Annotated in this window: 48 protein-coding genes and 6 tRNA genes (1 of these 54 cut by a window edge); 26 read left to right on the top strand and 28 right to left on the bottom strand. The window is 66.3% G+C overall.

Annotated elements, in window-relative coordinates:
- Positions 1–2,161: the 3' portion of a bifunctional acetate--CoA ligase family protein/GNAT family N-acetyltransferase gene (locus QPK31_RS16995; protein WP_290424094.1), read on the top strand. Its footprint begins 521 nt before the window's first position; the window shows 2,161 of its 2,682 coding nt (coding positions 522–2,682); the start codon falls outside the window, past its left edge; it ends in the stop codon at positions 2,159–2,161.
- A gap of 48 nt (positions 2,162–2,209) precedes the next feature.
- Here the strand turns inward: QPK31_RS16995 and QPK31_RS16990 are convergent, their stop codons facing one another.
- The 3 genes from QPK31_RS16990 to QPK31_RS16980 form a co-directional block, all read right to left on the bottom strand.
- Positions 2,210–3,469, bottom strand: coding sequence for a DEAD/DEAH box helicase (locus QPK31_RS16990; RefSeq protein WP_290424093.1), 1,260 nt, complete (start codon positions 3,467–3,469; stop codon positions 2,210–2,212).
- Between the two features lie 95 nt (positions 3,470–3,564).
- Complete coding sequence (locus tag QPK31_RS16985; protein WP_290424092.1) at positions 3,565–3,699, bottom strand: hypothetical protein; 135 nt, start codon at positions 3,697–3,699, stop codon at positions 3,565–3,567.
- A 57-nt stretch (positions 3,700–3,756) separates the two neighbouring features.
- Positions 3,757–4,440 carry a hypothetical protein gene (locus QPK31_RS16980; RefSeq protein WP_290424091.1) on the bottom strand — a complete coding sequence of 228 codons (684 nt, stop codon included), beginning with the start codon at positions 4,438–4,440 and terminating at the stop codon, positions 3,757–3,759.
- A gap of 167 nt (positions 4,441–4,607) precedes the next feature.
- Here QPK31_RS16980 and QPK31_RS16975 point away from each other — a divergent pair, with 167 nt between their 5' ends.
- Together QPK31_RS16975 and QPK31_RS16970 are read left to right on the top strand one after the other, a co-directional pair.
- The gene (locus QPK31_RS16975; protein ID WP_290424090.1) at positions 4,608–5,099 is read left to right on the top strand and encodes a hypothetical protein; all 492 of its coding nucleotides are present in this window, start codon (positions 4,608–4,610) and stop codon (positions 5,097–5,099) included.
- 125 nt (positions 5,100–5,224) lie between these two features.
- On the top strand, positions 5,225–6,529 hold the full coding sequence (locus QPK31_RS16970) for an NAD(P)/FAD-dependent oxidoreductase (RefSeq protein ID WP_290424089.1): 1,305 nt from the start codon (positions 5,225–5,227) through the stop codon (positions 6,527–6,529).
- 56 nt (positions 6,530–6,585) lie between these two features.
- On the opposite strand, the gene QPK31_RS16965 is transcribed toward QPK31_RS16970, so the two are convergent.
- Complete coding sequence (locus QPK31_RS16965; RefSeq protein WP_290424088.1) at positions 6,586–7,308, bottom strand: sensor histidine kinase; 723 nt, start codon at positions 7,306–7,308, stop codon at positions 6,586–6,588.
- A 170-nt stretch (positions 7,309–7,478) separates the two neighbouring features.
- On the opposite strand from QPK31_RS16965, the gene QPK31_RS16960 reads away from it, so the two are divergent.
- On the top strand, positions 7,479–7,958 hold the full coding sequence (locus QPK31_RS16960; RefSeq protein ID WP_290424087.1) for a hemerythrin domain-containing protein: 480 nt from the start codon (positions 7,479–7,481) through the stop codon (positions 7,956–7,958).
- 304 nt (positions 7,959–8,262) lie between these two features.
- Here the strand turns inward: QPK31_RS16960 and QPK31_RS16955 are convergent, their stop codons facing one another.
- Positions 8,263–9,918 (bottom strand): response regulator, encoded by a 1,656-nt coding sequence (locus QPK31_RS16955; RefSeq protein ID WP_290424086.1) that lies wholly within the window; start codon positions 9,916–9,918, stop codon positions 8,263–8,265.
- A gap of 296 nt (positions 9,919–10,214) precedes the next feature.
- Between QPK31_RS16955 and QPK31_RS16950 the strand changes: the two genes are divergently transcribed.
- Complete coding sequence (locus QPK31_RS16950; protein WP_290424085.1) at positions 10,215–10,658, top strand: hypothetical protein; 444 nt, start codon at positions 10,215–10,217, stop codon at positions 10,656–10,658.
- A 327-nt stretch (positions 10,659–10,985) separates the two neighbouring features.
- Here the strand turns inward: QPK31_RS16950 and QPK31_RS16945 are convergent, their stop codons facing one another.
- From QPK31_RS16945 to QPK31_RS16935, 3 genes are all read right to left on the bottom strand, one after another.
- Positions 10,986–11,978: a diguanylate cyclase domain-containing protein gene (locus QPK31_RS16945; protein WP_229435234.1), complete on the bottom strand. Its 993-nt coding sequence runs from the start codon at positions 11,976–11,978 to the stop codon at positions 10,986–10,988.
- 130 nt (positions 11,979–12,108) lie between these two features.
- A complete protein-coding gene (locus tag QPK31_RS16940) occupies positions 12,109–15,120 on the bottom strand; it encodes an ATP-binding protein (RefSeq protein ID WP_290424084.1) in 3,012 nt (1,003 codons plus the stop codon).
- Between the two features lie 215 nt (positions 15,121–15,335).
- Positions 15,336–16,166, bottom strand: a complete 831-nt coding sequence (locus QPK31_RS16935; RefSeq protein ID WP_290424083.1) for a response regulator — start codon at positions 16,164–16,166, stop codon at positions 15,336–15,338.
- Between the two features lie 357 nt (positions 16,167–16,523).
- On the opposite strand from QPK31_RS16935, the gene QPK31_RS16930 reads away from it, so the two are divergent.
- The 3 genes from QPK31_RS16930 to QPK31_RS16920 are packed head-to-tail and all read left to right on the top strand — an operon-like array spanning position 16,524 to position 20,987.
- Complete coding sequence (locus tag QPK31_RS16930) at positions 16,524–18,428, top strand: TonB-dependent siderophore receptor (protein ID WP_290424082.1); 1,905 nt, start codon at positions 16,524–16,526, stop codon at positions 18,426–18,428.
- Positions 18,429–18,480: 52 nt separating this feature from the next.
- Positions 18,481–19,095, top strand: coding sequence for a YfiR family protein (locus tag QPK31_RS16925; protein WP_290424081.1), 615 nt, complete (start codon positions 18,481–18,483; stop codon positions 19,093–19,095).
- Positions 19,095–20,987: an ATP-binding protein gene (locus tag QPK31_RS16920; protein ID WP_290424080.1), complete on the top strand. Its 1,893-nt coding sequence runs from the start codon at positions 19,095–19,097 to the stop codon at positions 20,985–20,987. The genes QPK31_RS16925 and QPK31_RS16920 overlap by 1 nt, the downstream gene beginning before the upstream one ends.
- An 84-nt stretch (positions 20,988–21,071) precedes the next feature.
- Here QPK31_RS16920 and QPK31_RS16915 read toward each other — a convergent pair whose 3' ends face one another.
- The 3 genes from QPK31_RS16915 to QPK31_RS16905 form a co-directional block, all read right to left on the bottom strand.
- On the bottom strand, positions 21,072–21,584 hold the full coding sequence (locus tag QPK31_RS16915) for an FxDxF family PEP-CTERM protein (RefSeq protein ID WP_290424079.1): 513 nt from the start codon (positions 21,582–21,584) through the stop codon (positions 21,072–21,074).
- A 448-nt stretch (positions 21,585–22,032) separates the two neighbouring features.
- Positions 22,033–22,109 (bottom strand) — tRNA-Arg (locus QPK31_RS16910).
- A 155-nt stretch (positions 22,110–22,264) separates the two neighbouring features.
- A tRNA-Arg gene (locus QPK31_RS16905) sits at positions 22,265–22,341 on the bottom strand.
- Between the two features lie 418 nt (positions 22,342–22,759).
- Between QPK31_RS16905 and QPK31_RS16900 the strand changes: the two genes are divergently transcribed.
- Positions 22,760–22,963, top strand: coding sequence for a YqaE/Pmp3 family membrane protein (locus tag QPK31_RS16900; RefSeq protein WP_290424078.1), 204 nt, complete (start codon positions 22,760–22,762; stop codon positions 22,961–22,963).
- A gap of 317 nt (positions 22,964–23,280) precedes the next feature.
- Here QPK31_RS16900 and QPK31_RS16895 read toward each other — a convergent pair.
- The 4 genes from QPK31_RS16895 to QPK31_RS16880 all read right to left on the bottom strand — a co-directional run bounded on the left by QPK31_RS16895 (position 23,281) and on the right by QPK31_RS16880 (position 24,077).
- A tRNA-Arg gene (locus tag QPK31_RS16895) sits at positions 23,281–23,357 on the bottom strand.
- 163 nt (positions 23,358–23,520) lie between these two features.
- Positions 23,521–23,597, bottom strand: a tRNA-Arg gene (locus QPK31_RS16890).
- A 163-nt stretch (positions 23,598–23,760) separates the two neighbouring features.
- Positions 23,761–23,837 (bottom strand) — tRNA-Arg (locus tag QPK31_RS16885).
- Positions 23,838–24,000: 163 nt separating this feature from the next.
- Positions 24,001–24,077: transfer RNA gene (locus QPK31_RS16880), tRNA-Arg, on the bottom strand.
- A gap of 110 nt (positions 24,078–24,187) precedes the next feature.
- Between QPK31_RS16880 and QPK31_RS16875 the strand changes: the two genes are divergently transcribed.
- Together QPK31_RS16875 and QPK31_RS16870 are read left to right on the top strand one after the other, a co-directional pair.
- Positions 24,188–28,123: a two-component regulator propeller domain-containing protein gene (locus QPK31_RS16875; protein WP_290424077.1), complete on the top strand. Its 3,936-nt coding sequence runs from the start codon at positions 24,188–24,190 to the stop codon at positions 28,121–28,123.
- Positions 28,120–29,265, top strand: a complete 1,146-nt coding sequence (locus tag QPK31_RS16870) for an alpha-hydroxy acid oxidase (protein ID WP_290424076.1) — start codon at positions 28,120–28,122, stop codon at positions 29,263–29,265. Before QPK31_RS16875 ends, QPK31_RS16870 begins: the two co-directional genes overlap by 4 nt.
- Positions 29,266–29,473: 208 nt before the next feature.
- Here the strand turns inward: QPK31_RS16870 and QPK31_RS16865 are convergent, their stop codons facing one another.
- Together QPK31_RS16865 and QPK31_RS16860 are read right to left on the bottom strand one after the other, a co-directional pair.
- Positions 29,474–30,418 (bottom strand): D-2-hydroxyacid dehydrogenase, encoded by a 945-nt coding sequence (locus QPK31_RS16865; RefSeq protein ID WP_290424075.1) that lies wholly within the window; start codon positions 30,416–30,418, stop codon positions 29,474–29,476.
- Between the two features lie 141 nt (positions 30,419–30,559).
- On the bottom strand, positions 30,560–30,895 hold the full coding sequence (locus QPK31_RS16860; RefSeq protein WP_290424074.1) for a hypothetical protein: 336 nt from the start codon (positions 30,893–30,895) through the stop codon (positions 30,560–30,562).
- A 211-nt stretch (positions 30,896–31,106) separates the two neighbouring features.
- Here QPK31_RS16860 and ligD point away from each other — a divergent pair, with 211 nt between their 5' ends.
- Positions 31,107–33,833 (top strand): DNA ligase D, encoded by a 2,727-nt coding sequence (ligD, locus tag QPK31_RS16855; protein ID WP_290424073.1) that lies wholly within the window; start codon positions 31,107–31,109, stop codon positions 33,831–33,833.
- A 108-nt stretch (positions 33,834–33,941) separates the two neighbouring features.
- The gene (locus QPK31_RS16850; protein ID WP_290424072.1) at positions 33,942–35,489 is read left to right on the top strand and encodes a catalase; all 1,548 of its coding nucleotides are present in this window, start codon (positions 33,942–33,944) and stop codon (positions 35,487–35,489) included.
- Between the two features lie 74 nt (positions 35,490–35,563).
- On the opposite strand, the gene QPK31_RS16845 is transcribed toward QPK31_RS16850, so the two are convergent.
- Positions 35,564–36,184, bottom strand: coding sequence for a cold shock and DUF1294 domain-containing protein (locus tag QPK31_RS16845; RefSeq protein WP_290424071.1), 621 nt, complete (start codon positions 36,182–36,184; stop codon positions 35,564–35,566).
- 232 nt (positions 36,185–36,416) lie between these two features.
- Between QPK31_RS16845 and QPK31_RS16840 the strand changes: the two genes are divergently transcribed.
- Together QPK31_RS16840 and QPK31_RS16835 are read left to right on the top strand one after the other, a co-directional pair.
- Positions 36,417–36,839: a hypothetical protein gene (locus tag QPK31_RS16840; protein WP_290424070.1), complete on the top strand. Its 423-nt coding sequence runs from the start codon at positions 36,417–36,419 to the stop codon at positions 36,837–36,839.
- Between the two features lie 140 nt (positions 36,840–36,979).
- Positions 36,980–37,918 carry an IS1595 family transposase gene (locus tag QPK31_RS16835; protein WP_374045820.1) on the top strand — a complete coding sequence of 313 codons (939 nt, stop codon included), beginning with the start codon at positions 36,980–36,982 and terminating at the stop codon, positions 37,916–37,918.
- Positions 37,919–37,976: 58 nt separating this feature from the next.
- On the opposite strand, the gene QPK31_RS16830 is transcribed toward QPK31_RS16835, so the two are convergent.
- Positions 37,977–39,440 (bottom strand): catalase, encoded by a 1,464-nt coding sequence (locus tag QPK31_RS16830; protein WP_290424069.1) that lies wholly within the window; start codon positions 39,438–39,440, stop codon positions 37,977–37,979.
- A 211-nt stretch (positions 39,441–39,651) separates the two neighbouring features.
- Between QPK31_RS16830 and QPK31_RS16825 the strand changes: the two genes are divergently transcribed.
- Positions 39,652–40,098 carry a hypothetical protein gene (locus QPK31_RS16825; RefSeq protein ID WP_290424068.1) on the top strand — a complete coding sequence of 149 codons (447 nt, stop codon included), beginning with the start codon at positions 39,652–39,654 and terminating at the stop codon, positions 40,096–40,098.
- Positions 40,099–40,386: 288 nt separating this feature from the next.
- On the opposite strand, the gene QPK31_RS16820 is transcribed toward QPK31_RS16825, so the two are convergent.
- From QPK31_RS16820 to QPK31_RS16810, 3 genes are read right to left on the bottom strand one after another with little or no spacing between them, the layout of a single operon-like run.
- Positions 40,387–40,668 carry a hypothetical protein gene (locus QPK31_RS16820; RefSeq protein WP_290424067.1) on the bottom strand — a complete coding sequence of 94 codons (282 nt, stop codon included), beginning with the start codon at positions 40,666–40,668 and terminating at the stop codon, positions 40,387–40,389.
- A 6-nt stretch (positions 40,669–40,674) separates the two neighbouring features.
- Positions 40,675–41,751, bottom strand: a complete 1,077-nt coding sequence (locus tag QPK31_RS16815; protein ID WP_290424066.1) for a Ku protein — start codon at positions 41,749–41,751, stop codon at positions 40,675–40,677.
- A gap of 11 nt (positions 41,752–41,762) precedes the next feature.
- On the bottom strand, positions 41,763–42,728 hold the full coding sequence (locus QPK31_RS16810) for an SDR family oxidoreductase (RefSeq protein ID WP_290424065.1): 966 nt from the start codon (positions 42,726–42,728) through the stop codon (positions 41,763–41,765).
- A 176-nt stretch (positions 42,729–42,904) separates the two neighbouring features.
- On the opposite strand from QPK31_RS16810, the gene QPK31_RS16805 reads away from it, so the two are divergent.
- The 4 genes from QPK31_RS16805 (at position 42,905) to QPK31_RS16790 (ending at position 48,900) form a co-directional block, all read left to right on the top strand.
- A complete protein-coding gene (locus QPK31_RS16805) occupies positions 42,905–44,389 on the top strand; it encodes a GGDEF domain-containing protein (RefSeq protein WP_290424064.1) in 1,485 nt (494 codons plus the stop codon).
- A 239-nt stretch (positions 44,390–44,628) separates the two neighbouring features.
- Positions 44,629–46,275: a SulP family inorganic anion transporter gene (locus QPK31_RS16800; protein ID WP_290424063.1), complete on the top strand. Its 1,647-nt coding sequence runs from the start codon at positions 44,629–44,631 to the stop codon at positions 46,273–46,275.
- Positions 46,276–46,397: 122 nt separating this feature from the next.
- Positions 46,398–48,218 (top strand): DUF1302 domain-containing protein, encoded by a 1,821-nt coding sequence (locus tag QPK31_RS16795; protein ID WP_290424062.1) that lies wholly within the window; start codon positions 46,398–46,400, stop codon positions 48,216–48,218.
- A 121-nt stretch (positions 48,219–48,339) separates the two neighbouring features.
- Positions 48,340–48,900: a GNAT family N-acetyltransferase gene (locus tag QPK31_RS16790; RefSeq protein WP_290424061.1), complete on the top strand. Its 561-nt coding sequence runs from the start codon at positions 48,340–48,342 to the stop codon at positions 48,898–48,900.
- Between the two features lie 18 nt (positions 48,901–48,918).
- Here QPK31_RS16790 and QPK31_RS16785 read toward each other — a convergent pair whose 3' ends face one another.
- Positions 48,919–49,548 carry a 1-acyl-sn-glycerol-3-phosphate acyltransferase gene (locus QPK31_RS16785; protein ID WP_290424060.1) on the bottom strand — a complete coding sequence of 210 codons (630 nt, stop codon included), beginning with the start codon at positions 49,546–49,548 and terminating at the stop codon, positions 48,919–48,921.
- Positions 49,549–49,766: 218 nt separating this feature from the next.
- Here QPK31_RS16785 and arsC point away from each other — a divergent pair, with 218 nt between their 5' ends.
- Positions 49,767–50,114, top strand: a complete 348-nt coding sequence (arsC, locus tag QPK31_RS16780) for an arsenate reductase (glutaredoxin) (protein WP_308633811.1) — start codon at positions 49,767–49,769, stop codon at positions 50,112–50,114.
- Between the two features lie 44 nt (positions 50,115–50,158).
- On the opposite strand, the gene QPK31_RS16775 is transcribed toward arsC, so the two are convergent.
- From QPK31_RS16775 to QPK31_RS16760, 4 genes are all read right to left on the bottom strand, one after another.
- On the bottom strand, positions 50,159–50,800 hold the full coding sequence (locus QPK31_RS16775; protein ID WP_290424059.1) for a head GIN domain-containing protein: 642 nt from the start codon (positions 50,798–50,800) through the stop codon (positions 50,159–50,161).
- A gap of 178 nt (positions 50,801–50,978) precedes the next feature.
- Positions 50,979–52,175 carry a DUF1565 domain-containing protein gene (locus QPK31_RS16770; protein WP_290424058.1) on the bottom strand — a complete coding sequence of 399 codons (1,197 nt, stop codon included), beginning with the start codon at positions 52,173–52,175 and terminating at the stop codon, positions 50,979–50,981.
- Positions 52,176–52,297: 122 nt separating this feature from the next.
- The gene (locus tag QPK31_RS16765) at positions 52,298–52,735 is read right to left on the bottom strand and encodes a thioesterase family protein (RefSeq protein ID WP_290424057.1); all 438 of its coding nucleotides are present in this window, start codon (positions 52,733–52,735) and stop codon (positions 52,298–52,300) included.
- Between the two features lie 127 nt (positions 52,736–52,862).
- Complete coding sequence (locus tag QPK31_RS16760) at positions 52,863–53,717, bottom strand: endonuclease/exonuclease/phosphatase family protein (RefSeq protein WP_290424056.1); 855 nt, start codon at positions 53,715–53,717, stop codon at positions 52,863–52,865.
- Positions 53,718–53,835: 118 nt separating this feature from the next.
- Between QPK31_RS16760 and QPK31_RS16755 the strand changes: the two genes are divergently transcribed.
- Complete coding sequence (locus QPK31_RS16755) at positions 53,836–54,165, top strand: hypothetical protein (RefSeq protein WP_290424055.1); 330 nt, start codon at positions 53,836–53,838, stop codon at positions 54,163–54,165.
- Positions 54,166–54,278: 113 nt separating this feature from the next.
- Positions 54,279–54,497, top strand: coding sequence for a hypothetical protein (locus QPK31_RS16750; protein WP_290424054.1), 219 nt, complete (start codon positions 54,279–54,281; stop codon positions 54,495–54,497).
- A 348-nt stretch (positions 54,498–54,845) separates the two neighbouring features.
- Here the strand turns inward: QPK31_RS16750 and QPK31_RS16745 are convergent, their stop codons facing one another.
- Complete coding sequence (locus QPK31_RS16745) at positions 54,846–55,352, bottom strand: hypothetical protein (RefSeq protein WP_290424053.1); 507 nt, start codon at positions 55,350–55,352, stop codon at positions 54,846–54,848.
- Between the two features lie 32 nt (positions 55,353–55,384).
- Here QPK31_RS16745 and QPK31_RS16740 point away from each other — a divergent pair, with 32 nt between their 5' ends.
- From QPK31_RS16740 to QPK31_RS16730, 3 genes are all read left to right on the top strand, one after another.
- Positions 55,385–55,537, top strand: coding sequence for a hypothetical protein (locus QPK31_RS16740; protein ID WP_290424052.1), 153 nt, complete (start codon positions 55,385–55,387; stop codon positions 55,535–55,537).
- A 404-nt stretch (positions 55,538–55,941) separates the two neighbouring features.
- The gene (locus tag QPK31_RS16735) at positions 55,942–56,136 is read left to right on the top strand and encodes a hypothetical protein (protein ID WP_290424051.1); all 195 of its coding nucleotides are present in this window, start codon (positions 55,942–55,944) and stop codon (positions 56,134–56,136) included.
- A gap of 37 nt (positions 56,137–56,173) precedes the next feature.
- The gene (locus tag QPK31_RS16730; RefSeq protein ID WP_290424050.1) at positions 56,174–56,365 is read left to right on the top strand and encodes a hypothetical protein; all 192 of its coding nucleotides are present in this window, start codon (positions 56,174–56,176) and stop codon (positions 56,363–56,365) included.
- Positions 56,366–56,749: the final 384 nt, after the last annotated feature.

Here is a 56,749-nt window from a genome sequence, read left to right as displayed (position 1 = left end):
CCGCGCCCGTTCGCGCGGCATCGGCTTTTCCCATTTCATCGCGCTGGGCGACTCCAGCGACGTCGACCTGGGAGACGTACTGGATTACCTGGCCAGCGACGGCGCCACCGGCTCGATCCTGCTGTATGTGGAACACCTGCGCTATGCGCGCAAGTTCATGTCGGCGGCGCGGGCGGCGGCGCGCAGCAAACCGACCCTGGTGCTGAAGGCGGGCCGGGTGGCGAACGGCGTGCGCGCCGCCGCCAGCGAAACCGGGCTGCTGGCCGGCGCCGACGACGTGTTCGACGCCGCGATCCGGCGCGCCGGCATGCTGCGCGTGTTCACCACCGAGCAGCTGTTCTCGGCGGTCGAGACCCTGGCCCACGCCAAGCCGCTGTACGGCGAGCGCCTGCTGATCCTGTCGAACGGCGCCGGCCCCGGCGTGCTGGCGCTGGACGCCCTGGTGTGCGGCGGCGGCATTGCCGCCGGGCTGGCGCCGGAATCGGTCGAACGCCTGGCCGCGCTGCTGCCGGCCAGCCCGCCGCGCGCCAATCCCGTGAATCTGCTGGGCGACGCCGAACCGGAACGCTACCGCCAGGCCCTGGAGATCCTGTTGCAGGACAAGGGCGCGGATGCGGTGCTGGTGGTGCACTCGCCCACCGCCACCGTCGACCCGGCCGACATCGCGCGCGCCATCGCGCCGCTGGCGCGCGGCAGCTCGCGCAACGTGCTCTCGTGCTGGCTGGGCGGCGATTCGGTGAGCGCGGCGCGCGAGATCGCGTCAAGCGCCGGCATGCCGACCTTCGACACGCCCGAGGACGCGGTGGCTGGCTTCCTGCAGATCGTGCATTACCGCCAGAACCAGAATCTCTTGATGCAGGTGCCGCCCTCGATCTCGCGCACGCTGGAGTCGGGCCGCGCCACCGCGCGCGCCCTGGTGCGCGAGGCGCTGGCGGCGGGGCGCTACCTGCTGTCCGACCCCGAGACCAAGGCCATCCTGCGCGCCTACGGCATGGCGCTGGTCGAAACGCGGCGCGCCGCCGACGTCGACGAAGCGGTGGCGGCCGCGAAGAGCATCGGCTTTCCGGTGGCCGTGAAGATCCTCTCGCCCGACGTGATGCACAAGTCGGACGTCGGCGGCGTCGCCCTCGACCTCGATTCCGAGCAGGCCGTGCGCGCCGCGGCCGGACGGGTGCGGCGCCAGCTGGCCGAGCTGCGGCCCGACGCGCGCTTCGAGGGCTTTTCGGTGCAGGCGATGGCGCGCCGGCCCGAAGGCCATGAACTGATTCTGGGCGCGGCCACCGACCCGGTGTTCGGTCCGGTGATCCTGTTCGGCCAGGGCGGCGTGGCGGTGGAAGTCACCGACGACCACGCGGTGGCGCTGCCGCCGCTGAACGCGGTGCTGGCGCGCGAACTGGTCGAGCGCACGCGCGTGGCGCGCCTGCTGGCCGGCTACCGGAATCGCCCGGCGGCCGACATGAACGCGATCCTCGCCACCGTGGTGCAGGTGGCGCGCCTGGTGTCCGACATTCCGGAGATCGTCGAACTCGACATCAACCCGCTGATCGCCGACGCTGCCGGCGCCGTGGTGCTGGACGCGCGCATGCGCCTGGCCATGGCCGACCGTTCCGGCAGCACGCTCGACCGGCTGGCGATCCGCCCTTATCCGCGCGAGCTGGAGCAGACCATCCCCTGGCAGGGCGGCTCGCTGCTGCTGCGTCCGGTGCGGCCGGAAGACGGGCCGGCGCATTTGAAATTCTTCGATGCGCTGACGCCCGACGACATCCGCTACCGCATGTTCGTGCGCATCCGCGAACTCCAGCCTTCGCAGCTGGCGCGCTTCACCCAGATCGACTACGACCGCGAGATGGCCTTCATCGCCACCCGCCCCGGGCCGGACGGCCAGGCCGAGACGCTGGCAGTGGGGCGCGTGGTGGCCGATCCGGACAACACCTCGGCCGAATTCGCCGTCACCGTGCGCTCCGACCTGAAGGGCATGGGGCTGGGCCGCATCCTGATGGAAAAGCTGATCGCCTACTGCCGTGCGCGCGGCACGCGCGAGATCGTCGGCGAGGTGCTGCCGCAGAACAGCCGCATGATCGGGCTGGTGAAGAAACTCGGCTTCGAGGTGACGCCGACCGGGGAAGAGGGCGTACGCAAGCTGCGGCTGCCGCTGGAATAAAATTTCACCAAATGCCCTCCGGTGAAATTTTATTTCATTGCGCCGCGTTCAGCGCCGGAAGCGCACGTCCTCGGTCACCACGCGCTGCTCGCCGCGCGCATCGCCCTTGGGTTTCTTCGGCTTCTTCGGTTTCTTGACGACCTGGCCGCTGGCGTTCGTCTCCGGCACGCGGTGGTCGGGCTCGAAGCCGCTTTCCTCGACCCGCTTCAGGTTTTGTTTGGTCAGCATCTCGATCGCCGCCAGCTGCTGCACTTCGTCGGCGCAGACCAGCGACACCGCTTCGCCGGAAGCGCCGGCGCGCCCGGTGCGGCCGGTGCGGTGCACGTAATCCTCGGCCACGATCGGCAAATCGACGTTCACCACCACCGGCAAGTCGTCGATGTCGAGCCCGCGCGCGGCGACGTCGGTGGCCACCAGCACCTTCACTTCGCCGGCCTTGAAGCGCTCGAGTGCGCGCAGGCGCGCCGGCTGCGGCTTGTCGCCGTGGATGGAATCGACGGCGATGCGTTTCGCTTCGAGCAGGGCCACCAGTTCGTCCACGCCCCGGCGCGTCTTGGCAAAGGCCAGTACCTGGCCCCAGCCGTGTTTCTTCAGCAGGTGCAGGAAGAGTTCCGGCTTGCGCTTCTTATCGACCGGCACCGCCCACTGCTTGATGGCCTTGACCGTGGTGTTGCGCGGCGCGGTCTCGATGCTGACCGGATCGACCAGCAGCTTGGCGGCCAGGGCGCGGATCGGGTCCGAGAAGGTGGCCGAGAACAGCAGGGTCTGGCGCTTTTTCGGCAGCGCCGCCAGCACCTGGTCGAGCTCGCGCGAGAAGCCGAGGTCGAGCATGCGGTCGGCTTCGTCCAGCACCAGCATCTGCGTCGCGTTGAACTTCAGCGCGTTCTGGCGGTGCAGGTCGAGCAGGCGGCCGGGCGTGGCCACCAGCAGATCGACACCCTTACGCAGGCGCATCATCTGCGGATTGATGCTGACGCCGCCGTAGGCCACCATGGTGCGCAGCGGCAGGCTGGCGCCGTAGGCCTTGAAGCTGTCGTGCACCTGCTCGGCCAGCTCGCGCGTCGGCACCAGCACCAGCGCGCGCGCCGTGTTGCCGGCCAGCGGCGTGCCTTCCATGACCAGGCGTTGCAGCAGGGGCAGGGCGAAGCCGGCGGTCTTGCCGGTGCCGGTCTGGGCCGCGGCCATGACGTCGCGCCCGGCCAGCACGGCGGGAATCGCCTGGGCCTGGACCGGCGTCGGGTTCTTGTATTCGAGCGTTTCGAGGGTGCGGGCGATCGGGTCGATCAGGCCGAGCGAGGCAAACGACATGGAAACCTTGGGCTAATTGTGAATAGCCGACAGTTTACCGTGCCGCGCGCCGGCCGGCGTAACAACGCGTGGAATCCGCCGCGGCGAAGGCGGTGCTAGACATCCAGGAAGCGGTCCACCACGGCGGGCGCGGTCGGCTTCGCCGGTTCGTGTCGATCCTTGCAGCCGCTGGCAAGCAGGCAGGCAAGGGCGAGGGCGAGGGCGGACCAGCGCAGGACAGGGATTTTCATGGCGATCTCCTTGGCGCCCATCATACGGTGTTTCAGCCGCCGGCCGCGCACGCCCGCTCAGAAGCGGTAAGACACACTGGCGCGCAGCACCGGATAGACCTTGTAGTCCGAGGCTTCGTCGGCCAGGCGCGCTTCTTCCACCGCCACGTCGCCGGCAAGCTGGTTGCACAGGGCCGTCTGGACCGTGCAGTTGACGCTGCGCAGGCTGACGCGCGCCTTGCCCTGGTAAAAGGCGCCGAGGTCGCCGCCGAAGCTCCAGCCGCGCTCGGTAGCCAGGGCATTGCCCCAGCCGATGCCGATGTAGGGCGCGGCCTTGCGGAAGTCGACCTTCCCGACCAGCACGCCGACCTCGGCCGCCGTGTACGGGCGTCCGTTCAGGTTGAAGGTGCCGTTCAGGTCCGGCGTGGCGAGGGCGTCGAAGCGGGTATCGTTGTAGAACACGCCGCCGGTGATGCGAAAAGGGCTGCCGGCGCGCGGATACCAGTCGAGCAGGGCGTCGACGCTCTGCAGCTTGCCGTCGAGGTCGTACTCGATGCGGCCCGAGCGTTCCGTGAAGTCGTGCTTGAAGTAATTGACGCCGAGGCGGCCGTTGAGGCTGGGGCTGAAGCCGAAGGCCAGGTGGGCGCCGACGCCGGTGCTGCCGAGGTCGAGCGAGGCGCCGACCTGGGCCTGGGCACTGACTGCGGCGAGCAGGCCGGCAAGCAGACCGGCGAAGGTCACCGTAAGACGCTGGTGCGACATGACATCCTCCATGCTGAATGTGTTGGGCCGATTCTAGCGATGCTCCCGTCGCATCCGTACCACAGCGCGAATTCCGCGCGGCATGTGTAAATGTGTGTTTCAGCATACCAAGAAGTTACGTTTCAGCTGATAAAGTTCATTTACACAAGTATCGAAGAGGACCGCTCATGACTTCCCCATTCAAACTCCTGGTCGCCGGCGTCGCCCTGGCCGCTTCCGCACTGCCGGCCCTGGCCGCCACCAACGTCAGCATCAACATCGGCCAGCCCGGCTTCTACGGCCGCCTCGACATCGCCGACTACGGCCGCCCGCCCGTCATCTACGAACGTCCGGTGATCGTGCGCGAAGTGCGCCACGTACGCGTCGAGCCGATCTACCTGCGCGTGCCGGCCGGTCACCGCAGCAACTGGAAGCGCTACTGCGGCCGCTACGACGCCTGCGGCCGCCCGGTGATGTTCGTGCGCGACGACTGGTACACCAACACCTATGCACCGCGCTGGCGCGAGCGCCACTACCGCCCGGAACACCACCACGGCCGCCCGGACCACCATGACCGCCGCGACCACCACGGCCGCGGCCATGATCGACACGACCGCGGCCACGATCGACACGACCGCGGCCATGACCGCCACGACCGCGGTCACGGTCACGGCCGTTGAGGAGCGGACAAGCCCACGCATCGACTCTCCGCATGACCTCCGATTTCGGGGTGCGCGCCACGCGATTTCCCCTGCCGGTGTAGACTTGCGCCCGTAACAAGGTACATACGGACTGGAGGTTAGTTTTGCGAAGTGAAATCGTGATCGTGGGTGGTGGGGCAGGCGGGCTGGAGCTCGCCTGCAAACTGGGGCGCAAGCTGGGGCCGTCGAAGGTATTGCTGGTCGATACCCGGCTGTATCACATCTGGAAGCCCTCGCTGCACGAGGTGGCGGCCGGCACCCTGGACATCCACCAGGAAGGCCTGTCCTACCAGATGCTGGCCCACGATAACGGCTTCACCTTCGTCTACGGCCCCATGACCGCGCTCGACACGAACACGCGCCGCATCACGGTCGGCGCCGTGCGGGCGGCCGATGGCGAAGACGTGCTGCACGAACGCCACATCGAATATGGTTCGCTGGTGATGGCGGTCGGCAGCACCTCGAACTATTTCGGCGTGCCGGGCGCGCGCGAACACACGATCTCGCTGAACGCCACCGAGGACGCCGAGCGCTTCCGCCTGCGTTTGCTGCGCCTGATGGCGGTGGCCGAGCAGGCGCGCGAGGAGCGTCCGGACGCGGTGGCCGCCCTCGACGTGGTGATCATCGGCGGCGGCGCCACCGGCGTCGAGCTGGCGGCCGAGCTGCGCGAAGCCTCGGGCGTGTATGCCACCTATGGCTTCTCGCGCCTGCAGGTCAAGCGCGACGTGCGCATCACCCTGCTCGAAGGCGCGCCGCGCATCCTGGCGCCGCTGCCCGAGCGGGTCTCGGCCTCGGCCCTGAAACTGCTGGGCGAGCGCGGCATCCAGGTGGTGACCGATTGCCGCGTGACGCAGATCGACCCGGACAAGGTGCTCGACAACGCCGGCAACGTGTATCCGGCCAACCTGGTGGTGTGGGCGGCCGGCATCCGCGCGCCGGAATTCCTGTCCACCCTGGGCCTGCCGACCAACAAGGGCGGCCAGATCGAGGTCGACGCGCAGCTGCGGGTTAAGGGCGTACCCGGCGTGTACGCGCTGGGCGACTGTGCCGCCTGCATCGACGAATCCGGCAAACCGGTGCCGCCGCGCGCCCAGGCCGCGCACCAGCAGGCCGATTACCTGCTCAAGGGTTTCCTGCGCAGCGCCGCCGGCAAGCCGGTCGACGAGAAACCGTATCGCTACCGCGACTACGGCTCGCTGGTATCGCTCGGCAAGACGACGAGTGTCGGCAACCTGATGGGTTCGCTGCGCGGGACCAGCTGGTTCGTCGAAGGCATGATCGCGCGCTTCATGTACACCAGCCTGCACCTGATGCACCACCAGGCCGTGCTCGGCTCAATGCGCACCGGCGTGCTGGCCATCGCGCGCTTCCTGATCCGGCGCACCACGCCGCTGGTCAAGTTGCACTGATACCGCATCCCGCAAAGAAAAAGGCCGGCAATGCCGGCCTTTTTTGCGTTTGCTTCTTACGCGCCCGGCAGCTGCCGCGGCAACACCATGGTCAGCGCCGTGCCGCCCTCCGGCCGCGGCGCCAGCGTCAGGCGCCCGCCGAGCACGCGTGCACGCTCGCGCAGCAGGCGCAGGCCATGGCAGTTCAGCGATTCCGACGGCGCCGCACCCTGCGGCAAGCCGATGCCGTCGTCGCGCACGGTCAGCATCAGTTGCTCGCCGTCGTCGTCCAGGATCACCTCGACCTTGCCGGCCCGGGCATGCTGCAGCACGTTGCGCAGGCCTTCCTCGGCGCAGCGCAGCAGGGCCACGCCCTGGGGGCGCGCATAGCCGTCGTCGTCGTCGGGCAGGCTGGCGCTGGCTTGCAGGCCATGTTCCTGGCCGAATTCGGCCACCAGTTCCGTCAGTGCAGCCTTGATGCCCAGGAATTCCAGCTTGTCGTTCCACAGGCCCAGCTGCACCTTGCGGTTGGTCTCGATGATGTTGTTGAGCAGGCCTTTCATCTGGGCGGCGCGGTCCCTGGCCTTGTCTTCGGTGAGGTTCTTGGCCAGCAGGCCCAGGTGCATGGTCAGCGCCGTCATCGACGAGCCGAGGCTGTCGTGCAGCTTGCGCGCCAGCAGGCGGCGCTCCTCGTCCCAGCAGCTCATCAGGTGGCCAACCAGTTCGGTCAGTTCGGCGGTGCGTTCGGCCACCTTGCGATCCAGTTCCGGGTCGGGGTGGTGCGGGTCCGGTGCGGTCATCGTCGGCTCGGTTAAATGTTTCCCAAATCATACAACAGAGTCGCCCGGGAAGCGCGCACTGACGCCACGTTGACGTCCAGCGTGCGCTTCCGAACAGTAGGGCTGCGCATTTCGGATCAGGCTGGAGGTGTAGTCAAAATTACTATATTGATCACCAACAAGGAGCTCACATGGCAACCAAACCGACCACCGGCACCATCGACGCCGTCGACCTGCTGACCAAACAACACCGCGAAGTCGAGGAGCTGTTCGAGCAATTCGACAAACTGGGCGACAACGCCAAGGACAAGAAAAAACAGCTGGCCGACGAGATCTGCAATGCCCTGACCATGCACACCATGATCGAGGAAGAGATCTTCTATCCGGCCACCCGCGCGGCCGGCGGCGAAGAAGAGGAGACCGAGGACATGGTCGACGAAGCGATCGTGGAGCACGCCTCGGCCAAGGACCTGATCGCCCAGATCCGGGAAATGAGCCCCGAGGACGACCTGTACGACGCCAAGGTCAAGGTGCTGTCGGAGATGATCGACCACCACGTCGAGGAAGAAGAGAAGGAAATGTTCCCGAAAACGCGCAAGCTGAAGCTGGACCTGGGCGTGCTGGGGGAAGAGATGAAGAAGCGGCAGGAAGAGATCGAAGCGTCGATGTAAGGATCGGCCCGGTTACGGCCGGCATGGTGACGGCCGTATCGGAGGCGTGCGCGGTGTCCCTGTACCGTGTCCGGAGGGCGAACGTAGGGTGGGCACCCCGTGCCCACGCGGAAGCCGGCATGGTGACAGCCGCGCCAAGGGCAGGCCGACAACGTGTCTGGAGGGTCATGCCCCCCGGCCGAAACCACATCGCCGATGTTCAATCGATGAGACAGCGTGGGCAGTAGGGCTGGCTAAATGCCAGCACTACGAATGCCCACCCTACGAAACCCACCATTCCCCCGGTCGCAGCCCGCGGCGCCGTTCACCCGGCCGCAGCCCGCAATGGCGCCGGCTCCCCCAGCGCCCCCAGCAACTGCGCAATATCCACCGGCTTCACCAGGTGCATGTCGAACCCCGCCTCCAGCACCCGGCGCTGGTCTTCGGCCAGCCCATACCCGGTCAGGGCGATCAGGCGCATCGCCCGGGTTTCGGGATTCGCCCGCAGCCGGCGCGCCACTTCATAGCCGTCGATCCCCGGCAGCCCGATATCGACCAACGCCACCTTCGGCAGCTGCGTCAAGGCCTGCTGCACCCCATCGAGCCCGTCGGCCGACTGCAGCACCGGGTAGCCGTAGACGTCGAGCATGGTCGCCATCATTTCGCGGCCGTCTTCGTTGTCCTCGATCAGCAGCACGGCCGGCTTGGCGCAGGCCGTTTCCGACACGCTCGCGGCCGGCGCGCTCGCCTCGGCCGGTTCGGCGCGCGGCAGGCGGATCGTGAAGCAGCTGCCGGCGCCGCCGCCGGCGCTGGTGGCGGACACGCTGCCGCCGTGCAGCTCGACCAGGCGGCGCACCAGCGACAGCCCGATGCCGAGCCCGCCCTGGGCGCGATCGAGGCTGATGCTGCCCTGGACGAACACGTCGAACACATGCGGCAGCAGCTCGGGCCCGATGCCGACGCCGGTGTCGCTCACCGTCAGCAGCACTTCGTCATCCTCGGCGCCGATGCGGATGTCGATGCTGCCGCCGGCTGGCGTGTACTTCAGGGCGTTGTCGATCAGGTTGGTGGCGATCTGTTCCAGCCGGGTCGGGTCGCCGTCGACCCAGTTCGGCGCCAGGTCGACGTCGATGCGGTAGCCCGACGTGCGGCCGGTGGCGCGGAAGGTGTCGAGGCAGGCGCCGACCAGGCTGGCCATGTCCACCGGGCGGCGCGCCAGCAGGATCTTGCCCGACATCGCGCGCGACAAATCGAGCAGGTCGTCGACGATGCGCGACAAATGCTGGCTCTGGCGCCCGATGATCTGGCGCGCGCGGCTGGCCGTTTCCAGGCCGGCGCCGGGCATGTCGATCAGGGCGGCGGCGCTGCTGATCGCCGACAGCGGGTTGCGCAGTTCATGCCCCAGCATGGCCAGGAATTCGTCCTTGGCATGGCTGGTGCGCTCGGCCGCCTGGCGGTCCTCGATCTCGCGCATCAGGCGCTCGTTGGTCGCGGTCAGTTCGAGGGTGCGTTGCGACAAATCCTCGGTCTGGCGCCGCAGTTGCTCGTTCTTGTTGGCCAGGGCCACGAACACCGACACCTTGGCGTGCAGGATCTGCGGAATCACCGGGGTGAACAGGAAGTCGGCGGCGCCGCGCTGGTAAGCCTTCAGGCGGTCGATCTCGTCGGCCAGGAAGGCGGTCACGAAAATGATCGGGATGTCGGCCGAGCGCGCGCGCTGGTGGATCGCTTCGGCGGTCTCGAAGCCGTCCATGCCCGGCATGTTGACGTCGAGGATGATGACGGCGAAGTCGTGCAGCAGCACCTGGCGCAGCGCGTCCTGGCCCGAGCGCGCCGAGAGCACCGTGTAGCCGGTTTCGTCGGCCCACTGGTCGAGCAGGCTGGTAAGTGCCAGCAGGCTGGCCGCGTCGTCGTTGACGACCAAGATCTTCGGTTTGTCGGTGGTGAACACGTCGTTCCTGCTGCGTTTGTCGGGACACATGGCGTTGGCTCTGCCGCTTGATACGGATATCGATGCAAAGGATACCAATGCGAAGGATAGCAGAGCGTGACCGCTTTCCAATGGTAAACACACGGCTGAGCGGCGTCGAATAATATCACGGCAATTTGCAATGTTCGTGGGCAATCGTGCGGGCTTTTGCAGCCTGCATGGCCGGCCTTGCGCGCTTCGTGTACGGCACCGCACATACGGTTTCATGGGGCTATGCGATAGTCGAAGCGTGTCCAGTTCAACCGTGTCAATGGAGGACAGGCGCGCCCACTTGAAAGGACAAAAATATGAATATCAATACCATCGTCAACGAACAGTTCCACGGCAAATCGTTCAAGGAACTGGTGGATTGCCCGCTGACCGCGCTGTGCGGCATCGGCCCGAACCAGGCCAAGGCCCTGGAAGACGCATTCGGCGTCACGACCATTGGCCAGCTGGCCGGCTTGAAGGTGGTCGCGCATGCAGTGGCCATCGAGATGATGGCCGGTGTCGAAACCCAGCCGCAGGGTGACGCGGCCAAGGAAACCCTGCTCGACGACGCCGTCGAGATGACCTTCCCGGCTAGCGACCCGATCTCGGTCGACGCCGGCATCACCCGCATCGAAGTGGCGCCGGACAAGGTCGACGCCAGCCGCGACCACCAGAGCGCGACTGCGATCGCCGCCCACAACGAGCAGGCCGTTGGCGAAACCTGCGTCGGTACGAGGGACAAGGAGCCTGGCAGCGCCTGATGTTGTAGTCACACCGTTCCAGGCCACGGCGCCTTGGGGCCCGCATCGCGCGGACCTCAAGGCGCCGTTGTCGTTTGTGGGGACGTCAACGTGGAACCGGTAGGGTGGGCGCCCCGTGCCCACGCGTGAAGTGTGAATAGTGTTAGCTCCGTATGGTCCGACAGCTAACAATGATCAACGTCCACGCGTGGGCACGGGGCGCCCACCCTACGTGCAACTACCTGGCCATGACAGGTAATCGGGATAGGCACGCAAATAAAAACGGCGCCGGGCTGGTGGGCCGGCGCCGTGGAAGGCGGGTGTCCGCGCGGGGCGGCTGGCGGGGCTTCAGCGATGCTGAGCCAGCTCAGCCACCTGCTTTGGGGGCGATTTCGCAGCCACCTGGCGCGCCCCTCCGGCCGTCGAGCAGAAACGGTTCTTGCCGGCGCGCTTGGCTTCGTACAGCGCGTAGTCGGCAATGCTGATCAGGGCGTCCACCGATTCGGCGTCGTCCGGGTAGATGCTGATGCCGATCGAGGTCGACAGGCGCAGCGTCAGGTCGTTGATGAAATAGGGCTCGGACAGCGCCTCGACCAGCTTGGCGGCCGGCCCCTGGGCGTCGGCCAGGCTGTGGATGTCGCCCAGCACCACCATGAATTCGTCGCCGCCCAGGCGCGCCACCGTGTCTTCCTTGCGCGAGGTGGACAGCAGGCGCTGCGACACCATCTTCAGGATATCGTCGCCGTAGGCATGGCCATAGGTGTCGTTGATCGCCTTGAAACCGTCCAGGTCCAGGTACATGATCGCGGCCTTGGCGTGGCTGCGGTTGGCGTGTTGCAGCGCGGTCTCGATGCGGTCTTCCAGCAGGCGCCGGTTCGGCAGGCCGGTGAGGGCGTCGTGCAGCGCGAGTTCCTGCTGGGCTTTCGAATACTGGGCCAGCTCTTTATACAGCAGGCGTACCTCGAGCATGTTGTGGATGCGCTTGTGCACCTCCAGCAGGTCGAAGGGCTTGCTGATGAAGTCGCGCGCACCCGCTTCCAGGGCCGCGATCTTGAAACTCGGTTGCGCCGTGAGGGCCAGCACCGGCAAATAGCCGCCTTTTTCGATTTCCTTCAGGCTTTTCATGACCTGGAAACCGTTCAGGCCGGGCATTTGCAGGTCCAGCAGGATCAGGTCGTAGTTATGCTCGCGATGCAGCGGGCACACCTGTTCAGGCTCCATCGTCGAGCTGACATCGGTGTAGCCCTCCTCGGACAATATCTCTTCCATCAGCTCGATATTGTCGGGCGAATCGTCTACGACCAAAATCTTGGCGTTCAAAATGTCTTGTCTGCTCGGCATGCTTCTCTCGTCGAAATAGGTACTGGAAGGACACAAATTTCACTAAGGAATCCGACTTTCCCATCCAGGTTAGTCTAGCAAAAGCACTAAAATTTCTTGTAGGACAGCGCCGCGTGCGCGGGTAGGATCATCACAATCTTGATCGGCCTGCCGGCGGACGCACCAATGATGCCACGGCAGCGATCAGTTCGCTTGGTTCCACGGGCTTGGAAATGTGCGAATTGAAGCCCGCCTCCAGTGCGCGCAGGCGGTCTTCGGAGCGGGCAAAGGCGGTCAGGGCGATCGCCGGTGTCAGGCCGCCGCGGTCGCGCCCCAGACCGCGCACCCAGGACAGCAGCTCGAAGCCATCGACCTCGGGCATGCCCAGGTCGCTGATCAACAGGTCGGGCAAATCGGTCCGCAGGGCCTCGAAGGCTTCGCGCGCGCTCGCTTCGATGCGCACCGTCGCGTGGCAGTCGGTGAGGATGCGGGCGATCAGTTCGCGCGCATCGCGGTCGTCGTCGACCACCAGCACCGTGGTGCCGGTGAGGTCGAGCAGGGTCAGTTCCGGCGTGGCCGGCGCCGGGGCGCCGATCAGGCCGGCGCGGCTGCGCCGGGTGGCGGGCGCCGCCTTGGCCAGCGGCAGCTCGATCGCGAAGCTCGATCCCAGGCCTTCGCCCGGGCTCTCGGCGCGCACCGTGCCGCCGTGCTGCTCGATCAGGTGCTTGACGATGGACAGGCCCAGCCCGAGCCCGCCATGGCGCCGCGTCATCGAGGCGTCGGCCTGGCGGAAGCGCTCGAACACGTGGGTGATGAATTCCGGCTTGATGCCGGCGCCGGTGTCGCGCACCGTGATCAGGACCGAACCGTCGCGCTGGGCCAGCTCGACGATCACCTGGCCATCGCGCGGCGTGAACTTGATCGCGTTCGACAGCAGGTTCCACACCACCTGCTGCAGGCGCGCCGGGTCGCCGGCGATCATCCCGGGGTTGGCGTCGTAGCGCTTTTCCAGGCGGATGTTCTTGGCGTCGGCCGCCGGACGCACGGTCTCGATGGCGGCGTCGAGGAAGCTGCTCGGCGCCAGGGTCTGGATGTCGAGCAGCACCTTGCCCGAGGTGATGCGGCTCATGTCGAGCAGGTCCTCGATCAGCTGGGCCTGGGCGCGCGCATTGCGTTCGATCGTCTGCAGGCCGCGCTGGCGGTCGGCTTCGTCCTTGCCGCCGCGGCGCAGCACCTGGGCCCAGCCGAGGATGGCTGACAAAGGCGTGCGCAGCTCGTGCGACAGGGTGGCCAGGAATTCGTCCTTCATCTGGCTCGAGCGCTCGGCCTCGGCGCGCGCCTCGCGCTCGCTCTCGAGCAGCACCTTGCGTTCCTCGGCGGCCTGCTGGGCCGCTTCGTAGAGGCGGGTGTTGTCCAGCGCCACCGCGGCCTGGGCCGCGATGCCGCGCACGATGCGCTCGGTGCGCTCGGTGAACACGTTCGGTTCCGGATGGCCGAAGAACATGGTGCCGATGGCTTCGCCGCTGGCCGCCGTCACCGGCACCGACAGGTAGCTTTTCACGACCGGCTGGCCGGACAGCATGCCGAATTGCGGCGGCGTCGGGCCGTAGCGCGGGTCGTCGGTGATGTCGCCCGAGCGCACCAGGCCGGCGCCGCGGAAGCTGGGGCCGAACAGGGCGGTGGCATGCGGCTCGCCGAAACTCTGGAATTCGTTGGCGGTGGCGCCCGACAGCGTGTACAGCGAAAACTTCGGTCCTTCGCCTTCCTTGCCGTGGTAGAAGAAGGAACCGAAGCGGGCGCCGGCGATGCCGCTGGCGGCGTCGGTGGCCACCTGCAGCAGCGAGCGCAAATCGCGCGTGGAGGCCAGGGCGCTGCCGGTGCTGTTCAGCAGTTCCAGCACCTTCGATTCCTCGCGCAGGGCCTGCTCGGCGCGCTTGACCTGGTCGACGTCGGTGTTCGTGCCGAACCAGCGCACCACCATGCCGTGGCGGTCGCGCACCGCGTTCACGCGGGTCAGGAACCAGCGGTACTGGCCGTCGGCGCCGCGGATCGGGTATTCCATCTCGAACGGCTCGCCGGTGCGGATCGAGGTGGCCCAGTGCTGCTGCATGGCGGGCAGCACCTCGGGGTCGACCGTGCGTTGCCAGCCCCAGCCGGCCGCGCCTTCCTGGGTGGTGCCGGTGTAGTCATACCAGCGCTCGTTGAACCAGACGATGGCGCCATCGGGCTCGGCCATCCAGGCCAGCTGCGGGATGGTGTTGGCGAGGGCACGCAGCACTTCTTCGCTCTGGCGCAGGCTGTCCTCGGCATTCTTGCGCGACGACACGTCCTGGACCACGCCGGTCATGCCGATCACGCTGTCGCGCAGCGCCGGATTGGCGTAGTCGGCGCGGCCGACCAGGGCGATCCAGCGCGATTGCCCGCCGTCGGGCAGCAGGCGGCACTCGATGTTCAGGTCGGTGTGGGTGGCGAACGCGTGCAGCACGGCGCGCCGCACCGCCTCGCGGTCGGCCTGGTCGAGGCGCGCGCGCAGTTCGGCCCAGGCGATCGGCACTTCCGCTTCGAGTTCGAGGATGGTGGCGGCGCGCTCGCCCAGCAGCACGCGGTCGCTGGCGGCGTCCCAGCGCCAGTCGCCCAGGCGGCCGGCGGCCAGGGCCACCTGCAGGCGGCTGTTGCCGTCGATCAGCGCTTGCTGGTCGATGCGGCGCTGGGTGATGTCCTGGAAATACAGGGTCAGGCCGTCGGGCGACGGATAGAGGCGGGCCTCGACCCAGATCGCCAGGCGCGGATAAAAGAATTCGCGCGTACCCATCTGGCGCGAGTCCATGGCCTGGCGCAGGTTGCTCGCCAGGTTGGTACCCTGCAGCTCTTCGAATTCTTCCCACAGGCTCTTGCCGAGCAAACCCTCGCGGGTCTTGTTCAGCGGCGCCAGCATGCTCAGCGCGCGGCCGTTGATGTAGGTGATGCGCCAGTCGAAGTCGACCGCGCAGAAGGCGTCGGTCAGGCTTTCGAGCATGTTTTCCATGCGCTCGTTGGCCTGGCGCAGGGCTTCCTTGGCCGCCATCAGCTCGGCCTCGGCGCGCTGGCGCGCGGCCAGCACGCTGCTGGCATTGCGCAGGGCGGCCGAGCGCATGAGGTCGAGATCGTCCCGGTTATCGCTCACGCGCGGCTCCCTGCAAGTGGCGCACGGCGGGCCGCCGCCGGAATCGGGGGATGCATGAAGGCGGCAATGGGGCGGATGGAAATCATGGTCTGTTGCTCGGCGCAGGGTGGCCGCACGCATACGGCGCGCCGCGTCATGCGCAGGCGCGGCGGCACACGGCCTGGGGCCATTCTAGCCCAGCCGCTCGGGCGGCATGCACACGCTTGGGCGGGCACTCAGGCGCCCGCCCGCAACTGGTTGCCAACCTGGTTCAGCGCATTCTGCAACTGGTCGAGTTCGTACGGCTTTTGCAGCGACTGGTAAGGGAAGTCGAGGTGTTTCAGCAGCATGTCGCCATAGCCTGAGGCGAAGATCACCTTCAGGTGCGGATACAGGCGCATCGCTTCGCGCGCCAGGTCGACGCCGGACATGCCGGGCAGGCTGACATCGGTAAACAGCACGTGGTAGCGCTGTGCGGCCAGGCGCGCCAGGGCGTCGTCCGGGTGGGCCACGCCGTCGGCTTCGTAGCCGAAGGCCTTCAGCATCTCGCACACCAGGTATTGCGAATCGAGGTTGTCTTCCACCACCAGCACGCTCAGGGTGCCGATCTCCTCGGCCGCTGCCGGCGCGGCCTCGGCCGCGGAGGCGGGGGCCAGCGCGCACAGCAGGCCGGCCACGGCGCCGTCGTTCAGCAGCGGGGTGAAGTGCAGGTCGTACTGGCCCTGGCTGGCAGCGCCGAAGTGCAGCGTCACGGCCGGCATCTGCACGGCTTCGCCGCGCCAGGCGCGCGCGGCGCCTTCTTGCCCTGCCTGCAGCGGCGGCGGCATCACCGCCGGCTGCGAGCCGCCGGGCACGCGGCCGTAGGCCGGCCCGGCCAGGGCGCCATACGCCTCGTTGCACAGGAGGATGGATTGCGGGCCCCATAGCAGCAGCATCGGCAGCGGCGTGTTGAACATCAACTCGGCTGCGATGCGCAGCGGCTGCGGCCAGGTGGCCGGATTGCCGAGCGTGCTGGCGCTCCAGTCGTAGGTGGAAACGGTGGGGGCGGACTTACCTGGAGCGGACATGGACGACGGCCTGTTGTGTATTCGAAAACATGGCCGAATCCTACACTAAACGGCGCGCTTCTGTCGGCGCGCTGGCGTGTGCGCCGGAAAGGGCTGCCGATGTGCGGGTGCGGAAAACGCGGGCAAAAAAAAGCCCGCTCGTTGCGGAGCGGGCTGAATCTATTTCCTTGCGGGGAATAGAGGAGACAGGTGCAATTATGCTGCTGCGCAACAAAAGTTTCCAATTTAAATTTGTAATGACAGGTATAGCCGCGCTATATGGCTGTAAACGCTTTGTAACAACGGATGTGTACGCGGGGCGCGCACGGGAGCTGCACACGCTTGGTGCACGTCAGAAAATGTTTTACCATGGCAAATATGTTAAAACAATGTCTGCCGACTTGCGCCTTCGCGGGGCTATTTACGGTCTTCCCCCACGTTCAGGCCCAGGAGGGCGGGTCGCTGGCCGACTATTCGCTCGAGCAGCTGGCCGACGTGGTGGTGACGTCGGTGGCGCGCCAGGAAACCCGCCTGTCGGACGCGCCGGCCTCGGTGTTCGTCATCAGCGGCGCGGAAATCCGTCGCTCCGGCGCCACAAGCCTGCCCGAAGCGTTGCGCCTGGCGCCGAATTTGCAGGTGGCGCGCGCCGACGCCCACGACTATGCGATCAGCGCGCGCGGCTTCGGCTCGACGCTGGCGAACAAGATGCTGGTGCTGATCGATGGCCGCAGCGTGTATTCCCCGCTGTTTTCCGGTGTGTTCTGGGATACCCACGACGTGGTCATGGCCGACGTCGAACGCATCGAAGTCATCAGCGGACCGGGCGCCACCATCTGGGGCGCGAACGCCGTCAACGGCGTCATCAACATCATCACGAAGTCGGCGCGCGACACCCAGGGCAATCAGCTGGTGCTGCGCGGCGGCGCCGACGGCGGCAGCGGCTCGCTGCGCCACGGCGGCGAGCTGGGCAACAACGGCCATTACCGCGTATATGCCAAGCTGGTGCGCCAGGACGACATCGACCGCGAGGACCGCAGCGTCAGCGGCACCGGCTGGCGCCGCCAGCAGGCGGGATTTCGTGCCGACTGGGAAGACGAGGGCGCCACCACCACCCTGAGCGGCGACGTCTACGACGGCAGGCTCGACGAAGCCGGCCAGCGCGACACCAACATCGGCGGCGCCAACCTGCTGGCGCGCGTGGTGCGCACCCTGGACGACGGCTCGACCCTGCGCCTGCAGGCTTACCTCGACCATGCCCGGCGCGAGGAGCTGCTCGGCGCCCAGCGCCTGGAAACGCTCGACCTCGAAGCCCAGCATAACCTGCGCCTGGGCGCGCGCCACGACCTGGCCTGGGGCGGCGGCTACCGCGTCAGCCGCGACCGCATCCGCAGCAGCCCCTGGCTGAGCATGCTGGACGAGAACCGGACCCTGCGCTGGACGAACCTGTTCGTGCAGGACGAGATCGCGCTCGGCGACACGCTGCGCGCCACCGCCGGCATCCGGGCCGAGCACAATATCTATACCGGGGTCGAATGGCTGCCGAGCGCGCGCCTGGCCTGGAATGTGCAGCCGAACGCGCTGGCGTGGGCGGCCGTGTCGCGCACGGTGCGCGCGCCGTCGCGCATCGACCGCGACCTGCGCCTGGCCGCCGGCACCGCGCCGGACGGCACGCCGCGCTACTTCGTGGAAGGCGGCCCCGGCTTCGACGCCGAGACCGCGCGCGTGATCGAGTTCGGCTACCGTGCCCAGCCGACGCCGGCGGTCTCGTATTCCGCCACCCTGTTCCACAGCGACTACGACCGCCTGCGCACGCTGGAGGTGCGCGCCGGCGCGCCGGCGCGTTTCGAAAACCGCGCCGACGGACGCGCCAGCGGCCTGGAAGCCTGGGCCAGCTGGCAGGTGCTGCGCGGCTGGCGCCTGTCGGGTGGCGCAGTGTTCCAGAGCGTGCGCGTGAAAGCCGACGGTGTCAGCCGCGACTGGTCGCGCTTCCTGGGCATGGCGCCGAACGACCCGAAACGCTACTGGAGCCTGCGCTCGGCGCACGAGCTGGCTGCCGACCTGCAACTCGATTTGTCGCTGCGCCACGTCGGCAAGCTGACGCGCCCCGCCGTGCCGGGATATCATGAGCTCGACGCGCGCATCGCCTGGCAGGCCAGGCCGAACCTGGAGCTCGCCCTGGTCGGGCGTAACCTGCTGCACGACCAGCATGCCGAATTCGGCGAACCGGGCCTGCGCCAGACCTTCGCGCGCAGCGTGGGCTTCAGCGCGATACTGCAATTTTAAGCGGCCAATGATTCGACACCGATCTACCTCTTCTTCCACGCCGCCCGCCGGAGTGTCCCGCACCCCGGCGCGGCCGCCGGTCCTGTTACGGCGGCCCCTGCGCCTGGCCGGCTGGACGCTGGCCTGCGCCGCCGCCGTGTTCACGGCCATCGGCATCGCCCCGCCGCCGGCGCTGGCCCAGAACGGCGGCAGCAGCCAGGCGCTCGAGCGCCGCGTGAAAGCCGCCTTCCTGTACAAGTTCCTCGGCTATGCCGAATTCCCGGCCGGCGCCTTTGCCGACCCCGGCGCGCCGGTCACGATCGGCGTGGTGGGGTCGGACGACATGGCGGCCGAGCTGGCGCGCGTGGTCGCCGGCCGGAATATCGGCGGCCGTCCGGTGGTGGTGCGCCAGCTGCGCGAAGGCGAGGGCGGCAACCCCGTGCATTTGCTGTTCGTGGCCGGCAGCGACAGCGTGCGCGCCGGCCGCGTCCTGAAAAGTAGCCCGCCGGCGCTGTTGCCGGTGACCGAGTGCGAACTCGGCCTGCAACAGGGCAGTGTCATCAATTTCCGGATCGTCGACGAGCGCGTGCGCTTCGACGTGTCCCTCGATTCAGCAGAGAGAAATAACGTGAAACTCAGTTCGCGACTGCTCACCGTCGCCAACCGCGTCGTGAAGGGGAATTCCTGATGAACGCGCACGATACCGGTTCCGTCCGCAGCAAACTGATCAAGATGGCGGTGTTCACCACGCTGGCGGCCCTGCTGTCGGCCTCGGTGGCCATGCTGGTGCTCGATCTGCGCACCTTCCAGCGCCTGTGGATCGACGACTTGACCACGCAGGCCGACATCATGGCCAGCGTCACCGCGCCGGCACTCGCCTTCAGCGATGCGAAAACCGCCCAGCAGCAGCTGGCGGTGCTGCGCGCGCGCCCGCAAATCCTGTCCGGCGCCGTCTTCACCGCCTCGGGCACGCGCTTCGCCAGTTATGTCAAAGCCGGCACCGAGCAGACCCTGCCGACGCGTCCGCGCGCGGCCGGCTACCTGATCGAGCGCGGCGGGCTCGAGGTCTGGCACAACATCGTCGAGAACGGCGAACTGGTCGGCACCGTCTACCTGCGCTCGCGCTATGGCCTGGTCGACCGCCTGCTGAACTATGGCGCCATTCTGGGCGGCGTGATGCTCGGCGCGCTGGTGATCGCCGGCCTGGTGGCCTCGCGCCTGCAGGCGGCAATTACCCGCCCGCTGGAAGCAGTCACGAACGTCGCACGCCAGGTGATGCAGCGGCGCGACTTCACCCTGCGCGTGCCGGGCAATAACAGCGGCGAGATCGGGGTGCTGGTCGACGCCTTCAACGACATGCTGGCCGAGATCGGCCGCCGCGCCGACGCCCTGCAGGCGGCAAACCGCACCCTCGAACACGAGATGGACGTGCGCCAGAAGGCGGAAGACGCGCTGATCGTGGCCGACCGCAGGAAAGACGAGTTTCTCGCCACCCTGGCCCACGAACTGCGCAATCCGCTGGCGCCGATCCGCACCGGCCTCGACATCCTGCGCATCCGCAGCGGCGACGCCCAGGCCACCCAGCGCGCCACCGACATCATGGAACGCCAGCTGCGCCAGATGGTGCGCCTGGTGGACGACCTGCTCGACGTGTCGCGCATCAACACCGGCAAGTTCGCCATCAAGATGGGCCGCGTCGAACTGAAGGCGGTCGTCAACGACGCGCTGGAAGTGGTGCGCTCCTACATCGAGCTGCACGGCCACGAGCTGGTGCTGGACTTGCCGGACCGCCCGGTCTTCCTGCACGGCGACGCCACCCGCCTGGCCCAGATCCTGTCGAACCTGCTGAACAACGCGGCCAAGTACACCAACCGCGGCGGGCGCGTGACCCTGTCGGGCCACGTCGAGGACAAGACCCTGGTGCTGGAAGTGCTCGATACCGGCATCGGCCTGGCGCCCGACATGCTGGACTCGGTGTTCGACATGTTCGTGCAGGTCGACTCGACCCTGGAGCGCACGAATGCCGGCCTGGGCGTGGGCCTGTCGCTGGCGCGCAAACTCGTCGAACTGCACGGCGGGACGATTACCGCGCGCAGCGAGGGTCTGGGGCGCGGCTCCTGCTTCAGCGTGCGCCTGCCGATCGTGGTCGAGCCGGAACCGCTGAGCAAACCGACGCCGGCCGCCTTCATCAGCACCGAGACCTACCGGATTTTGCTGGCCGACGACAACGTCGACTTCGTCAACAGCATCGGCGCGCTGCTCACCGCCATGGGGCACAGCGTGGTGATCACCCACAACGGGCCGGATGCACTGGCGGCGGCCGCGCGCTTCTGCCCGGACTACGCCTTCCTCGATATCGGGCTGCCGCAGATGTCGGGCTACGACCTGGCGCGCGGCATCCGCAAGCTGTCCTGCGGCGCCATGACGGCGCTGATCGCGGTGACCGGCTGGGGCCAGGAAAAGGACCGCCAGCTGGCCTTCGAGGCCGGTTTCGATCACCACATGGTGAAGCCGGTGCGCTTCGAGCAGATCGAGGAAATCCTGGGCAACCGCAGCATCATCAAGAAGCTGCGCACCTGATCGTTGGAAGAGGGGGCAGGTTAAAAAACGGAGACGCGAGCGTCTCCGTTTTTTTTCGCCTATCGGGCGAAGCAGGATTGGGAATCAGCCGCGCCTGGACTGGCGGCGCCGTGCCAGGAAGCCCAGTACGCCGAGGCCGCCCAGCATCATGCCGTAGGTTTCCGGCTCGGGCACCGGCGCCAGCATGACCGCGCCGCCGAAGGAAGCCCCTTCGCCCGAGACCACGTTGCCGTCCACCCGCAGGTAGTAGTCGCCGGCAACGAGGTTGTCGCCCGCCACGGTCCACACGTCCACCGCACCCGTCTGCAGCGACGTGCCGGTGCTGATCAGGGTGTCGTTGCCGTTGTAGATCCAGAGGCCGGTGATGTCCAGCCCGACATCGGCCGAACGGCTGACCGAGCCGACGATGGCATCGACATTCACTCCCAGGGCGTCGTCGACCGTGAAGGTGAAGCGGTCGGCGAAGGTGGCGCCGCTGTTGCCTTCGCCCAGGCTGTCGCCGAAGAAGGCCGAGTTGTCGACCAGGTCGAGTGCCTGCGGCGAATCGCCGATGACCTGGGCCTGCACCGCCGTCGACGCCAGCGACGCGCCTGCCAATACGATTGCACCTATTAACGATTTTCTCATAACGTCCTCACACGAAAATCGGCCGCGGCATGCGGCCGGGTTGTGGCAATCGGGGGTTTTCATGCTAGCAAACGGGTGGGCGCTGCGTGAGGCGGATGCTGAGGTGTACCAGACAGGCGACAAGAATGCTCATCGGCACATCATGCTGGAAGGACAGGGAATGGCTGGGCGTATAGAGGGAGGGCGCGGTTTCTCGTTTTGTTGAGAAAAAGATCATGAGCATTGCTCAGATAGCGTCAGCGCGATCCTACAAAAAGAGAAGTGTGCGTCCTGTGCAGAGCTAAACCCCGTTTAAGCGAATCGCTTGACTGGGTGGGGAAACGAAGAGATGCGCCGACAGACGCCAGCGAGACGGCAAAACCGATCGTGGAAAGAAAAATGGCTCAGAATCTCTTCTGAGCCATTTCCTTGAAAAAGTTGGTGCGGCTGGCAGGAATCGAACCCACGACCCCTTGGTTCGTAGCCAAGTACTCTATCCAGCTGAGCTACAGCCGCCCGAGGCACGCATTATAGCCAAGCTTGCCAGATTAGGGAAGCGATAATTAAGGTGTGTCGAAAGCATCCCAGCAGGGCAGGCAACACGCAGGCAAAGTGCATATCGAACGCGCAAACGAAAAAGGCCAGATCTTGCGATCTGGCCTTCGTATTCGTGGTGCGGCTGGCAGGAATCGAACCCACGACCCCTTGGTTCGTAGCCAAGTACTCTATCCAGCTGAGCTACAGCCGCCCGAGCACGCATTATAGCGGGGTAGCTGTGAAAAGGGAAGAAGCGGTTGTTCGCAGTCGCCTTATTCGGCCAGCGGCTTTTGCGGTGTTGGCGGGCTATCGGCTCGATTTGCTTGTCTTCCGGAGCGTTGCAAGTTCGCGCGCGCGCTTTGCAAGCGGGATAAACGCGGCAAGTAGTGGAAGCAGGGCTTGCCGCAGCATGGGATGCATTCACAAACTTAAGAAAACTAGAGTTTGATCTGAATTACAGCGCCTTCCATCGCAGTTCTCTGCGTGACAATCCGATAGATTCTCGAATAGTCACACATGTCACGATCAGGCAACCTCATCTGCAATCAGCCTGGATGACGGTCGTCCAACTTCGGTCGAAGCGAACCCGTTCGGCTGATGAAACATCTAATTAACTCAACAGGATTAAAATGCGTGATTTTTTGGCAATCATACTTCCGCCTCTTGCTATTCTTCTTTGCGGAAAACCATTCCAGGCACTGTTGAATATTATTCTGACAATGTGCTTCTGGCTTCCCGGTATGATTCACGCGCTTTTTGTCGTGCATGGCCACAAGGCAGACAAACGCACAGAGCGTCTGGAGAAGGCGATCAGGCAAAATGGGGTTGCCTAAGTATTCTTGAGCAGTAGCGATCTAACTGCCATCGCTTGTGGAAGTTGGCTCGCTCGCAGGTAGTGACGAGATTCGCAGATCGGACAAAGGTTACTGGCCCATGGCTGCCTGATTCGTCTCCGTCCTCGTCGACTAACGCTACACGCATGATTTATACCTTGCTTGGAGTTAGCTGGGAATGGAGGTTGGGCAGCTTGCCCGATCGACGCGCTTTATGGGCGCCGAGATGGTGGAGCATGCCATTTCTGATCTCATCCGGACAAACCCGGCGCCCATAACGAAAAAGGCCAGATCTCGCGATCTGGCCTTCCTATTCGTGGTGCGGCTGGCAGGAATCGAACCCACGACCCCTTGGTTCGTAGCCAAGTACTCTATCCAGCTGAGCTACAGCCGCCCGAGGCACGCATTATAGCGGCACTTGTTGTTTTATGGAAGCATCAATTGAGAAGATGCTCATCCAGGGCAGGGCGCCCTCATGGCGGCCCGGCAGTCGCCATGCAAACCAGCCGGACAAAACGAAAAAGGCCAGATCTTGCGATCTGGCCTTCCGTATTTCTTGGTGCGGCTGGCAGGAATCGAACCCACGACCCCTTGGTTCGTAGCCAAGTACTCTATCCAGCTGAGCTACAGCCGCCCGAGGCACGCATTATAGCGGCACTTGTTGTTTTATGGAAGCATCAATTGAGAAGATGCTCATCCAGGGCAGGGCGCCCTCATGGCGGCCCGGCAGTCGCCATGCAAACCAGCCGGACAAAACGAAAAAGGCCAGATCTTGCGATCTGGCCTTCCGTATTTCTTGGTGCGGCTGGCAGGAATCGAACCCACGACCCCTTGGTTCGTAGCCAAGTACTCTATCCAGCTGAGCTACAGCCGCCCGAGGCACGCATTATAGCGGCACTTGTTGTTTTATGGAAGCATCAATTGAGAAGATGCTCATCCAGGGCAGGGCGCCCTCATGGCGGCCCGGCAGTCGCCATGCAAACCAGCCGGACAAAACGAAAAAGGCCAGATCTTGCGATCTGGCCTTCCGTATTTCTTGGTGCGGCTGGCAGGAATCGAACCCACGACCCCTTGGTTCGTAGCCAAGTACTCTATCCAGCTGAGCTACAGCCGCCCGATGCACGCATTATAGCAGCGGCATCCCCATCGGGGAAGTCTTAATTTATTACAACTCTTTAGCGGCATCTGGTAGATTGATCGCATCTGTTTCGGATACTGACGATTATGCTGGGGTTCACCACGTGGCGCCGCGCATCGTGCGCCATCGCCGGCCTGCTGCTGGCACTCACCTTTACCGATGCCGCCCACGCCACCGCGCCGCGCAACCTGCGCTTCGAGCGGCTATCCATCGAGCACGGTCTGACCCAGGAATCGGTGCTCACCATCCTGCAGGACCGCCAGGGCTATATGTGGTTCGGCACCCAGGCCGGCCTGAACCGCTACGACGGCTACCGCATCACCACCTACCGCAACGATCCGCGCGACCCTGCCTCGCTGCCGGACGGCTACGTCAACGCCTCGCTCGAAGACGCCGAAGGCCGGCTCTGGTTCGGCACCAAGGGCGGGCTGGCGCGGCTCGACACGGCCAGCGGCAAGTTCGTGCGCTACACCCTGCTCGAACCGGGCGCCGGCGGCAGCGCCAACCGCAGCGTCAACGCCATCGCCGCCGACCGCCACGGCATGCTCTGGCTTGCCACCAGCGATGGCCTGAAGCGCTTCGATCCGCGCTCCGGCCGGTTCACCACCATCCGCCAGCCCGATACCCGCCTCGGCACCACGGCCGACCACATCGTGACTTCCCTGGCCTTCGATGCCCAGGGCGCGCTCTGGGTCGGCACCCTGGAAGGCGTGGCGCGCCTGGCGCCGGGTGCCGGCCAACTGAGTTACTTCGCGCCCCTGGGGGGCGATCCGCGCCGCGCCCGCGTGCTGGCGCTGGCGATGGGGCCGCGCGCTACCCTGTGGGTCGGCGCCGAGGCCGGCCTCGAGGAGTGGCGCTTGGGAGAAGGCGAGCCGCAGCGGCGCGCCATCGGCATCGACGAGGGCATGGGCCACGCGGGCGTGCTGTCGCTGTATGTCGACGCCGGCGGCACGCTCTGGGCCGGCACCGATTTCGATGGCCTGAAGTGGCGCGAACCGACCAGCGGGCGCTTCGTCTCCTACCGCAACCGCGCGCTCGACCAGCACAGCCTGTCGGACAACCAGGTGGCCGCGGTGCGCATCGACCGTACCGGCACGCTCTGGGTTGGCACCCGCTTCGGCGGCGTCAGCCGCACCGACCTGGCCAGCGGCGGCTTTTCCCATTTCAGCTTCGAGCCGGGCAACGGCTACCAGAACGGCTACAGGAAGGCGCGCGATGTCGCGGTGCGCGCCAACGGGCAGGTCTGGATCGGCACCTCGGGCGGCGGCCTGGTCCTGTTCGACCCGGCCAGCGGGCGTACGCGCGCGCTGCACCACCAGCCCGGCAAGCGCGCCTCGCTGCCGAGCGACGTGGTGCACAGCCTGTCGATCGCCGATGGCCGCCTGTGGGTCGGCACGCCCGCCGGCCTGGCCTGGTGCCCCGAGGAGGGCGGCGATTTCCACCCGGTCGACCTGGGACCCGACGGCAACGCGGCCCTGGTCCAGGCGGTCATGAAGACGCGCGACGGCGCCACCTGGGTGGTCTCGCGCGCCGGCCTGTACCTGCTCGGCCCCGACCAGAAGGTGCGCAAGTCCTGGCGCCACAATCCGGACGACGCGGCCAGCCTCGGCGAGAACCGGATCTTCGCGATGGTCGAGGACAAGGACGGCATCCTGTGGGTCGCCACCGACAATGGCCTGGATCGCTTCGACCGCGGCGCGAATGTCTTCACCCATTTCCGCCAGGACGATGCCGACCCGGACAGTTTGCGCCATAACCGCATCCACGACGTGCTGCTCAGCGCCAGGGGCGAACTCTGGATCGGCACCGGCGGCGGCCTGCACCGCATGGAGCGCGGACCCGGCGGCAAGCCGGTCTTCCGCTATTTCACCATCACCGATACCGGGCAGGGCGAGCCGGTCGGCGCGCTGCTCGAGGACGGCAGCGGGCGCCTGTGGGCCAGCACCACGGTCGGCCTGTCACGCATCGACCCGGCCAGCGGCGAATACAAGCAGTACACCGCCAAGGACGGCCTGATCGACGGCAGCTTTTTCGTCGGCTCGGCGGCGCGCGGGCCGGACGGCCAGCTGCACTTCGGCGGCGTCAACGGCCTGAATTCCTTCCAGCCCGACGCGATCCGCGACAACCCGTATCCGCCCGTGGTGCGCATCACCGACTTCACGGTGTTCAACAAGGCGCGCCCGCTGCCCGCGGGCGGTGCCGTCACCCTGCCGGCGCGCGACTCGGTGTTCGCGCTCGAATTCGCGGCCCTGCACTACGCCGCGCCGGGCAGCAACCGCTATGCCTACCAGCTGGAAGGCTTCGACGAGTCCTGGGTCGAGACCGACGCCAGCAAGCGCTTCGCCAGCTATACCAACCTCGACCCCGGCGAGTACGTGTTCCGGGTGCGCGCCAGTAACAAGGACGGCGTCTGGAGCGAGGCGCCGGCCACGCTGGCCATCAGGATCACGCCGCCGTGGTGGAAGACCTGGTGGTTCCGCCTGCTGGCCGTGGCCCTGCTGGGTGCGGCGGCGCTGGCGGCTTACCGCTTCAGGATCCGGTCGCTGGTGCAGCAGAAGGGCCGCCTCGAGCGCCAGGTGAATGCGCGCACCGCCGAGCTGCTGCTGCAGAAGGATGCCGCCGAGCGGCGCAAGCGCGAAGCCGAGCAGCAGAAGGACGCCGCCGACCAGGCGCGCCGCAACATCGCGCTGCTGTCCGACATCGGGCGCCGCCTCACCGCCAACCTCGACATCGAGGCCATCATGGACACCCTGCATGAACACGTGCAGGTGTTGATGGATGCACCGGTGTTCGCGGTGGTGGTGGCCGGCGGCGACGAGGGCACGCTCGACATTCCCTATGCACTGGTCGACGGCCGGCGCGCCGCGCCATCGGTACGCGCGCGGCGCGATCCGGCTTCGCTGGCCGCCTGGAGCATCGATCACGGGCGCGAAGTCTTCATCAACGACCTGGCCAGCGAGTCCGGTCGCTACCTGCCGGGCGCCACGCCGGAAGCGGTGGCCGCCGCCGCGCTGCCCGGCGCCGCGAGCGCGCAGTTGCCGCGCTCCCTACTCTATGTGCCGGTGGCGGTGGGCCAGCGCGTGCTGGGGGCGCTGGCGGTGCAGAGCTACACGCGCGGCGCCTACCAGCGCGTGCACCTGGACATGCTGCGCACCCTGGCCGCCTACGTCGGCGTGGCGCTCGACAATGCCCAGGCCTACCGTCAACTGAAAGATGCGCAAAGCCTGCTGGCGTCGCAGGAAAAGCTGGCCTCGCTCGGCTCGCTGGTGGCCGGCGTGGCGCACGAACTGAACACCCCGATCGGCAACAGCCTGCTGATGGCCAGCACCCTGCACGACAAGACGGCCGATATCCATGCCGCACTCGGCGGCGCGGCGCTGCGCCGTTCGGAACTGGACAGCTATATCGGCGCGGCGCGCGAGGCGTCGGAGCTGATCATGCGCAGCCTGCACCAGGCGGCGGAACTGGTGAACAGCTTCCGCCAGGTTTCGGTCGACCAGGCCAGCGCCCAGCGGCGCCGCTTCGACCTGGCGCGCGCCTGCCAGGAAATCCTGGCGACGATGATGAACAAGGTGCGCCTGGAAGGGCATACGCTGGCCTTTGCGGTGCCGGACGGGATCGTGATGGACAGCTATCCGGGGCCCTTCGGCCAGGTGATGATCAACTTCGTCAACAACGCGCTGCTGCACGCCTTTGCGGGGCCGGGCGGGCAGATGCGCCTGTCGGCGCGCCTGGTCGACCCGGCCTGGGTGCAGCTGCGCTTTGCCGACGACGGCCGCGGCATCGCTCCCGAGCACCTGGCGCGCGTGTTCGATCCTTTCTTCACCACGCGCATGGGCCAGGGCGGCACCGGCCTGGGCCTGAACATCGCCCACACCATCGTGACCTCGCTGCTGGGCGGCGCGATCCGGGTCGAGAGCACGCCGGGGCAAGGCACGGTCTTCATCCTCGATTTACCTTTGGCGCCGGCCGAGGCGCGTCCACCCCACTACTCCAACGACGAGAGGAAACTGCACGCATGAGTATCATCACGACCATCGAAGACTTGCGCGTCCTGGCCAAGCGGCGCGTGCCGCGCATGTTCTACGATTATGCGGACGCCGGCTCCTGGACCGAGTCGACCTACCGCGCCAACGAGACGGACTTTGCCGCCATCAAGTTCCGCCAGCGCGTGGCCGTCAACCTGGTCGACCGCAGTCTCAAGAGCACGATGATCGGGCAGGAAGTGGCGATGCCGGTGGCCCTCGCGCCGACCGGCCTCACCGGCATGCAGCACGCCGACGGCGAGATCCTGGCGGCGCGCGCGGCCGAGAAGATCGGCGTGCCCTTCACCCTGTCGACCATGAGCATCTGCTCGATCGAGGACGTGGCGGCGCGGACCACGAAACCGTTCTGGTTCCAGCTGTACGTGATGAAGGACCGCGATTTCATCGAGCGCCTGATCGACCGCGCCAAGGCGGCGCAGTGTTCGGCGCTGGTGCTGACGCTGGACTTGCAGGTGCTGGGCCAGCGCCACAAGGACATCCGCAACGGCATGACGGCGCCGCCGAAGCTGACCATCCCGAACATGATGAACCTGGCGACCAAGCCGCGCTGGTGCCTGAACATGCTGCGCACCCCGCGCCGCCACTTCGGGAACATCGTCGGCCATGCGAAGAGCGTATCGGACATGAGCTCGCTGTCGTCGTGGACCTCGCAGCAGTTCGATCCGGCGCTGTCGTGGAAGGATGTCGAGTGGATCAAGAACCGCTGGGGCGGTAAACTGATCATCAAGGGCATCATGGACAACGAGGACGCGCGCCTGTGCGTGGAGAGCGGGGCGGATGCGCTGATCGTGTCGAACCACGGCGGGCGCCAGCTCGACGGCGCGCAGTCGAGCATCGGCGCGCTGCCAGGCATCGTGGATGCGGTGGGCAAGCAGATCGAGGTGCACATGGACGGCGGCATCCGCTCGGGGCAGGACGTGATCCGCGCGCTGGCACTGGGGGCGCAGGGGGTGTACATCGGGCGGCCGTTCTTGTACGGCCTGGGGGCGATGGGCGAGGCGGGCGTGGCGCGCTGCCTGGAGATCATCCGCAACGAGCTGGACCTGACGATGGCGTTCTGCGGCTTGCGCGATGTGCGGCAAGTGGACAGGCATATCCTGTTGCCGGGGACGTATTGAGACGTTTCGACGTGCTTGCGTTGTCATGGTGGGTACAAGTACCCACCCTACATGCGCGGCGCAACCGGTATTCGTAGGGTGGGTTCTCGAACCCACCAATGCATGAGCAGCGCAACCGGTATTCGTAGGGTGGACGGGGCCCCCGTCCACGCGTCCCGCGTAGGGTGGGTTCTCGAACCCACCGCTTCACGCCCGGATAAACGGCGAACTACACCACATTCGTCGGTCGACCGCTCTCCCACGCCTCGATATTCCCCACCAACATGTCCGCCAGCGTCTGCATCGCCCCGCCGCTGGCCCACGCCACGTGCGGCGTGAGAATGAAATTCGGCAGCCGCAGCCCGAGTAGCGGATTATCCTGCCCCGGCGGCTCCTTGCTCAGCACATCGAAGCCGGCCCCGCCGATCGTGCGCCGCATCAGCGCCTCGGCCAGCGCCGCCTCGTCCACCAGCCCGCCGCGCGCGGTGTTGATCAACAAGCCGGTCGGCTTCATCAGCCCCAGTTCGCGCGCACCGATCATATGGCGCGTCTGATCATTGAGCGGCAGGTGCAGGCTGACCACGTCGCAGCTGGCCAGCAGTTCATCCAGCGGCAGCTGGGTCACGTCCGGCTCCTCGACCGGCGAGCGCGAGCTGATGCACACCGCCATCCCGAACGCACGCCCGATCTGGGCCACGCGCCGCCCCAGCGCGCCATAGCCGACGATGCCGAGCCGGCTGCCCGACAAATCGCCGATCGGGTGGTCCAGCAGGCAGAAGCGGCTCGAATGCTCCCAGCGCCCGGCCTCGACGTCGGCGACGTAGGCGCGCAGGTTGCGGCGCAGGGCCAGCATCAGGGTGAAGCAGTGCTCGGGCACCGAGACCACCGAGTAATCGCGGATGTTCGCCACCACGATCCCGCGTTCGCGGCAGGCGGCCAGGTCGACGTTGTCGGTGCCGGTGGCGGCCACCGCCACCATTTTCAGGTCGGGCAGCCGGGCGATGGCCTCGGCGCGCAGCGGCACCTTGTTGGTGATGGCGATGCTGGCGCCCTGCAAACGGTCGACCACCTGGTCCGGCGCGGTGGCCGGGTGGTCCTGCCAGTCGTGGGCGAAGGCGGGCCGGCGTACCTGGGCGATCAGGCTGTCGCGGTCGAGGAAGACGATCTTGTGCATGGCGCTCTCGGTTGGGAGGGGATCGGACAATTGTAGAGCATGTGCCAATTTATGCGGCATGCATGCCGGCGACGGGGACGAAAAAAAGACAGGGCGTACCCTGTCTTTTTTGGCGGTATATGGAGGGGGGCTCGAGCGGCCTTATTTGGTGGAGGCGGTGGTGCTGGCCTTGTGCTCGGCCATGTCGGCCTTGTGTTCGGCCTTGTGCTCCGCTGCATCGGCCTTGGCTTCGGCCTTTTCCTTGGTGGCTTTCTTCTCGGCCTTGGCTTTCTTCTTGGCGGCGTCGGCCTTTGCTTCGGCGACGTCCGACTTGGCTTCGGCCTTGGCCTTTTCTACCTTGGCATCGGCCTTCGCGACATCCTTGGCTTCCTTGGCCTCGGCCTTGGTGGCCGGGGTGGTTGCCTGGGTGGCGGTGCTCTGGGCGAATGCCGAGGTAGCGAACAGGCCAGCGATCAGGGTAGCGACGATTTTGCTCATGGTGTTCTTTCCTTTAATGGTGGAAAAGTATGGTCGTCCCGTCGGATGTTTCCGGCGTTACTGGGCGAATAACGCGGCCCACTTCGACAACGTTGACGCTTATTACATCCCGTTACAAACGGTGCGCCAGGAAGGCATCGTTAGCTGCCGTACAGTCGCGCCGGCCTGCCGCGCCTAGACTGGCTTCACCGCAGCATTGCAGGAGGGGGCCATGCCAGATTCGCTGAAAGTCTACAAAGCCAAGCGCGATTTTTCGATCACCTCCGAACCGGCCGATGGCGGACAGCCCGGCAAGGACGCGCTCACCTTCGTCATCCAGAAGCACTGGGCCAGCCGCCTGCACTACGACTTCCGGATCGAGCTCGACGGCGTCATGAAAAGCTGGGCCGTGCCGAAGGGCCCCAGCTACGACACCCACGACAAGCGCATGGCCGTGCACGTCGAGGACCACCCGATTTCCTATTCCGATTTCGAGGGAACCATTCCCGAAAAACAGTATGGCGCCGGCAAGGTCATCGTCTGGGACAAGGGCACCTGGGAACCGGAAGGCGATCCGCATGCCGGCTACCGCAGCGGCAACCTGAAGTTCCGGCTGCACGGCCATAAGATGCACGGCAAATGGGTGCTGGTGCGCATGAAGGGCCGCGGCGAAAAGCAGGAACCCTGGCTCCTGATCAAGGAAAAGGACGACTACGCCCGGCCCGCGGAGGAATTCTCGGTGATCGACGAAATGCCCGACAGCGTCAAGAATTTGCCGATGCCAAACAGTTCCGCCAAGGTCCCGGCCAAGGCCAAGGCGACTAAAAATGGCCGCGCCGTGAAGGCAAAGGCGGACGCCGCCGCCGAGGAAGCGGTGGAGGAAATCGACGCGAAGCCGGCCGCAGCAAGCAGCGCCAAGCCTGCCAAAAAGACCACGGCAAAAGCCGCCACCAAAGCCGCCACGAAAGCCGCCACCAAAACGTCCGCAAAAACGCCCGCCAGGCGCAGCGCCAAATCCGCAGCGCCGCGCGACGCCAGCCTGCCCGCAGGCGCGGTCGAGGCCAAACTGCCGAAGGAGTTCGCACCCGAACTCGCCACCCTGGCCGACGGCGCGCCGCCCGACCCGGAAAACTGGGTCTTCGAGGTCAAGTTCGACGGCTACCGCATGCTCACCCGCATCGAGGACGGCGAGGTGCGCCTGATCACACGCAACAATAACGACTGGACCGACAAGCTGGCGCCGCTGCAGCGCGAGCTCGCCCGCATGGGCTTGCCCGACGGCTGGTACGACGGCGAGATCGTGGTCCACGACGCCAACGGCCGCCCCAACTTCGGCATGCTGCAGCTCGCCTTCGACGGCAGCGAAAAGGCCGATATCCTGTACTTCCTGTTCGACGCGCCCTACCTGGGCGGCTACGACTTGCGCGACGTCGACCTGGTCGACCGCCGCGCGCTGCTGGAAGGCGCGCTGATCCAGGCGGAGGCATCCAGCAAGGTGCGCTTTTCAAGCGAGTTCGGCAACGACCCCGAAGGCCTGGTCGTTGCCGCCTGCAAGATCGGCCTGGAAGGCGTGATCGGCAAGCGCCGCGATTCGAAGTACGTGTCGCGCCGTTCGCCCGAGTGGATCAAGCTGAAGTGCGGCCAGCGCCAGGAATTCGTGATCGGCGGCTATACCGACCCCAAGGGTTCGCGCACCGGCGTCGGCTCCCTGCTGCTGGGCACCTACGACAAGGATGGCGTGCTGCGCTACGCCGGGAATGTCGGCAGCGGCTTCAATGCCGAGAGCCTGCGCGACGTCACGGCGAAACTGAAGGCGCTGGACACCGACAAGAGTCCCTTCCCGCCGCGTTCGGTGGCAGGGCGCAAGCACCACTGGGTGAAGCCCGAATTGATCGCCGAAGTCAGCTTCTCGGAGTGGACGAGTGCCGGCGCGGTGCGCCATCCGGTGTTCCAGGGCCTGCGCAGCGACAAGCCGGCGCGAGGCATCACGCGCGAGGTGGCGCAGCCGATCGAGGAGGTCGTCCCCGAAGCGGAGCAGGAGGACGGCAATGCGCCGCCAGCCCCGACCGGAAAGCTGCCGGCCACGCTGAAGGTGACCCACGGCGAGCGCGTGATGGACGCGAAGAGCGGCATCACCAAGCTCGAATTGATCCGCTATTACGCCCTGGTCGGCGAGCTGATGATGGAACATTTGAAGGGCCGTCCGGTCTCGCTGGTGCGCGCGCCCGCCGGCGTCGGCGGCGAGCTGTTCTTCCAGAAGCATGCCGACGTCAGCAAGATGCCCGGCGTGAAGAACATGGACCCGGCGCTCGACCCGGACCACCCGCCGATGCTGACGATTGCCAGCGTCGAGGGCATCCTGTCGGCGGCCCAGTTCAACGTCATCGAGATCCACACCCAGAACGCCACTGCCAAGGCCTACGACAAGCCGGACCGCATGGTGTTCGACCTCGACCCGGGCGAGGGCGTGGAATGGCACACGATGCAGGAAGCGGCCCAGCTGATGCACGCCTTCCTCGACGAGCTCGACCTGCCGAACTTCCTGAAGACCAGCGGCGGCAAGGGCCTGCACGTGGTGGTGCCGATCAAGGGCGGCAAGGACTGGGATACCGTAAAAGGCTTCTCGCAGGCCATCGTGAAGCACTTGGCGACGACCTTGCCGGACCGCTTCGCCTTCAAGAGCGGGGCCAGGAACCGGGTCGGCAAGGTGTTCATCGATTACCTGCGCAACGGGCAGGGCGCGACCACGGTCTGCGCCTGGGCCGCACGTACCCGTCCGGGCCTGGGCATCTCGGTGCCGCTGGCCTGGGACGAGCTGGCCGGCCTGAAGGCCGGCGACCAGTGGACCGTGGCGAACGTCCACACGCGCCTGGACCGCGGCAACGAACCCTGGGCCGGGTATGCCAGGGCGGCCAAGACCTTGACGGCGGCGATGAAACAAATAGGCTATAAAGGGTGACGATCTAGTCGGCTTTATCTATCGATGAAATAGGGATAATTAATTTCTCCTATACCAGCAGTGCGGTTAGGATAACTATCCAAAACGTAATATCGATAGGTAGTAGCTATGAAAATGACTTCCCCGTCCCTCGGCCGAATGGCGCTGTGCGCGCTGACGCTGGCGTCCGGCGTGATCGCCCTCACACAAGGCGCCCAGGCCCAGACCCTGACCAAGGACAACGGCGCCCCGGTCGGCGACAACCAGAACAGCCAGACCGCCGGCCCCAACGGTCCGACCCTGCTGCAAGACGTGCACCTGGTGCAGAAGCTGCAGCGTTTCGACCGCGAACGCATCCCCGAGCGCGTGGTACACGCGACCGGCACCGGCGCCCACGGCGAGTTCACCGCAACCGATGACCTGTCCGACCTGAGCAAGGCCAAGCTGTTCGCCAAGAACACGAAAACGCCGGTGTTCGTGCGCTTCTCGACCGTGATCCCGAGCCGCTCCGGCGCCGAGACCACGCGCGACCCGCGCGGCTTCGCCACCAAGTTCTATACGCAAGAAGGTAACTGGGACCTGGTCGGCAACAACCTGCCGGTCTTCTTCATCCGCGATGCGATCAAGTTCCCGGACATGATCCACGCCCTGAAGCCGTCGCCGATCTCGAACGTACAGGAGCCGGAACGCGTGTTCGACTTCTTCTCGCACGTGCCGGAAGCGACCCACATGCTGACCCGCGTGTATTCGAACTACGGCACCCCGGCCAGCTACCGCGAAATGAACGGCAGCAGTGTGCACGCGCTGAAGCTGGTGAACGCCCGCGGCGAGTATGTGTACGCCAAGTTCGCCTGGAAGTCGCGCCAGGGCGAGCGCAATTTGCGTCCGCAAGAGATCGCGGCGGTGCAGGGCAAGAGCACCAGCCACGCCACGGTCGATTTGTACGGCGCCATCAATGCCGGCAAGTACCCGGCCTGGGACCTGACGGTGCAGGTGCTGAAACCCGACGAGCTCGCCAAGTTCGACTTCGACCCGCTGGACGCCACCAAGATCTGGCCGAATGTGCCGGAGCGCAAAGTCGGCACCATGGTGCTGAACAAGGTGCCGGAGAACTTCTTCGAAGCCACCGAGCAAGTGGCCATGGCGCCGGGTAACCTGGTGCCGGGCATCGAAGCCTCGGAAGACCGCATGCTGCAAGGCCGCCTGTTCTCGTACATCGACACCCAGCACCACCGCCTGGGCGCCAACTTCCAGTCGCTGCCTATCAACAAGCCGCTGGTAGCCGTGAACAACAACCACATCGATGGCGCCGCCAGCACCGGCAACCGCAAGGGCATGGTCAACTACGAGCCGAGCCGCCTGGCGCCGCTGAAGGAAGACGCGAACGCCCGCAGCAGCCAGCTGCCGCTGGTTGGCACCACCCAGCAGGCCCGCATTGCGAAAACGCTGAACTTCCGCCAGGCCGGCGAGTTCTACCGCTCGCTGGGCGCGCAGGACCGCGACGATTTGATCGCCAACCTGTCGGGCGACCTGAAGATGGTGAAGAACGCCGATAGCCTGAACACCATGCTGTCGCACTTCTGGAAGGCCGACGCCGACTATGGCAAGCGCCTGGTCAAGGCGGTGGGCGCCGATGCCGGCAAGATCGCGGCGATGGCGGGTGCATTGCAGGAGTAAGCAACCTGGGTGACCAGTCACCAACCCGCAGGGAATGTGTAGCGCGGCGGCCTCGGCCGCCGCGCTTTGCTTCATCAGCCCCGCGCAAGCATGTCCAGCCTGGCGCCTGCCAGGTACCAGCCGAGCACGCCGCAGTTGACGGCGACGGTGAACCAGAAGCTGACCTGGAAGGACTGCTTCGTCGACTTATGGCGCAGGAAATGTTGCGCCAGCAGGGCGCCGGGCCAGCCGCCGGCCAGCCCCAGCAGGTGCAGGGTGCTTTCCTGGGTCCGCCAGCGCCCGTTGCGGGCAGCGGACTTGTCGGCCGCATAGACGCCGAAGGTGAGGACACCCATGCCCAGGTAGACGAGGGGAACCAAGGGCGGACAGGATCCGGCCAGCACCAGCACGGCCAGCAGGCCGAGGAAGCCGCATGCGGTCCAGACCCGCGCACTGCCGCGGCGCGGCTGCGCCTGGCGCGCGCCGCGCGGCTGGTAGAAGGCCACGTTCGCGGCACGCGGCTGCCCCTTATCGTTCACCGTCAATTCGTAGTACACGATCTCGTTGCCAGCCGGCCGCTGGCTGCCGGCCGCAAACGACTTGATGTGGACGAAGACCGGCGCACCGCCGCCGTTCGGCGTGATGAATCCAAAACCCTGTTCGTCTTTCCAGGTCGTGATCCGACCGGCATGGCGTGGCGTGTTTGCGGCGCGCATCGTGACATAGCACTCGTCGATGAAAACGACGAGTGTAGTCCTGCTTTTGCATTTGAGCAATTAATCGAGGGTCGACAATGCATCCGCGTAATAGCGCATTCGTCCGACTGCGCGCCGATCCAGATTGTTTGGTGATGCAGCCGCCTGCCGCGCTTGCCAACAGGGCCTGCGGCCCTAGACTGGATCGTCCGGCGCTGCGCGCCGGTCCACTGTACTCGGGAGAGGAGCGATCATGCGTCCACACTATTTGTTTCCAGTTGCAGCCCTGATGGCGCTGGCCTCGGGCGCAGGCGCCCAGACGCCCGCCGCCGCGCCAGCCGATGCCGAATCGATCTCGTCGGTGCAAGTGAAGGCGCCGGTCAGGCCGCTGCGCATCCGCGACGAGCAGGCCCGGCAGATCACCGGCGCCTATGGCTTGTCGAATGGCTGGTACCTGAAAGTGCATACCGAGCCGCGTTACATCGTCGCCCGGATCGACAACGAGGCGCCGATCCGGCTGGTTGCCGTCGCGCCCTACAAATTCGTATCGCAGGACGGCAAGATGGCGATGGAATTCAACCGCGGCCCGGACGGCGAAGACATGTTGATGAGCTATGTGCCGGACACCGGCCTGGCCTGGGTGGAAGTTGCCTCAAGCCCGCTGGCGCGGCGCTGAGCCTGGAACGGAAAAAGGCGCTGTCACCGTTAACTATGGATGAGCGGTGAACTGTTGAGTTCATTCGTGGTCCAACCCGTCTCGCCATCGACACGGGTCGACCATGGAAAGAACCGCGCTTCACCAAGTGGTTCGCAGCCTTGCCCGCACTGAACCAGCCCCAGCGGCTGCGCGTCCTCGACGCCTTGCGGCCGGCTGCCGGGCTGCACCAGGTGCTCACGCTGATCGGACAGTACAAGTCAGCGGAGCGCCGCTGCCCCCATTGCCAGTGTGAGCGCTGGCACCGGCACGGCCACGCCAACGACCTGCAGCGCTACCGCTGCCGCGCCTGCCGGCGCACCTTCAACGATTTGACCGGTACCCCGCTGGCACGCCTGCGGCTGCGTGGACAATGGCTTGCTTACCTTGATGCGCTGCTTGCGTCGCGCCCGGTGCGTGCGGCGGCCGGCGAGGTCAACGTGCATCGTAATACCGCCTTCCGCTGGCGCCATCGCTTCCTGGATCGGGTGAAAGAGGACCGGCCAGGATGCCTGAACGGTATCGCCGAAGCCGACGAAATGTTCATCCTGGAATCGCAAAAAGGTTCGCGCAAGCTCGACCGGCCGGCGCGCAAGCGGGGCGGCGTCGCCAGCAGACGCGGCATTTCACGCGACCTCGACTGCATCCTCATCGCGCGCGACAGCAACAAGCAGACCATCGATGCCGTCACCGGCCGAGGCCCCGTCAGCAAAATCCAGCTGGAGCGCCACCTGCTGCCGTTTTTGGACCGAGACGTGCTGCTCGTGACAGACGCGAACGCGGCCTACCGGGCTTTCGCCCGCGCCCACGGCTTGGCGCACCAGGCCGTGAATGTCAGCGCCGGCAAGCGTGTCCGCCAGAGCCCCAACGGCGCCATCCACGTACAGAACGTAAACGCCTATCACCAGCGTTTGCGCGAGTGGCTGGCGCCTTTCCACGGTGTCGCGTCGCGCTGGCTGCCGAACTACCTGGGCTGGCGCCGGATGCTCGATGGCGGAAAGGTCACTTCTGCCGATCAATTGTTTCGCCTTGCAATCGGACTCATCCACAGCAAACGGTGACAGCGCCACGAAAAAAAGGCGCCGCAAGCGGCGCCTTGTCTACTCAACACATGTCGGCTCAGTCGACGTTGCGTCCGCGCGCCTTCAGGGCGGCGCGCACGCCACGGCCGTAATCCGGATCGGCCTTGTCGAACAGGCGCAGCTGGCGTTCCAGGATCGTATCGGTCACCTGGCTCAAGGGGCCGGCCAGGTTGTCGAACAGGTTCTGCTTTTCCTCGGCGCTCATCAGGCGGAACAGGTTGCCCGGCTGGGTGAAGTCGTCTTCCTGGCCGCGGAAGTCGAAGCGGCCGGCGTTGCCGTACAGCGGCAGTTCCTCTTCACCATGGCCCATGCCGAGGGCGCCCTTGCCAACCGCGTTCACCGGATCGTAGATCTGGGCCGCGCCGACGTCGGCGATCGCCATCGCGCCGTCGCGCTGCTGGTTGTAGAAGGGGCAGCGCGGCGCGTTCACCGGCAGGTGCTGGTGGTTGGTCCCGACGCGGTAGAGCTGGGCGTCGTGGTAGGCGAACAGGCGGCCCTGCAGCATCTTGTCCGGCGAGTAGCCCATGCCCGGCGGCACGTTGGCCGGCGAGAAGGCGGCCTGCTCGACTTCCATGTGGTAGTTGCGCGGGTTGCGGTTCAGTTCCAGCACGCCCACCTGCAGCAGCGGGAAGTCGCCATGCGGCCACACCTTGGTCAAGTCGAACGGATTCCAGCCGGTGCGCGCTTCCCAGTCGTCGAGCTGCTGCTGGGTGGCCAGCTGCACTTTCACGTCCCACTGCGGATAGTCGCCGGCGGCGATCGCGTCGAACAGGTCGCGCCCGGCGTGGTCCGGGTCGGCGCCGCCGAGGCGCCCGGCTTCGGCATTGCTCAGGTTCTTGATGCCCTGGCGCGTCTTGAAGTGCCATTTCACGTAGGTGCGCTCGCCGTTCTCGTTGATCAGGCTATAGGTGTGGCTGCCGAAGCCATCCATGTGGCGGTAGCCGTACGGGGTGCCCCGATCCGAGAACAGGATCGTCACCTGGTGCAGGCTCTCCGGCGCCTGGCTCCAGAAGTCGAACATCATGTTGGCCGACTTCAGGTTGCTGTCGGGCTGGCGCTTCTGGGTATGGATGAAGTCGGGGAACTTGATCGGGTCTTTCAGGAAGAACACCGGCGTGTTGTTGCCGACCAGGTCCCAGTTGCCTTCCTCGGTGTAGAAGCGCAGGGCGAAGCCGCGCGGATCGCGTTCGGTATCGGCGCTGCCCTTTTCGCCGCCCACGGTCGAGAAGCGCAGGAAGGTCTCGGTCTGCTTGCCGACTTCGGCGAACAGCTTGGCCTTGGTGAAGGCGGTGATGTCGTGCGTGACCGTGAAGCTGCCGTAGGCGCCGGAGCCCTTGGCGTGCACCACGCGCTCGGGAATGCGCTCGCGGTTGAAGTGCTGGAGTTTCTCGATCAGGTGGAAGTCCTGCAGCAGCAGCGGGCCGCGCGGGCCGGCGCTCAGCGAGTTCTGGTTGTCGGCAACCGGGATGCCGGACGCGGTGGTCATGCGGGGGCGGTTCATACGATCTCCTCTTCAATGTTGCGTTATTTGATGAAGAGATTTTAAATACTGCAGAGAAAAAGATAAATTTGATTGATTTGATTGTTTCGATAGGTAATCCCTAAGCGGTCTCTGCTGCTGACAGAAAGTCCTCGCCAGGCGCCTCCTGCTGCCTATACTCAAACAGGTAAGGCGCGCCAGGACGCCATCGTCGTTTTGCGAGGGAGACATCATGAAACGCATGATCATCGGATTTGCCTGCCTGTGGCCGGCCATCGCCGTTGCCCAGGCCCCGCAGGGCCAGGCGCCGGACGTGGAAGCAGCGGTGCGGGTGACGGGTACGCCGGAGCGTATCTCTTTGCCGCCTCAACTCCACAATGTCTGGTATGACGAGTTCGACGCGGTAGCAGGTGAGTACACGCTGTCGAACGGGTCGAACATGTCGCTCGGCATGTGGGGTAATCGCATGTACGCGCGCATCGGCAAAGGCGCGCCTTTGCAGCTGGTGGCGGTGTCGCCTTATGTGTTCGTGGGGCGCCGGCAGCAGGTCAAGATCGTGGTCCAGGAACCGGACAGGTCCGACAGCAGCCGGATTCACGCGACCGTGCTTCTGCCGAGCAGGATGCTGTCGAGTCTTGCTCCGGTCCACGAATACACGACGGTGCTTGCCCGGCGCTGAGCTGCATTGTCCGCTGTGCCCAGGTTGTCACCAGCCAGGACAGTGCGGCCGCATGCGACTGGGCAGCGTGCGCAGGTCACATCAAAAAAGTCCGGCCAGCAGCCTAAGCGCCTGCTGGACGGGTGCTGACGTCGTCTGATTAATAGCGGCGTACCGGGGCGCTGCCCGGGCGGTTCATACGGGTCTGGATCTTTTTCCAGATAAAGCCGGCAATTGCCATCATGATCATCTTGCGCATAACAATTCTCCTTGAGTGAGCGGTCATCGCCGCGTGAAAAATGCCTCAGTTCAGCCCGGCGATTTGCCGGCGCCGGCCTGCAGGCGGTCGTTGCTGTTGCCTTTGTCGTTCTTCCAGATGCCGCGGATGTTCATGGCCATCAGCGCCACCTGCAGCGCGATCAGGGCCCAGGCGCCGTCGTGCACGCCCCAGACGATCCACAGCACATTGCTGAGGATGAACATCCAGAAGCCGAACACGCGGCGCCCGGCGCGTTGCGAGCCGATCAGGAAGGCGGCGTACAGGCTGACCGCCATCGCGGGCCACTGGAGGAAGTCGATGAATGCATCCATACGCCGTCACGCCGCCTTCTTGCGCCGTACCGGGGCGGCTGCCGTGCTGGTTTTTTTGGCCGCCACGGCTTTCCTGGCCGGGGCCTTCTTGGCGGCCGGCTTTGCAGCCGAACCTGCCGCGGCGCGCTTCGGTGCGGCCTTCGCGGCCACGTGTTCGCGCGAACCCGCTGCCGTCTTGCGGCGCGGCGGCGGGGTGTCGTCGTCCTCTTCCTCGGCCGGCTTGCGCGCGCGCTTAGGCGGTGGCGGTTCGTCGTCGTCATCGTCGTCGTCCAGTACCGCCTTGCCCGGCTTCTTACCCAGGCTGGCCTGGAGCAGCGATACCAGGTCGATGACATTCGTGGTTTTCTTCGGCTTCTCGTCCGGGTCGGGCATGGTGATGGTCTTGGTCTGCCTGGCCTTGATCTTCTTCTGCACCAGGGCCAGCACGTCCTCGCGGTAGGTGTCGTGGTACTGGTTCGGCTTCCAGTCCTCGCTCATGCCCTCGACCAGGGCCATCGCCATCTTCAGCTCCTTGGCGCTGATGGTGGCCGCCTTCGCTTTCGGCGACGGAATCTTGAGGTCGTCGGTCTCGCGGATCTCGTCCGGGTAGCGCAGGGTGTTCAGGACGATGGTGTCGCCGATGCACACCAGCGCCGCCAGGTGCTGCTTGACGCGGATGACGACATTCGCGATGCCGATCTTGCCGACTTCCTTCAGGGTTTCGCGCAGCAGCGCATACACCTTGTCGCCGCCCTTGCCAGGCGCGAGATAATAAGGGTGGTCGTAATACAGCAGGGGTACGTCCTCGGCATCGACAAAGGCCAGGATGTCGATGGTCTGGGTCGCTTCGGGATTCGCGCGGCGCAGGTCTTCGTCGGACAGCACCACGTACTCGCCGGATTCGTATTCATAGCCCTTGACGATGTCGTCCCAGGACACTTCCTTGCCGGTGTTCTTGTTGTAGCGCTTGAAGCCGATGGGGGCGAAGTCGCGGCGGTCGAGCATGGAAAGGTCGAGCGCATTGCTGCTCACCGCGGGATACATTTCGACCGGGATGTGAACCAGCCCGAAACTGATCGCCCCCTTCCACATGCTGCGTGCCATATGCGTCTCCTTTATTCGCCGACGCTGCCGGTCACCGGCAGCACGATGCCCGTGATGTAGCTCGAGCAGGCGTTCGAGGCCAGGAACACGTAGGCCGGCGAGAGTTCCTCGGGCTGGGCCGCGCGTCCATAGGTGGTGCTTTCGCCGAAGTGGACGATCTTGTCCGGCGACTGGTCGGCCGGATTCAGCGGCGTCCAGACCGGACCCGGCGCCACGCAGTTCACGCGAATGCCCTTGTCCAGCAGGTTCGCGGCCAGCGACATCGTGAACGCGTGGATCGCGCCCTTGGTCGAGGAATAGTCGAGCAGCAGCTTCGAGCCCTTCAGGCCGGTGACGGAACCGGTGTTCACGATGGCGGCGCCGCGCTTCATGTAGGGCAGGGCGGCCTTCGCCATGTGGAAGTAGCCATAGATATTGGTGCGCATGGTTTCGTCGAAGCGCTCCTCGGTGATGTCGAGCAGGCTGCTGGCGTGTTCCTGGAAGGCGGCGTTGTTCACCAGGACGTCGAGGCGGCCCCATTCGGCCACCACGGCGTCGACCGCCTGCTGGCAGAATGCCATGTCCTTGACGTCGCCGGCGATCGTCACGCAGCGGCGGCCCTCGGCCTCGATACAGCGCTGGGTCTCGGCGGCGTCTTCGTGTTCGTTCAGGTAAAGCACGGCGACGTCGGCGCCTTCGCGCGCGAACAGCACGGCCACCGAGCGGCCGATGCCGGAGTCGCCGCCGGTGACGATCGCCACCTGGCCCTCGAGCTTGCCGCTGCCCTTGTAGGCCTCGGCCATGAAACGCGGCTTGACGGCCATCTGCGCTTCGAGGCCCGGCTTGGCCAGGTGCTGCTCGGGCATCGGCGGCACCGGCTGTTCGGCGCCGATCTGCACGGGCTTGCTACCTTCCTCTTGTTTCTGGCTGGCGTCGAGCTGGTCCTGGCGATTCTGGATTGCCTTCTGATGGTTTGCTACATCGTCCTGGTTGGCCATCGTGCTTACCTCTGTATGCTGGTTGCTGACCGGACCAGTATCGGCCGCGAGCGGGCGGCGCGACGGTGCGGTTCCACACACAAGGGCGAACGTCCTGTTCGATGGGGTGCGAATATGTCAAAATCCACGGCGTAGAGTTGCGTGGCGTAACGAATATGCATGACAAGGAGAAAAACATGCCTCAGCAGGCCGAGCCGCAAGGCCAACGCACCGGGTTGTTCGTCAACCCGGCCGCCGCGCGGCGCGCGCAGTTCCAGGCGGAGTCGGGCAGCCAGTTCGCCGGCCTGGCGCTGGCCGATGGCGTCGACGCCGCGCTCGAGGTGCTGGGGCGCGAGCCGGTCGACCTGCTGGTGATCGACCTCGAGCGCTTCGATCCCGAGCTCGACCTGGCCGGCCTGGGGCAGTTGATCGCGCAGCGCGCCGGCGCCGCGGTTTTCGTCCTGTGCCCGTTCTCGAACGCGCGCTGGCTGCCGGCGCTGATGGCGCGCGGTCCGATCGACTACGCCATCGCCCCGCTGGCGCCCGATGCCCAGAACGCGGCGCTGGCGGCGCAGCTGGCGGCCGGCCCGGTGCGCCAACCCGCGCCGACCCCGCGCGAAGCCGAGTTGCAGGAACTGGCGCTGCTGCGCGCCCGGGTGCAGGCGGCGCTGGGCGAAGGCGAGGACCTGGCCGCGCTGTCCGAACGCATCTGCGAGGCGCTCTGCACCTGGCCGGGCGTGGTGCATGCGGCGCTGTTCTACCTGCAGCCGGGCGGCGACTTGCAGTTGCAGGCCCAGCACGGCGTGCACCGCCAACCGAACCGCGAACTGAACCTGGCGCGCGTGCTCGGGCGCGGCGAGCGCCTGCTGCAGTCGCCGTTGCGGCATGCCTTCCCGGGCCTGCTGGCAGCGGCCGCGAACACGATCGCCTTGCTCGATGCGCCGGAAAAATCGGGCGAGCCGGGACTCACCGAGACGCTGCGCGCGCACGGCGTCGAGATGGTGCTGGGCCTGCCGATTCCGGCCGGCGGGCCGGGCGGGGCGCGCGGGTCGCTGTGCCTGCTGTTCGATGGCAGCCGCCGCTTCAGCCACGATGCGCTCGCCGCCCTGGAGGGCCTGGCGGAGCTGGTCGCGGTCGGCCTGCGCCTGGCCGACATGGGGCGCGAAAGCGAAGAACTGCTGGCGCGCCTGACGCATCTCTCCACCACCGACGCGCTCACCGGCGTGGCGAACCGGCGCCACGGCGAAGCGCTGCTGGAAGGGGAGATCAAGCGCGCGCGCCGCTACCGCCTGCCGCTGGCGCTGATTGCCTTCGACATCGACCGCTTCAAGGAAGTCAACGACCGCTACGGCCACCCGGTGGGCGACATCGCCCTGCGCACGGTGGCCGAGGCGGCCCAGAAGCTGGTGCGCTCCAGCGACATCGTGGTGCGCTCGGGCGGCGAGGACTTCCAGGTGATCGCGCCGCACACCAGCGCCATCGACGGCCTGAAGATGGCCGAGAAGCTGCGCGTGGCGATTGCGTCGACCCTGATCCCGGGCTGCGACCAGGTGACGGTGAGCCTGGGCGTGGCCCAGCTGGGCGACCAGGAAAGCGCGGATTCGCTGACGGTGCGCGTGAACGCGGCGCTGGCCAGGGCCAAGCGGGCGGGGCGCAATTGCGTCGAGCTGGCGATGCAATGATTGGATGAGGCATCGTTGGCGCTTGATAATCGTAGGGTGGGCACGCTGTGCCCACGCGGGACGACGCGCTAACGAGACGCTTGATCGGGCGTTGGCGGCTGGGTGCTGATTCGTCTCCAAAAGAGCAGCCACGGTGCATGCTTTCGCGTGGGCACAGCGTGCCCACCGTACGGCATACGCATCGGCTCAGTTACAGGGCGCAGGCCGGTCCACAACACGATCTTAAAAACGGAAACAGAATGCTGCACTGGTTGAAGCACTACCAGCGCGCCATGCTGCCGGGCGACATCAGCGCCGGCATCGTCGTGGCGATGATGATGATCCCGCAGGGCATGGCCTACGCGCTGGTGGCGGGCCTGCCGCCGGTGGTCGGCATCTACGCCAGCATCGTGCCGCCGGCGCTGTATGCGCTGTTCGGCACCAGCAGTACGCAGTCGGTCGGGCCGATGGCGATCATCTCGCTGATGACCGCCTCCGCGCTGGCGCCGCTGGCCGCACCCGGCAGCGCGCTGTACACGATGCTGGCGGCCCAGCTGGCCCTGATCTCGGGTGCGGTGCTGCTGCTGTGCGGCCTGCTGCGCATCGGCTTCATCGCCAATTTCTTCTCGCGGCCCGTGATGAGCGGCTTCACCATCGGTTCCTCGGTGGTGATCGCGCTCGGCCAGCTGCCGGCCCTGCTCGGCGCCAGGCTGCCGGAATTCCACCTGCCCAGCGCGCTGCTGGGCGTCGGCTCGCTGGTCCTGCTGCTGCTTGCGCGCAGCCGGCTGGCGCCGCTGCTGCGCCGGCTCAAGTTGCCGCCCACCGCCGCCGACATCGGCGCCAAGCTCGCGCCGATGGTGGTGGTGCTCGGCGCCACCGCGCTGGTGCCGCTCCTCGGCCTGGAAGCGCGCGGCGTGCACACCACCGGCAGCGTGCCCACCGGGCTGCCGCTGATCACGCTCGGCGTCTCGCACGCCCATTGGCAGGCGCTGCTGCAGCCGGCGCTGCTGATCGGCTTCATGGTCTTCCTGATCAGCATGTCCGGCGCCCAGACCCTGGCCCTGAAGCGCGCCGAAAAGCTGCACAGCAACAAGGAGCTGATCGGCCTGGGCGCGGCCAACCTGGGTAGCGCGCTGACCGGCGGCTTCCCGGTCACCGGCAGCATTTCGCGCTCGGCGGTGAACTTCGCGGCCGGCGCCAACACCCAGCTCGCCAGCCTGATCACGGCGGCCCTGCTGGCCCTGGCCCTGGTGGCGCCGACCGGCTGGCTGGCCCTGATGCCGCTGCCGACCCTGGCGGCCACCATCATCGTCGCCGTGCTCGGCATGCTCGACACCACGACCCTGCGCACGGCCTGGCGTTTCGACCGCGCCGACGCCGCCGCCCTGGTGGCCACCGCCGCCGGCGTGCTGGTGCTGGGCGTGGAAGCGGGCGTGGTGATCGGCGTGGCGCTGTCGATGGGCGCGCTGATCTGGCGCGCCAGCCGGCCGCACATCGCCGTGCTGGGCCGGATCGCCGGGACCGAGCACTTCCGCAACATCGCGCGCTACCAGGCCGTTACCGCGCCCGACCTGCTGATGCTGCGCGTCGATGCCGGGCTGTTCTTCGGCAACGTGGAGGCGGTGAATGCCCGCATCGAGGACGAGCTGGCCGCACGCCCGGGCACGCGCAACCTGGTGCTGGTGCTGTCGGCGGTGAACGAGGTGGATACCTCGGCGCTGTTCGCGCTGACCGAGCTGAACGGCATGCTGAAGGGCAGGGGCATCGGGCTGCACCTGGCCGAGGTGAAAGGGCCGGTGATGGACAGGCTGAAGCACAGCGAACTCTTGCCCGTGTTAAACGGACGTGTCTTCCTGAGCACGGCCATGGCGTGGGACGCGCTTGCCGATGTCAAGCTATATGAATAGCTAGTGATACAGATCAAACGTTCTGGCAAAATTTTTTAAAACTATCAAGAAGGAGGCTGCCATGGACTGTCTCTTCACGCTTCACGCTGCGTTCCCACCCGTAAGCTGAGACGGGCAATGCCATGGCTAGGAAGGCATCGACCCGGCGCTGGGCCGGGCAAGGCATCCATCGGCTTCCCCATGACCTGATCCGCGCCACGGCCGTCCGGCCATGGGTGTTATTGCTGGCGCTGGCGAATCCGCCGGCGCAGGCGGTCGACACGGAGCTCAGCGGACGTGTGAATTTCGGCGCCGTCTGGCGCACCGAAGCGCGCGACCCGCAGCTGCTGGCAAGCGTCAACGCCCCGGCCATCGGCCTGGCCGGCCTCGGCAGCGGCGGCAACGGCGACGATCCCAACATGAATTTCGGCCGCGGCGACCTGGCCTCGATGGCGCTCAAGGCCTACCTCGACCTCGACCTGCGCGAAGGCGCCTGGTCGGCGCTGGTGCGGCTCAAGGCCTGGCGCGACGAGGCGCTGGAGCACCGCCGGCGGCCCTGGGGCAATGTCATCAACGGCTACGCCGCAGACACGCCGCTGGGCGACGCCGGCGCCGCGCGCCTGTCGCGCTTTTCCGGCGTGGCCCTGGGCGACGCCTGGCTCCAGTACGCGGGAGCATCCGGCGCCATGCGCTACAGCGCGCGCCTCGGACGGCAGTCGCTGAACTGGGGCGAGCGCGCGATCACGCCGGGCGGGCTGGAGGCACTCAACCCAAAGGATGTGCCGGCCCTGCGCAGGGCCGGCGCCGTTCCCCAGGAGTTGCGCTCGCCGGCGCCAATGCTGTTCGGCCGGCTTGACCTGACTCCCGCCTTCGGCGTCGAGGCCTACTGGCAGACCCGCCACCAGCCGAGCGCGCTCGACCTCTGCGGCACCTTGTGGTCCGTCAACGACTACACGGCCGAGGGCTGCGACCTGGTGATGTCGGGGCCGCCGCAGGTGAGCGACCGCGCGCGCATTCCCCTGGGCGCCTACCAGAAACGCTTGCCGACGCCGCAAGTGAACGGCCCGGAATACGGCCTGGCGCTGACCTGGAAGTCGGCGCCGCTGGCCCTGGATGTCGGGCTGTATCACGCGCGCTACAACGCACGCACCGCCTTGCCCAGCCTGCGCCGCAGCACCCGCGTCGGCGGCCCGGCCCTGGTCCCGGGCGACCCGGACGGGCGCAACATGGCGTATTTCACCGAGTACCCGCAAGACCTGGCGCTGACCGCGCTCACCTTCCACCACAGGCGCGGCAAGGGACGGTTCTACGGCGAAGCCTCGTACCGGCCGCGCCAGCCCTTCATGCTGGCGCCGGGCGACGTGCTGCCGCCTTTCCTGAACGCCAGCGTGCCGGCCCTGCTGCGCGCCGATGCCAACGCGGTGCCGCCGGGCGGCATCTATCACGGCTACGACCTGCATCCGATGTCGCAGCTGCAGCTGGGCGCGGCGCGAGAATGGCAGCTGGGCAAGGTGGCGCTGACCACAACGGCCGAAGTGGTCGGCAAGCACGCCTCCGGCTTGCCCGACCCCGCCGTGCGCCGCTACGGCCGCGCCGATATCTTTGGCGTCGGCCCGGTGAACGGCGCCTGCGTCGTTACCACCGGCAACGCGGCGCGCCAGTGCAGCCTGGATGGCTATGCCAGCACGAATGCCTGGGGTTATCGCTTGCGGGTCGATGCGCGCATGCCCGCGCTGCTGCCTGGCGTCGCCTGCAACGCCAGCCTCGCTTTTGCGCACGACGTGAAAGGCTGGTCCGGCGACTTCCTGCTCAATGAAGGACGAAAGAACGCCGCGCTGGCGCTGCGCTTCGAGTACCAGGAGCGCTACCTGCTCGAGCTCGGCTGGGCGCCGGTCTGGGGCGGCGAATACAACCAGGTGGCCGACCGCGACGTCCTCGCGCTCTCCGCCGGGGTCCGCTTCTAGTGCGCCCGCATCGGAAATGCACCGAAATAGTGCATTCCCGGCGTGGGCTGTATGCCTGATTCAGCTGCTGGGCAGGCAGGCACGAATCCTGCACGCTCTCCGTGCTAACCATGGAGGACACATGATGCAGATCCGGATGCTCGACGCCGCGGGCGCGGCGGCCCACGCGGCGCCGCTGCGCGCGCTGCTGCTCGACGCCGTCGCGCACGGCGCCTCGGTCGGTTTCCTGGCGACGATCGACGGGGCCGCGGCCGACGCTTACTGGAACGAGGTACGCGCAGCCCTTGCCGCCGGCTCCCGCGTGCTGCTGGTGGCCTGGCGCGACCACGTGCTGGTCGGCACGGTCCAGCTCGAGCTGTGCCAGAAGCCGAACGGCCTGAACCGCGCGGAGGTGCAGAAGCTGCTGGTGCACAGCGGCGCGCGCCGCGGCGGGGCGGCGACGGCGCTGATGGAGGCGGCGGAAGTGCAGGCGCTGGCCTTGCAGCGCGGCCTGCTGTTCCTGGATACCGAGGCGGGGTCGGGTGCCGAGGCGCTGTATGCGCGGCTCGGGTATACGAAGATCGGCGAATTGCCGGAATACTGCGCCACGCCGAACGGCGCCTGGCGCGCCACGGCGATCTACTATAAGACCCTGTTCGTGCGCGAACGCAAGGGCATGCGCGACCTCACGAACCCGGCATGAGGCCGGCGAGAGCCGAACTCAGGCGCTTTTGCGGCGGTCCGGGCCGTTGTGCGGCGGCGCCAGCTTGATCGGCGCGGCCAGTTCCGGGTGCAGGGCCTGCTTGCCTTCGTAGATGGCGGCGATGGCGGCCATGTCGGCATCCTGGTCGCCGCTCAGGCGCACGGTGTCGACCACGCTCAGCACCTTGGTGCGGTAATCCATGTAGACCAGCAGCAGCGGCACGTCGGCTGCCGCCGCCAGGTGATAGAAGCCGCTCTTCCAGTGCGGACGGTAGCCGCGCGTGCCTTCCGGCGTGATCGCGACCCAGCACCATTCCTCGCGCAGCATGCTTTGCGCCAGCGAACGGGTGGCGCCCATCGGCGCGCGGCGGTCGACGGCGATGCCGCCCCAGTAGCGCATGATGCCGCCTATCGGGCCCTTGAACAGCGAATCCTTGGCTAGCCAGCGGAAGTCGAGGTCGAGTGCCCACTTGCCGAACAGGCCGACGAAGAAATCCCAGTTCGAGGTGTGCGGGTAGACCACGACGATGCCGTGCGGGCCGGGCAGGGGCTTGTGGCGCAGCTTCCAGCCGAACAGGTTCAGCAGGCGCAGCGCGGTGCGCTGGCGCCAGGTGGGCAGGTCTGCGGGACGCAGCAGGTGATCGATCATGTTTTCTCCGTCGGGCCGTGCGCAGGCCGGCCGTTATCGTTGTCATGTGCTGTCTTCATGCGAGGCAATCGGGGGTAGGTCTTGCTCTCCAGAAAACCAAGCGGGGGATTCTATAGCGCCAGGGCAAGAGCGACAAGCAAAAAGAGGTCGTCTGTTGTAAGTCGTGCGCGCTATGATGTCGCCTTTTCGACGCTGCCGTTGCGGCCAGGCTTACCATGATGGATATCACGATTTACCACAATCCGCGCTGCGGCACCTCGCGTAACACCCTCGCGGCCATCCGCGACGCCGGCCACGAACCGCGCGTGATCGAGTACCTGAGCGCGCCCCCTACGCGCGCGGAACTGCAGGGCATGCTGGCGGCGGCCGGCCTGACGCCGCGCCAGGCGCTGCGCAGCAAGGAAAGCCTGGTCGGCGAACTGGGGCTGGACGCGCCGGATGTGCCGGACGAGGCGCTGCTGGACGCGATGCTGGCGCATCCGGTGCTGATCGAGCGTCCCTTCGTGGTGACGCCAAAGGGCGTGCGCCTGTGCCGGCCTTTTGAGAAGGTGCGGGAGATCCTCTGAGCGCGGTGGGCGCGCCCGATTCTTGATATCGGAGGTCTTGAACCTCAGTTGCCGGCGTCGACGCTGCCCAGGCCCGATGCCGACTTGTTGGCGATGCGCGGCTTGCCGTAGTAGGTGAGGCTGCCGATACCCTGGACCTTGGCGTCGAGCCGGTTGCGCGCGTGCACGCGCACGTCGCCGACGCCGCGGAAGGTGACGTCGACATTGTCGGCCACGAGCGAGCGCGCATCGACTTCGCCCACGCCTTCGGCCTGCATGTAGAAGGTCTTCACTTCGCCGGTCATGCGCAGGCTGCCGGCGCCGCGGTAGTTGACGTCGAAGCGCTCGCCGCGCACGTCGTTGAGCTTGATTTCGCCGGCGCCTTCGGCGCTGAAGGCACGCAGCGCCGGCATGCTGACGACAACGACCTCGTCGCCGCGCAGGTTTTTCCTGCTGCTGTTGTCGCGTATGCTCAGGCGCAGTTCGCCGCCCACGACTTCGCTCACCAGGTCGTTCAGAAAGCGTTGGTCGCCGCGCACGGTCAGCGACTGGGCCGCGCCGCGGTCGACGGTGACGTTGATCGCCCCGCGCACGTTAATCGAACTGAAGGCGGGCGCGGCGCGCTGCTGGTCCGCGGCGTGCGCGCTGAGGGCCAGCGACGCAAGGGTCAGCGAGGTGAGGGCGGTAGCAAGGATGAGTCGGCGCATGGCAGTGTCCCGGTCTGTTTTAATGCAGCCATTGTAATTACCGCATTTCCCAAAAGCTAAGTTTTTGAGACGGAATGCGGTATTCGCCGGATGAACGGCGCTTGGCGGGAGAGGGCCTGCTGCCGATGCGACTGGCGCTTAATGGTGCTTATGGGTGCTCGTTGGTGCTCGTTGGCGCTCACTGGTGCTGGTAAGCGCCGATATCGAAACCGGTTTCCTTGCTGCGCGGCTTGCCCACGATATCCTGCTCGGGCTTGGCGCCGCCCACGCCCTTGCCGATCGCCGGTGAACGCGGGCTCAGGCGGAAGTCCGGGGTGCCGGTGCGGGTGTACTCGACGAAGGCCGGCTCGGCGGCAATCGTGCCGATGTGCTTGCGGCCCTCGGGCAGGCGCCAGTCGGCCACGGCATTCTGGAACACCAGGTTGTTCACGTAGATATTGTTCTCGCCCGTGTCGCCCTGCTCGATGACGCCATGCTTGTTGTCGAACACGATGTTGTTGGCCACCTGGGTAAAGTCGTTCGGCCCTTTCGAGTGGTAGTAGTCGCCGCCGCCGACCACGATGCCGGTGCCGGAGGTGGAGATGGTGTTGCCGGTGACGTCGACCCGGTTGGCGTCGTGCCACAAGTGGATGCCGGCGCCGGTCACGCGGTAGATCAGGTTGTTGCGCACCCGGCCCTCGGTGCTGACATAGATGCCGTGGTGGAAGCGGCACTCGGCCGGGCCGATATCGTGGACGTTGTTTGCGATGACTTCGGACCGGTTGCCGCGGTAATAGCTGTCTACCCCGATGCCGGCGCCGCCGGCGCTCTCGCAGGGAACATCGAGGCCGATATGGTGCACATGATTGTAGCGAATGCTGTTGTACGAGCCGCCGTTATAGATGCCGCTCAGCCACTTGCTGCCGCTCTGGTATTGCGTGCCGTCGATCTCGAAGCCGACGATGTCGACGTAACTGCCGCGGTTGTCCCAGGCGCTGGTGGTGCGCGAGTCGAGCGGCGGGACGATTTTCGCGCCCCAGCGCTCGCTCGACTGGAAGATGATGCGCGCTTCTGCACTGCCGTTGACCGTGGTGCGAAAGCCCCCGGTGTACTGGCCCGGCGCGACGTACACCGTGGTGCCGGGTGTGACCACCTGGGCCGCGCGGCTGATGGTGCGGAAGGGCTCGGCCTCGGTGCCGGGGTTCGCATCCGAGCCGCCCGGCGCCACGTACAGGTTGGTGCGCACGACCTCGGGCACGACGAGCTGCTCGGACGCACCCTCGCGCCAGCGGCAGCCACCCTGCACGAGCAGCAGCGCACAGAACAGCACGGCGAACAAGGGGTTCGCGGGGCGCCCGGCGGCAGGCGCGGGCTGGGGGGCGGGAGGAGCGAGCATGGCATTCCTTGTCGAGGCAGACACCCGCAAAGTGTCGCCCGACGCCCCCGCCACCCGCCGCGGATTGCTCAAGTTTGCCTTTGAGCGCGCGCAAGGTAAATGGCGCGCGCTCGTGCATCACCTCACTGACTACCGACTACCTGGGGCATGTAGGCTGCCAGGAACGCCGCCGGCATGCGCCGCGGGCGGCCGCCGCTGATGTCGATGCAGACCAGTTCCCAGCGTCCACGCAGCACGGTGGCGCCGTCGCTGTTCCTGATCAGCTGGAAGCGGCGCTCCATCGACAGCTTGCCGTCGCCGCCGACCAGCCAGGTGGCCAGGGTCAATTCCTCGCCCAGCAGGGTCGGCAGGATGTAGTCGTATTCGCCGCGCCGGATCGCCATCGCGCGGTCGAGGCGCCGGTAATCGTCGAGCGAGAGGCCGAGCGACTCGGAATGCGCCCAGCCGACCTGCTCGCACCAGCGCACGTAGACGGCGTTGTTGGTGTGGTTCAGTCCATCGATGTCCTCGGTGCGCGGCACCAGGGGCAGGGTAAACGGTTGCGGATAGTCCCAGTTCAAGTGAAATCCTTTGAAAGCGCGAACGGCAAGCGCACGGGCCCGCCGGCAAAAGAACCATTCTAACCGCCAGCCCGGCCGTGCGCAGTCCTTACAATCAGCCGAGCTACAGGCGGGCTTCAGCCGCGCTTCAGCCGAGTTCGAGCAGCAGCGCCTGGTGATCCGACCCGGTCTCGGCCGCATCCACGCGCATGCGCCCGACGCGCTCGGCCAGCCCGGCGCCGACAAAGGCGAAGTCGAAGGTGAAGGGCGCGCCGGCGTCCGGGTTGTCGTCGTGCAGGCCGACCGTGGCCGCATGGCGCCGGCCCGGCTGCGCCAGGCGCCAGGCGTCGCGCAAGCCTGGCGTGCCGTCGGCGAAAGGCGCCAGCAGGCGCGTGTATTCAGGCGAATCGGGCAGCATGTTGAAGTCGCCCAGCAGCACCGCATGCGCCGCGCGCGGCAGGGCCTCGAAGGCGCCGTGCTCCGGGCCGCCTGGCCGCAGCACGCGCGCCTGCTGCACGGCCTCGCGGTGCAGTTCGCGCAGGCGCTCGACCTGGGCCATGCGCCCGACCAGCGAAAAATATTCCAGGTGCACCGACAGCACGCGCAGCAGCCCGGCCGGCGTCTGCAGCGTGACTTCCAGCGCGCTGCGCGGCATGCTCATCGCTTCCGGGTCGGCCGGCCAGGGCAGGGAATGGCGCAGCACCTGCAGGATGCGGTAGCGCGAGAAGATCATGCTGCCGAGGCGGCGCCGGCTGCCGTCGGGCGCGAGCGTGTCGAGGGCGGTGCAGCAGGCCAGGTTGTAGCCGGGCAGGCGCAGCGCCAGGCCGGCGAACTGGTCGCCGAGCGGCGTCCCGTCGCGCGCCTCATACCCGCAAGCCACTTCTTGCAGGCACAGCACATCGAAATGCGAAAAGCGGGTGAGCGTGGCGACGACGCGGTCGAGGTCGGCGCCGCCTCCCGGCGTGCGGGCCGATTCGATATTCCAGGTGATAAGCTTGGGCATCGCTATCCTTTCCGTGAAGAGCGCACAGCCTAAGCCGCCCGCATTAGAGCGGGCTGATCCAGTTCAAGCGTGCGAACCGAATCTGGAAACTGCACCGTCACCTCACGATGGAGCCGCCATGTTCACGATCGTCTTGCTGCTGTACTTGCAGCAGCACCTGGAAGTGACGCTGGAGAGCAGCAGCCTGCGCGGCGTCTACGCGACGGAGCAGGAATGCGAAAGCGCGGCCGTGCGCCTGCGCGGGCCGGTGCCCAGGCCGCCCGGCATCAGCGCGGCCTGGCACGATGCAGTCTGCCTGCCGATCAACCGCGACGTGCGCGTCAACGAGATGGCGCCGCTCGACCTGCGCGCCTTGCTGGACGGGACGCCGCCGCCCGGCTGCGGCGGCAGCGGCGACTGGCGCCGCGTGGCAGAATTGTGCCGGCCATCGACGGCGCCCGCGCCTTGAATCTTAGAGCCGTGTCCAGCGCACGCCGGGCGGGCAGCGGATGTTGCCGGCCGTCCGGCCATCGGCCGGGACGAGGCCGCCGTTCCACGACTCGTCACTTTTTCCCGCTACTCGTGATCAGCCGCCTGATGCTGGCGGCAATAATGCCGCTGCTGCTGTCGATTTTCACGGACGCTAGTTGGCTGCGCTTGAGCAGCAAGCACACGTTCCCGTACACCGCTGACCAGTACCTCTACCGGCACGGTCCTCGGATCGAGGACAAGCTGTTCAACGCAATGGGCGACAGGGTTCGCCCGCATGGGCGGGCTGAGTTAATTCAGCGCTGCGTGTGATGGCTGGTTCGCACTCGGCGCCGACGACCTTGGTACGTGCAGTGAATTCGTCCGCGCTCACTGCGGCAAGATCGAAGAGGTATTGAAGGCGAAATACATCGGCCAGATTGCCGTGTCGAGGGCGCCGACGGCATACATCTAGCCGCCACTGAGCCGCAACTACATTCCGAACTCGCGCGGCATCCGCTAGGACGTGTCCGAGTGGTCACGGCGCCCGGCCGGCTTCGGCTTCAAAAAAATTGACGGAGGTGAGATATGAGTTCCGGAAGTCCAACCCGCTTGGGAGCGGCAGCAGTGAGCGGTGTGGCGCTAGTCGAACCCATTTGCAGGGATCAGACTACACCAAGTTCAGAAGCTCAGGTCCAGTCCATTCCGGACACGGTTATCACCATGCGACACCGCCATGATTTTTGCGAGCGCCTCGGTTTCGCAGACTTGACTCGGAACTTCGTGAAACTTGACAGCAATTCTTGGGGCATCGGGAATGCCACGGAAACGGTCAATTACGTATGCAGGATGATACCCTCCGCCATTGGCTGGAACCGCATAGCCATATACATGATAGTCGCCGACCTCCCATGGATTCAGACCAGAACGGCCCTCGTCCGCAATTGCCTCGTCGACGAAGAATTTCGCGTCGTCGATGGCGCGATCCCGTGCGGCATGTTCGCTGTCCTGCTGGTCGCCGACCGATCCCCGAACGGTCTCTGCGCCTGCCTTGAGTGCGCGGAAGTGCCCCGTCCATTTGCCCGCTTCGCTTTGGGATCGGCTGGCGGCCCAGTGAATACTGTAGCCGTTGTAATGCTCAGCAAGTTCGGTGTAATTCAGCACACTTGCATACTCATTATTCTGCACGCGTCGTCTCCTTGCAAAAAAGAGATCGTAACATGATGTGCCGCTCACTTCTCAATCCGGCCAAGCCGCTGCAGCGCAAAGCGGCGGTGCCACGCGGCAACGAGTTCAAGACGCCGGCTGCCGGCGCCCGCCTGCTGCGCCTCGCGGCCACCCAGGCCACGGCCCTCGCGCGCCGAAGCTGCTGAAACCAGCTAAGTCACTGCGCCCGAAGATGACGCCGATTCGCGCTTCTGCGTAAGGTCAGGCGTGTACGCTGCGTTTCCCTGGCATCTGCAACCGCAATCTCGAGACAACCGTCTGGCGCTATTCCAACCGCCTGGCGGGCGGCAAGGGATTGGCCTGAAGGCCCCGGACGAGCAGGGCGGCTACGGGTGCTCAGATTGTCATATATAGCTGGATGGCGGGTACGCGGCGCGGAGCAAGTCGAGGGTCGGTAGATAAGCGCTTTGATGCGGCTCTGGCCGAAAACCAGGGGATTCTGAAATCGAAAGGATTGATGCCATGACCATCGAAATATGAGGGCGATCCCGGGCTACGGCGGCCACTATGAAAGCGGCGGGACGACGATATCCGTGCCATGTGTGAGAGCTTGAGTACGAAGAGCCTTCCCGAGCACATGGCGTGCGGGGAAGGGCGGTGCACCGGATACGATGGCAGCTTTACGCCGCTTGCGAATCAGTTCGTCACTTGGGATAACCGGGCCTTTGTGCTGTTCACCCGCTCTGCCGGCGAAGAGGCGCGCGCGGCGCGTCGTCGCTGGATCGAGAAGCAAGAAGCCAAGTAAGAAGACAACGATGTCGAAATCGAAACGAAAGGATGAAATGAATGATTCGCACGAAAAACTGACGTTCCACCTGCTGGACGATGAGAAGCCGATGAACCCGAAGGACCTGGTGGGCGTGCGCAAGGCGCCGATGTCGACAGTGCCTGCAACCGTGCTGGCCGGCATCGGCGTGGCGATGCTGAAGGGTGCCATCAAGTACGACCGCGTGACGCGTCACCTGATGGCATGATGGGAGGCGAGGACTTGAATCCGGACTGGGGCATGTGGCACCTGACGAAGGCGATCACGTCGCTGGTGGTGCTGCGCGACGCGATGATGCAGGGAAGTTCACGGACGACCGACCGCGCGCGCTGCCGTTCTACCTGGCCCTCAACGCCGGTGCTGCCGATATCATCGACCGTTATGCTAACCGCAACCCGACGCACTACCCGATTAACTATTCTGGCCTAGTAGCATGACCCGATGGAAAGCGCTGCAGGCGCCGGGCCATCTCAAGACCGCCGCCATGAACAAGACCGAGCAGGCCTACGCCGCCACTCTAGGGAAACGCTGATTAATTGACGATTTTCGCGTCTCCGAGGTTTTTTGGCGACGCGGTTGCGCTCCAGCTGCG

Source organism: Massilia sp. YIM B02769 (assembly GCF_030411995.1).
Lineage (GTDB): Bacteria > Pseudomonadota > Gammaproteobacteria > Burkholderiales > Burkholderiaceae_D > Telluria.
Note: the sequence above shows the minus strand (reverse complement) of the source record. Positions and strands in the feature narration are given on the sequence as shown.

Bases quoted from the DNA above. Each gene is read 5' to 3' on its own strand.
- QPK31_RS16955 (WP_290424086.1), bottom strand. From the start codon at position 9,918: ATGTGTCCCGACAAACGCAGCAGGAACGACGTGTTCACCACCGACAAA.
- QPK31_RS16760 (WP_290424056.1), bottom strand. From the start codon at position 53,717: ATGCCCAAGCTTATCACCTGGAATATCGAATCGGCCCGCACGCCGGGA.
- arsC (WP_308633811.1), top strand. From the start codon at position 49,767: ATGGATATCACGATTTACCACAATCCGCGCTGCGGCACCTCGCGTAAC.
- QPK31_RS16975 (WP_290424090.1), top strand. From the start codon at position 4,608: ATGACTTCCCCATTCAAACTCCTGGTCGCCGGCGTCGCCCTGGCCGCT.
- QPK31_RS16900 (WP_290424078.1), top strand. From the start codon at position 22,760: ATGCGTGATTTTTTGGCAATCATACTTCCGCCTCTTGCTATTCTTCTT.
- QPK31_RS16815 (WP_290424066.1), bottom strand. From the start codon at position 41,751: ATGGCACGCAGCATGTGGAAGGGGGCGATCAGTTTCGGGCTGGTTCAC.
- ligD (WP_290424073.1), top strand. From the start codon at position 31,107: ATGCCAGATTCGCTGAAAGTCTACAAAGCCAAGCGCGATTTTTCGATC.
- QPK31_RS16960 (WP_290424087.1), top strand. From the start codon at position 7,479: ATGGCAACCAAACCGACCACCGGCACCATCGACGCCGTCGACCTGCTG.
- QPK31_RS16920 (WP_290424080.1), top strand. From the start codon at position 19,095: ATGAACGCGCACGATACCGGTTCCGTCCGCAGCAAACTGATCAAGATG.
- QPK31_RS16980 (WP_290424091.1), bottom strand. From the start codon at position 4,440: ATGTCGCACCAGCGTCTTACGGTGACCTTCGCCGGTCTGCTTGCCGGC.
- QPK31_RS16875 (WP_290424077.1), top strand. From the start codon at position 24,188: ATGCTGGGGTTCACCACGTGGCGCCGCGCATCGTGCGCCATCGCCGGC.
- QPK31_RS16845 (WP_290424071.1), bottom strand. From the start codon at position 36,184: ATGCGCGCCGCAAACACGCCACGCCATGCCGGTCGGATCACGACCTGG.
- QPK31_RS16870 (WP_290424076.1), top strand. From the start codon at position 28,120: ATGAGTATCATCACGACCATCGAAGACTTGCGCGTCCTGGCCAAGCGG.
- QPK31_RS16950 (WP_290424085.1), top strand. From the start codon at position 10,215: ATGAATATCAATACCATCGTCAACGAACAGTTCCACGGCAAATCGTTC.
- QPK31_RS16730 (WP_290424050.1), top strand. From the start codon at position 56,174: ATGAATGATTCGCACGAAAAACTGACGTTCCACCTGCTGGACGATGAG.
- QPK31_RS16790 (WP_290424061.1), top strand. From the start codon at position 48,340: ATGATGCAGATCCGGATGCTCGACGCCGCGGGCGCGGCGGCCCACGCG.
- QPK31_RS16830 (WP_290424069.1), bottom strand. From the start codon at position 39,440: ATGAACCGCCCCCGCATGACCACCGCGTCCGGCATCCCGGTTGCCGAC.
- QPK31_RS16985 (WP_290424092.1), bottom strand. From the start codon at position 3,699: ATGAAAATCCCTGTCCTGCGCTGGTCCGCCCTCGCCCTCGCCCTTGCC.
- QPK31_RS16775 (WP_290424059.1), bottom strand. From the start codon at position 50,800: ATGCGCCGACTCATCCTTGCTACCGCCCTCACCTCGCTGACCCTTGCG.
- QPK31_RS16945 (WP_229435234.1), bottom strand. From the start codon at position 11,978: ATGCCGAGCAGACAAGACATTTTGAACGCCAAGATTTTGGTCGTAGAC.
- QPK31_RS16755 (WP_290424055.1), top strand. From the start codon at position 53,836: ATGTTCACGATCGTCTTGCTGCTGTACTTGCAGCAGCACCTGGAAGTG.
- QPK31_RS16800 (WP_290424063.1), top strand. From the start codon at position 44,629: ATGCTGCACTGGTTGAAGCACTACCAGCGCGCCATGCTGCCGGGCGAC.
- QPK31_RS16930 (WP_290424082.1), top strand. From the start codon at position 16,524: ATGTTAAAACAATGTCTGCCGACTTGCGCCTTCGCGGGGCTATTTACG.
- QPK31_RS16740 (WP_290424052.1), top strand. From the start codon at position 55,385: ATGATGTGCCGCTCACTTCTCAATCCGGCCAAGCCGCTGCAGCGCAAA.
- QPK31_RS16840 (WP_290424070.1), top strand. From the start codon at position 36,417: ATGCGTCCACACTATTTGTTTCCAGTTGCAGCCCTGATGGCGCTGGCC.
- QPK31_RS16820 (WP_290424067.1), bottom strand. From the start codon at position 40,668: ATGGATGCATTCATCGACTTCCTCCAGTGGCCCGCGATGGCGGTCAGC.
- QPK31_RS16990 (WP_290424093.1), bottom strand. From the start codon at position 3,469: ATGTCGTTTGCCTCGCTCGGCCTGATCGACCCGATCGCCCGCACCCTC.
- QPK31_RS16810 (WP_290424065.1), bottom strand. From the start codon at position 42,728: ATGGCCAACCAGGACGATGTAGCAAACCATCAGAAGGCAATCCAGAAT.
- QPK31_RS16825 (WP_290424068.1), top strand. From the start codon at position 39,652: ATGAAACGCATGATCATCGGATTTGCCTGCCTGTGGCCGGCCATCGCC.
- QPK31_RS16785 (WP_290424060.1), bottom strand. From the start codon at position 49,548: ATGATCGATCACCTGCTGCGTCCCGCAGACCTGCCCACCTGGCGCCAG.
- QPK31_RS16795 (WP_290424062.1), top strand. From the start codon at position 46,398: ATGGCTAGGAAGGCATCGACCCGGCGCTGGGCCGGGCAAGGCATCCAT.
- QPK31_RS16770 (WP_290424058.1), bottom strand. From the start codon at position 52,175: ATGCTCGCTCCTCCCGCCCCCCAGCCCGCGCCTGCCGCCGGGCGCCCC.
- QPK31_RS16865 (WP_290424075.1), bottom strand. From the start codon at position 30,418: ATGCACAAGATCGTCTTCCTCGACCGCGACAGCCTGATCGCCCAGGTA.
- QPK31_RS16850 (WP_290424072.1), top strand. From the start codon at position 33,942: ATGAAAATGACTTCCCCGTCCCTCGGCCGAATGGCGCTGTGCGCGCTG.
- QPK31_RS16965 (WP_290424088.1), bottom strand. From the start codon at position 7,308: ATGACCGCACCGGACCCGCACCACCCCGACCCGGAACTGGATCGCAAG.
- QPK31_RS16935 (WP_290424083.1), bottom strand. From the start codon at position 16,166: ATGTCCGCTCCAGGTAAGTCCGCCCCCACCGTTTCCACCTACGACTGG.
- QPK31_RS16860 (WP_290424074.1), bottom strand. From the start codon at position 30,895: ATGAGCAAAATCGTCGCTACCCTGATCGCTGGCCTGTTCGCTACCTCG.
- QPK31_RS16805 (WP_290424064.1), top strand. From the start codon at position 42,905: ATGCCTCAGCAGGCCGAGCCGCAAGGCCAACGCACCGGGTTGTTCGTC.